Consider the following 42224-nt stretch of genomic DNA (forward strand, 5'->3'; position numbering starts at 1 on the left):
CGTGGCGCGCTCGGTGCTGCGCACCGAGGCGGACATCCGACGGCTGGTCATGGAGGTCGCCGAGGACGACGTACGCGACGGCGGCAGGTGGCTCGAGATCCAGGTCGACCCGTCGGGATATGCGGCGAAGTTCGGCGGGATCACGGCCTTCACCGACCTGGTGCTGTCGGCCGTCGGCGACGCGGAGCGGGCGACCGGGCTCGGGATCGCGGTGATCATCGCCTCCAACCGCACCCGGCACCCGATGGACGCGCGCACGCTGGCGCGCCTGGCCGCGCAGTACGTCGACCACGGCGTGGTCGGCTTCGGGCTCTCCAACGACGAACGGCGCGGGCGGACCGAGGAGTTCGACCACGCGTTCCAGATCGCCGAGCGGGCCGGCCTGCGGCTGATGCCGCACGGCGGTGAGCTGCGCGGGCCCGAGCACATCCGCACCGTGCTGCGGTCGCTGCACGCGACCCGGCTGGGTCATGGCGTACGCGCTGCCGAGGATCCGGCGCTGCTCGACGAGATCGTGCGCGCGGGCGTCGCGCTGGAGGTCTGCCCGACCTCCAACGTGTCGCTCGGCGTCTACTCCGACCTGACGTCGGTGCCGCTGCCGCAGCTGCTCGACGCGGGTGCGACGGTGGCGCTGGGGGCCGATGACCCGCTGCTGTTCGGGTCCCGGCTGGCGGCGCAGTACGCCACCATGCGGGCCGCTCACGAGCTCACCGACGAGACCCTCGCCGACCTGGCACGGATGTCGATCACCGCCTCGACCGCGCCCGAGTCGACCAAGAAAGGTCTGCTCGCCGAGATCGACGACTGGCTCAGCGTGCCCTCGCAACCCACGGATCCGGCAAGTTAAGACAGAATGTCGGCCATGACGAACCCGTCCGACGATCAGCCCGATCCCAACAAGCCGGCCGACGCCTCCACCCCGCCTCCGCCGACCCCGTCCGAGCCGACTCCCTCCGAGCCGACCCAGGCCGACGAGACCCAGGTGGCGACTCCGCCTGCGTCGACGCCGCCTGCGCCGACCCAGCCGATGTACGGCCAGACCTACGGTGAGCAGCCGCCCAACCCCTACGGCGGCGCCACGTTCGACCAGAAGCCGCCGGTCCCGCCGACGGCCGGCTACGGACAGACGCCTCCGCCACCGGCCTACGGAGGTCAGCCGAACTACGGTGGTCAGCCGGGCTACGGCCAGGCGCCCTACGGTGCTCCGGCTGCGTACGCCGGGCCGGTCGGCACCCCGGACTCGGGGGCGACCACGGCGATGGTCCTCGGCATCGTCGGGCTCGTGGGGTCATTCCTCTGTGGTCTCCCCATCGTCCTCTCGCCGTTCGCCCTGTTCATGGGTCTCTCGGCCAAGAAGCGGATCGACGCGTCGGCGGGTGCCCTGACCGGCCGCGGCAACGCGCAGGCGGGCTTCATCCTCGGCATCATCGGCACCGTCCTGTTGGTCCTGAGCATCCTTCTGATCGTCGTCGTCATCATCATCGGCGTCAGCGGCGGGTTCGACGACCCGGGCTACGACAGCGGCTACGAGACCTACGACAGCGAGTTCTGAGATGACGGACACGCCCCCGCCCGGCTATCAGCCCGCACCGGCGCCCTACGGCTTCCCGCAGCCCCCTCCGCATCCCGAGGCCAACTCGGCTATGGTCCTCGGGATCGTCGGGCTGTGCCTGTCGGTCATGTGCGGCGGGATCGGCGTCTTCGTCGCACCGTTCGGATGGGTCAAGGGCAAGCGGGTGATGGCCGAGATCGATGCCAACCCGGCTGCCTACAGCGGGCGCGGCAACGCTCAGGCCGGTTTCATCACCGGTCTCATCGGGACGATCTTCGGGGCGCTCTACATGCTCTTCTGGATCGCCTACATCATCTTCATCATCGTGATGATCGTCGTCGCCTCCAACGAGACCGACAGCACGACGTTCGACAGCATCAACGCGATGCTGAGCAGCCGAATCTGACGGATGGACTGCGGCTACTTCACCTCCGGCGCCTGCCGCTCCTGCCGCTGGCTGGAGATGGCGTACGCAGACCAGCTCGCGCAGAAACAGCGGCGGGTCGCCGGGGCTCTCGGTGACGTACGTTGGGAGGAACCGGTCTCCAGCCCGGAGGCCGGTTTCCGCAACAAGGCGAAGATGGTCGTCGCCGGCTCGGTGGAGGCGCCGACGCTGGGGATCCTGTCGCACGACGGTCTCGGGGTGGACCTGCTCGCGTGCGGGCTGCACACCCCGGGCCTCCAGGCCGCGCTGCCGGTCCTGTCCCGGTTCGTCACAACCGCGCGGCTGACTCCCTACTCGGTGCCGGAGCGGCGCGGCGAGCTCAAGCACGTGATCGTCACCGAGGCGCCCGGCGGAGAGCTGATGGTGCGCTGGGTGCTTCGGTCCACCGAGGCGCTGGCCCGGCTGCGCAAGCACCTTCCGGCTCTGCTGGACGAGCTCCCGATCGGCGTCGCCTCGGTGAACATCCAGCCGGAGCACAAGGCCGTCATCGAGGGGCCCGAGGAGATCTTCCTGACCGCCCGCGAGGCGCTCACGATGGAGGTCAACGGGATCGGCCTGCGACTGCGCCCCCACTCGTTCTTCCAGACCAACACCGATGTCGCGGCCGCGCTCTACCGCCATGCCCGCGACCTGGTCTCCTCGGCCGCGCCGACCTCTGTGTGGGACCTCTACTGCGGCGTCGGGGGCTTCGGGCTGCACGTGGCCGCTCCCGGGCGGGAGGTGCTCGGTGTCGAGTCCAGCGAGCAGGCCATCGAAGCCGCCGCCTCGACCGCCGCGGAGCTGGGACTGCCGGGCACCAGCTGGGTGGCCGGGGACGCGGCTGCGTACGCACTTTCGGCCGGCTCCGCGCCCGACCTGGTCATCGTCAACCCGCCACGGCGCGGGATCGGCTCATCGCTCGCCGGGTGGCTGGAGCAGTCGGGGGTCGAGCACGTCGTCTACTCCTCGTGCAACGTCGACACCCTCGCCCGCGACCTGCGCGACATGCCCTCGTTGCGACCGGTGTCGGCGCGACTGCTCGACATGTTCCCGAACACCGACCACCACGAGGTCCTTCTCCTCCTCGAGCGCGGCTAGACGGCCTCGCGCGCCCGCCTGAGCGCGAGAGCGCCGAGGACGAGGCCGGCGAGGCCGAGGACGATCGCCATCCCGCCGCCGACCACACCGTTGCCGGTGCCGGGTCCGCCGTCGGCCACGAGCAGGTTGACGACGCCGACGACCAGGGCGATCGCGCCGCAGCCGAGCGCCACGACGGCGCCGTTGCGGCCACGGTGGCCGACGCCGCGTACGGCACGGGCCAGAGCTACCGCGCCGGCGACCGCTCCGGCCAGGCCGACGAACACGGCGAGCGTCGCCCACAGCCGGGCGGTGGTCAGTGTGTAGGCGCCGACGTCAGGGTCGGCGGCGCTGATGAGTACTTCGTTCAGGGACATGGAGGACTCCTTCATCGAGTTCGATCGGATGACTCGATCGTCCCGTCGGCGCACGCCGGAGTCGTCCTGCCTGCGTGGACTCTTCGGAGCCGTCGCTACTGCGTACGTGGTAGCCGGATCTCCTGCGTCAGAGGGACTCGCGGGCGGGAGGCGCGGGCATATCCTGCTCGCATGGCCAGGCAGCGGATCACGGTCGGAGACTGGGTCATCGCCGCTGGTGTGGCCGTGGCCCAGCTGGCTGCTGCTCTGAGTGGCGGTCAGCCCGGCTCCGGCAACGAGCTTCTCGGCTACGCCGCGCTGGTCGCGAGCGGTCTCGTCCTGGTCTTCCGGCGTCGAGCGCCGGTCGCCGTGCTGGTCGCCAGCGGCGCCTGCGGGCTGGCCTTCCAAGCACTCGGGCTCGACGTCGCGGTGATCGCGTTCCTGGTCGCGGTCTACGCGGCCGTGCGGGAAGGGCACCGGCTGGTCACGGTGCTGGCCGCGGTGGTGATGCAGAGCGGGCTGTTCCTGGTGGCGTACGCCTCCGTGGGTGACCTCGGCGCCGCCTCCGAGCAGGCGCGCGGAGCCCTGGAGATCGCCTGGCTGATCGCGGCGGGCGCCGCCGGCGAGGCGCTCCGGCAGGCCGAGCGGCGTGCCGACGAGGCCGAGCGCACCCGGGAAGCCGCGGCCCAGCGCCGGGCCGACGACGAGCGCCTGCACATCGCCCGCGAGCTGCACGACTCCCTCACCCACCAGATCTCGGTGATCAAGGTCCAGTCAGAGGCCGCCGTCCACGTGGCCCAGCGGCGTGGCGAGGAGGTCCCCGAGTCGCTGCTGGCGATCCGGGAGGCCGGGCGCGAGGCGGCCCGCGAGCTGCGGGCCACGCTGACGGCGCTGCGCGACGACGATCCGAACCCGCCACGGGGGCTCGAGGACGTACGCGACCTGGTGGGATCAGCCGGGTCCACCGGGCTGGAGGTCATTCTGACCGTCGACGGGCAGCCCGGCACGGTGCCGGTAGCGGTGGGCCGGACGGCCTACCGGATCGTCCAGGAGGCGCTGACCAACGTGACCCGCCACGCCGCGGCCACCACAGCGACGGTCCACATCGACCACCGGCCCGACTCGCTCGGGATCCGGGTCGAGGACAACGGCACCGGAGCGCCGGCCACGACCGTGCCCGGCATCGGGCTGCTCGGGATGCGGGAGCGGGTCTCCGCCCTCGGAGGTCAGCTGCGGGCACAGCCGCGGGAGGAGGGCGGTTTCATGGTCGAGGCACGGCTGCCGGTGGAGCGTACGTCGTGATCCGGGTGCTCCTGGTCGACGACCAGCCGCTCATCCGCAGCGGTTTCCGGGCTCTCCTCGACATCGAGGACGACATCGAGGTGGTCGCCGAGGCCGCCGACGGCGTCGAGGCGGTGGCGCTCGCCCGCGAGCACCTGCCCGACGTGGCGATGGTCGACATCCAGATGCCCGTGGCCGACGGTCTCGAAGCGACCCGGCGGATCGCCGCCGACCCGGCGCTGAGTGACGTGCACGTGGTGATCCTGACCAACTACGGCATGGACGAGTACGTCCTCGAGGCCCTACGTGCCGGCGCTGCCGGTTTCCTCGTCAAGGACGTCCAGCCGGAGGACTTCGTGCACGCGGTGCGCGTCGCCGCACGTGGCGACGCCCTGCTCGCGCCGTCGGTCACCCGCGCGCTGATCGACCACTACGTCAGCCAGCCCTCCCCGGCCGACGCTCCCCTCGGGCTCGCCGAGCTCACCAACCGGGAGCGCGAGGCGGTTGCCCTGGTCGCCCGCGGCATGACCAACGACCAGGTCGCCGAGGCGATGGTGATCAGCGTGCTGACCGCCAAGACCCACATCAACCGGGCGATGACCAAGCTGCACGCGCGCGACCGCGCGCAGCTCGTCGTCGTCGCTTACGAGTCGGGGCTGGTCGCTCCTAGAGCTCCACGCCGAGCATGACGGGCTCGTTGACGAGCACGATCCCGTACGCCGCCTCGACCCCGTCGCGTACCTCTCTCGCCAGGGCGAGCAGGTCCTCGGTCGTGCCTTCGCCGCGGTTGGTGAGGGCGAGGGTGTGCTTCGTGGAGAGCGACACCTTGTGGTTGCCGTGGCCCTTCTTGAAGCCGGCGTGGTCGATGAGCCAGGCGGCGGAGGTCTTCACCGTGCCGTCGGGCTGGGGGTACGCCGGAGCACCCTCGGGCACGTCCTCGGGGGCGACCACGGGGTTGGTGAAGAACGATCCCGCCGACCAGGTGTCGTGGTCGGCCTCGTCGGTGACCATGCCCTTGCTGCGGCGCAGGGACAGCACGGCCTCGCGGATCTGCTTGGACGGCACCCGGGTGCCCTGCTCGACGCCGAGGGCGCCGGCGAGCTGGGCGTACGCGATCGGGGAGCCGGTCTCGCCGTCGGTGCCGAGCCGGAAGGTGACCTCGAGGACCACGTATCGGCCGGGTCGCGCCTTGAACCGCGACCACCGATAGCCGAACGCGCACTCCCCGGCGGTGAAGCTCCGCACCTCGCGAAGCTCCCGGTCGAACACCTTGACCGAGGTGATGGTCTGGGAGACGTCCTGGCCGTACGCCCCGACGTTCTGGATCGGGGTCGCGCCCACGCTGCCGGGGATGCCGGAGAGCGCCTCGACGCCGCTCCAGCCCTTGTCGACCGCGGTCGTCACGAAGTCGTCCCAGGTCTCGCCGGCAGCCACCGTGACGCGTACGCCACCCTCGACCGGCTCCGCCGCCACGCCCGTGGTCGCCAGCTTGATGACGGTGCCCGGGAAGCCGGCGTCGGCGACGACCAGGTTGCTGCCGCCGCCGAGGACGAGCACGTCCTCCCCGGCCTCATCGGCGGCGGTCACGGCCTCGATGATCTCCGCCTCGGTGGTCGCGGTGACGAACTCCGCCGCCGGGCCGCCGAGATGGAAGGTGGTGTGGCTCGCGAGAAGTTCAGACACGTACGGAGACCTTCGGCATGCCGAGGACCTTCTGGTCGCCGGAGACGACGGTCAGGGCGATCGTCGCCAGCCCGTCCTCGACCGATTTCACGGTGCCGCTGACCGTGACCGAGGTGCCTTCGTCGTCATCGGGCACGAGGACCGGGTTGGTGAACTTGGCGCCGAAGTCGACGACCTCGGCTCCGTCGGTCCACTCCGAGACCGCCCGGGCGACCAGGGCCATGGTGAACATGCCGTGGGCGATCACGCCGGGGAGACCGACGGCGGTGGCGATCCGGTCGGACCAGTGGATCGGGTTGAAGTCGCCGCTCGCGCCGGCGTAGCGCACCAGCGACGCACGGGTGATCGGGTAGGTCTTCGGGGCCAGCTCGGCGCCTGCTTCGAGTGCCATCACGCGACCTCCGCCGCTCGGTGGACCAGGGTGGCCGAGGTGGTGCACACGACCGCCCCGGAGTCGTCGGTGATCTCTGAGACCGTGCCAATGATGTCGTTGCCGCCGATCTGACGCAGCGAAGCGACGCTCAGGGTCGCGACCAGCACGTCCCCCGGCGCGATCGGCCGGGCGTAGGAGAACTTCTGCTCGCCGTGCACGATCCGCGACAGCTCGACCTGGACGTCGTCCAGGAAGGCGTTCATCGCGTCGAAGGCGAGCACGATCGGGAACGTCGCCGGAACCGGGTCCCCGCTCTCCCAGCCCACACCGGTGGCGGCAGCGAACTCCCGCACCTTCTCGTCGGTGACCCGATAGGGCCTGGTCGGGGGAAACACGCGCCCTACGAGCGACCCATCAACTGCCATGCGGGCAACTCTAGTGGCCAGCCGAGAAGTCACCCACGTCGGCCGAGGCGTCACCGGCCTGCCAACTCGGCCGACCGGAGTGACGTCTCGGCCGACCGGAGTGACGTCTCGGCCGACCGGAGTGACGGCTCGGCAAATGACGAACGCCCCGCCTCCCGGCCATCTGGAATTCAGTGGCGGGGGCGGGGCGTTCGGAGCGCCGATCAGTGTCGCGCTCTACCTAGAAGACAGGCTTCAGCGGGTCTCGCGGTGCACGGTGTGCTTCCGGTCACGCGGGCAGTACTTCTTGAGCTCGATGCGGTCGGGGTCGTTCCGACGGTTCTTCTTCGAGATGTAGTTCCGCTCCTTGCACTCGGTGCAAGCGAGGGTGATCTTCGGGCGAACGTCGCTGCTCTTGCTGGCCACAGGAGTTTCCTTACGGTGCTGATCGAGGTGATGCGGTCTTTGGCGGTAGCGGGGGCGGGGATCGAACCCGCGACCTCACGATTATGAGTCGTGCGCTCTAACCGCCTGAGCTACCCCGCCTCAACAGGAATCAGGCCCGCAGTATTCCTACTGCGGGACCTCAACCCAAGAATCCTAATGGACCCAGAGCCCCTTTACGGAATCGAACCGTAGACCTTCTCCTTACCATGGAGACGCTCTGCCGACTGAGCTAAAGGGGCGTTGCGTGAGAGAACATTACGGTAGGGGCGCCGTGCTCAACAAATCGACACGGCCCTCCCCTCCGCCGACCGCATCATCGCAGGTCAGCGGGGGTCCTCGGCGCCTCGATCGGGCTCCCAGATCCGCGCGAAACCCATCGCTTCCTCGAGCTCGTAGGACAGCTCGAGCAGCATTCGCTCGCGTCCCGGCGCCGCCCCGAACATCATCCCCTGGGGCAGCCCGGCGAGGGTCTGCTGAATCGGCAGCGACACCGCCGGCCCACCGGTGACGTTCTGCCACGGCGTGAACGCCACCCAGTCCATCAGCCCCTTCATGACCAGCTCGTAGACCTGGCTCGGCGCCAGCCGCCCGATCTCCGGGGTCTCGTGCGCGACGGTGGGCGTCAGGACGACGTCGTACGCCGCGTGGAACCCCTCCGCGATCGCCTGCGCCTTGCGCAGCCGGACGATGGCGGCCGGGACGTACTTGGCGTTCTTGAGCGTGTGCTGCGCGAGGCCGACCGTGAGGTTGTCGAGCCGGCTGCGGTCCCAGGTCTTGCCGCGGAGCGGGCCGGCGTTGACCAGGGCGACCGCGAGGGTCCCCCAGTAGAGGACGAAGTCGTCGGCGAAGGTCTCGGGCACCGGCGGCGACACCGCCTCGACCGTGTGCCCGAGCTCCTCCAGCACCGCCGCGGTCTTCAGCGTCAGCTCCGCGACCTCGGGACTGGCGTCGCGCCCGAGCGCACCGGTGAAGATGGCACAGCGCAGCCGTTTCGCCCCGGGGCCGGTGACGTCCCCGATCGGCGGCAGCGAGGTGTGGTGCGCCTTCTCGGCCTCCCGGAAGAAGGCGGCGGTGTCGCGCACCGAGCGGGTCAGCACACCGTCGGTGACGATCTTGAGCGGCAGCAGGCCGTAGATCGGGTCCTGGGGCAGCCGGTCGCGGGTCGGCTTGAGCCCGACGAGCCCGCACGCACCGGCCGGGATCCGGATCGAGCCACCGCCGTCGTTGCCGTGGGCGAGTGGTACGGCCCCGGCGGCCACCAGCGCACCGGAACCGGCCGACGAAGCACCGGCCACGCGGCCGGTGTCCCACGGGTTGCGCACCGGGCCGAGCCGCGCGTGCTCGGCCGTGCCCGAGAACCCGAACTCGGAGAGCTGGGTCTTCCCCAGCGACAGCAGCCCGAGCTTGAAGAGCAGCTTGGTCATCTCGCCGTTGCGTGAGGCCGGCGGCATGACGTACGCATCCGTGCCGTTCCTGGTGGGCACTCCCGCGACGTCGGTGTTGTCCTTGATCAGGGTGGGGACGCCGGCGAAGAAGCCGGCCCGGGGAGCACGCGCCTGGATCCGGGCCCGGTCGAAGGTGCGGTAGGCCATCGCTCCGAGCGCGGGGTCGACCGCCTCGATCCGCGCGATGGATGCCTCGACCGCCTCGAGAGTGCTGAAGTCACCGCGCCGCAGAGCCTCGGCGACCCCGACCGCGTCGAGAGTGCCGAGTACGTCGTCGGTGAAGGCGTGCACTCGAGCCATGCCGCCAACGTTAAGCCCGCGAGAGCCTCAGAGGAGGAAGTACGCCATCAGCGGAACCAGGAGACATGTCACAACCGCGGTGAGTCCCATCGCCAGTCCGGAGAAGGCGCCCTCGACCCGGCTCTCCTCCAGCATCCGGGCGGTGCCGATGCCGTGGGAGACCGCACCGACGGCGATGCCGCGGGCCCGCGGGTCGCGGATGCGGAGCAGGGTCAGGACCCGCGGTGCGACCATCGCGGCGAAGGTGCCGATCACGATCGCGAAGCACGCCGACAGCTCCGGGTAGCCGCCCAGCCGCTCGGCCAGCGCGATCGTCACCGGAGCGGTGACGGCCTTCGTGGCCATCGTCCGCTCCAGCACGTCCCCGCCACCGAGCCAGCGCACCAGCAGGATGCCGCTGACCATCGACACGACCGCGCCCGCGGTCAGCGCGACCAGGACGGGCACGACCATCCCCTTCAGCCGCGCGACCTGGTGGTAGAGCGGGATCGCCAGCGCGACCGTCGCCGGGCCGAGCAGAAAGCTGATCAGCGTGGTGGCCTCGGCGTAGTCGTCGTAGGTCGTGCCGGTGACCACCAGCAGGGTGCCGACGATCACGATCGCCACCGCCACCGGCTGGGCGAGCGGCGAGTGGGTCTTCTTGCGGAGCCACCTCCCGAACTCGTACGCCGCCACCGTCACGAACAGCCACAGGATGACGCTCACTCGATCTCCTCCCCCGGCGCGCCTTCGGTGCCGGCGACCTCGGGCACCCGGCGCAGGAACAGGGTGAGCACCCAGCCGACGGTGGCCAACCCGAGGAACCAGGAGCCGAGCAGTGCGACGACGATCGGCAGCGCCGCGTCGCGGATGACCGCGAGGTAGGCGATCACGCCGACTCCGGCCGGGATGAAGAAGAGCTGCAGGTGGGAGAGGAAGTAGTCGCCGACCTGGATGACCGGGTCGTCCTCGCCGTCACGGCGCCGCAGGACGAGGACGACGAAGAGCAGCAGCATCCCCACGACGGGTCCGGGCAGCGGGATCCCGGTCAGCTCGACGATCGCGGTTCCGGCCAGCTGGCATCCGAGCAGCCAGAGCAGGCCGACGATCACTGCGGGTCGGAGAGGGACTCGATCGCCATCGCGGCGCAGCCCACCAGGCCCGAGGAGTCGCCGTGGAGCTGAGCCATGAAGGTGAGCTCGCGGGTGGCGATCGGGTTGGAGCGGGCGTAGACGCTCTCGCGCACCCCGGCGGTGTAGAGGTCGAAGGCGCCGGCCATGTCGCCGCCGATGACGACGACCTCCGGGTTGAGCAGGTTGACGGCCGTGGCCACGACCTCGCCGAGCTGTCGTCCGCCCTCGCGCAGGAGCCCGCGCGCGACGGCGTCGCCGGCGAGCGCGGCGGCCACCAGGTCGCGTACGTGGCCTGCGGGGACCCCGGAGTCGGTCAGCCGCTGGGCGAGCGCCCAGCCGGACGCGACGGTCTCCAGGCAGCCGGTCGAGCCGCAGCGGCAGGGCCGGTCTCCGGCCGCGTCGATGCGGGTGTGGCCGATCTCGCCGGCCGCCCCGAGCGCGCCGGTCACGACCTTGCCGTCGACGATGATGCCCATGCCGAGACCGGTCGAGGCCTTGACGACCAGGGCGTTGCGTACGGGATGGTCGGAGTTGAAGAGCTCCGACCGCGCCAGCGCGTGGGCATCATGGGCCAGGATCAGCGGCGCGTCGGTCAGCGCGGTGAAGTAGGGGGCCAGCTGGACGCCGTCCCAGCCGCCCATCGCCGGGGTGTCGATGCTCATCCCGAGATCGGGGTTGACCACCCCGGGCAGGCTCATCCCTATCGCCAGCACGGGCAGGTCGATCGAGGTCACCATCTTGGTCATCCGCTCGACGACCTCGGGCATCAGCACCTCGGCGGAGATGCCGACCTCGTGGTCACGGGTGTCGCCGGCCAGCTCTCGCCCGGCGAGGTCGAAGACCGCCGCCTGGCTACGGCTGCGGCCCACCGCCACGGCCAGCACGACCCCTGGGTCTGAGGATTCGTCACTCACGACTGCAGTCTAAGCACGAACTGAGCACGGGCACTGACGCGACCTAAGACCGCGAGCGGAGCCGGGCGTTGGGAAGCGGGGGTGCCGGGATCGGCCGCTGGTGGTTGCCCTCGACCACGCCGAAACGGCCCTCGGTCAGGTCCTGGGAGTCCTCGACCAGCTCGCCGCCACCGCGGGTGATCTGGTCCTGCCACTCCTCGCGGTAGGCGACGACCTCCTCGTGGGTGCGCCCGACGAAGTTCCACCACATGATGATCGACTCGCCGAACGGCGTACCGCCGAGGAGGAGCAGCCGGGTCCACGCCTCACCGGCCTGCAGGATCAGTGTGGTGGCGCCGGGAGGGGCGTAGGCGAGGGAGTCCTTCTCCACCTCGGCCGAGGCCGGTCCGGACGCGCCCAGGCCGGTCATCGACACCTCGCCGGTGTCCACGAGTACGCCGTGCTCGAACCGCTCGTCGACCGGGATCTCGAGCCGGGTGCCGGGCTCGAGCAGGATCTCGGCGCCGAGGATCTCGGAGTGGGTCCGCACCGGCGAGGTGGCGCCGAGGAGCGACCCCATGAAGACCCGCACGGTCGCCCCGTCACGCTCGATCGGCGTGGGCGCGTGGTTCTGGAACGCCGGCTCGACGTCGCGGAACTCGTCCGGCAGCGCGACCCACAGCTGCGCCCCGTGCAGCACGGTGGTCTCGGGCGTGGAGTTCTCCGAGTGGGAGATCCCGCGCCCGGCGGTCATCAGGTTGACCTCGCCCGGGCGCACCATCGCCACCGTGCCGACCGAGTCGCGGTGCTCGATCTCCCCGGTGAACAGCCAGGAGACCGTCGCCAGCCCGGTGTGCGGGTGGGGCGGCACCTCCATCCCGCCGGAGACGACGACGTCATCGGGACCGTAGTGGTCCAGGAAGCACCATGCGCCGATCAGCGAGCGCGAGCGGGCGGGCAGGGTGCGGCGTACGTTCATCGCTCGCGGACCGCCCAGCGGGACGTCGCGCGGAGTGATGATCTGGATCTCGACGCCTTCGTCCCCGTTTCCACCGACGCACTCGACGGGGGTGGGGTGCGCGTCCAGGTTTGTCATGCCCCAACGCTACTCCGGCCGAAGTGCCCCTGAACCAATACGCCGCCTCGCCATGCCGACGTCACATCGAGGTCGCCGGTGGGCTACCTCGATGCCACACGATGTGGCCGTGCTCATCGCTCAGCTCGCGAACTTCGTCGGTCCCACCTCCGGCGGCATGAAGACGGCCCTGGAGGCCCTCGCCCGTGGCTATCTCGAGGCCGGCCACGACCGGCTTCTCGTCGTCCCCGGCCCGTACGACTCGGTCACCTCGACCGACCTCGGCGAGGTGGTCCAGCTGAGAGCGCCGCGAGTGGGCGGCGGCTACCGGCTGATCATCGAGCCGTGGCGGGTGACCGACGTGCTGACCCGCTTCAACCCGACGAGCCTCGAGGTCAGCGACAAGTTCACGATGCTGCCGGTCGCGCGCTGGGCCCGGCGCCAGGGCATCGGGACGGTGCTCTTCTCCCACGAGCGGCTCGACGAGTACATGCCCACCTACACCGGCATGGACACCACCTCGAAGGTCTCCACCGCGCTGCTCAACCGGATGCTGGTGCGCTCCTTCGACCAGGTGCTGGTGACCTCCGACTACGCCCGGCACGAGTTCGAGCCGCTGGCCGCGACCGTCGGCTGCCCGATCGCGCAGGTGCCGCTGGGCGTCGACCTCGACTTCTTCTCGCCCTCCCTCGGGCACCGCGACGACACCCTGAGGCTCATCCACGTCGGCCGCCTCTCCCGCGAGAAGTCCCCCGACCTCGCCGTCGCCACCGCCGTCGAGCTGCATCGGCGCGGGTTCGACGTACGCATGGACGTCTATGGCGACGGGCCGCACCGTGCCGAGATCGAGGCCCTCGCCGCCGGTGCGCCGGTCGTCTTCCACGGGCACGTCTCCGACCGCCACCGGATCGCCCGGGCGCTGGCCGAGGCCGACGTGGCCCTCTCCGTCTGCCCCCGCGAGACCTTCGGACTGGCCGTCCTGGAAGCCCTCGCCAGCGGTACGCCGGTGGTGACCGCCGACCGCGGCGGCGCCCGCGAGCTCATCGACCCCCGGTGCGGAGCCTGGGCGTCCGCCCATCCGGCGGCGCTGGCCGACGCGGTCATCGATGTCGCAGAGCGGCCGGTCGTGGCGACCCGGCACGCGGCTCGTGAGCGTGCCGAGCAGTTCCCGTGGTCGCGCACGATCGAGGAGATGCTGGAGCTTCACGAGAGCCTCGCGCGAGAGACCGCGCCGACCTATCTCCTCGCGCGCTCGCGGCAGCGGCAGGCAGCCCGTCGGACTCGGCGCTACGCGTAGCCCTCGCCGAGCGAGGTCGCCAGGCTGTCGAGGCCGCGTTTTCTTTGTGGGGATAACGTTACTCTTCCGTGTTCGTTGTTCGTCCGGGGCCGCGTCTTGGGCCACGTTCAGAACACGAAGACGTAGGTCTCGTCGCCATCCTGGTATTCCATGCAAATGACCATATGAGGGGCATATGAGCGAGTTGACGACCCAGGCTGCGGTGAAGCCGGTGACGCCGCAGCAGACACACTTCGCCGACTCCTTCGGTCCGGTGTGTCGCGCGTACGGAGAAGATCCGCCGACCTCGTACGACTATCGAGACGTCACCTGTGGTGAGTGCCGGCACGCCGCGCCCTACATCAGCGCGCTGCCCGAGCACCTCAAGCCCAGGTCGACCAGGCGGCGCTCGTGGCCGCGATCGATGCAGGACCGCTAGGAAACCCGGATCTCGGTCCGCTCCTGCTGCACCGGCGTCCACCTGCCCGCCGAGCGTGATCGGGCGAGCCCGACGATCCCGGTGACCAGCAACGCTGCGGCGCTCACCGCGACCCACAGCGTGGGGGCGGAGGCGCCGAAGGCGACCACAGCGGCGACGTACGAGACGGTCGGGTTGGTGATCGTCATCGCCGCCATCGCCCACGGCAGCGGACCGGCGGCGAGGGCCGCCTGCGTGAGCACGATCCCGAGGCCGCAGGTGCACAGCAGCCCGTAGAACGCCGGCAGCGTGAGCAGCCCGAGGAATCCGTCGACGGCAGCCCGGTCGGCGGTGATCTTCAGCAGCACCGAGGTGGTGGCGAACGAGCAGCCTGCCGCGACCGCCGTGGTCGCAGCCGCGACCGGCGGCGGGAACCGGTGCGCCACCAGCAGGAGTACGCAGATCACGACCGCCACACACCCGGCGAAGAGCGCGACGCGGCCGACGTCGGCATAGGTGCCGCCGCGATGGTCGTCGGTGACCAGCAGGATCACGCCGCCACAGATCGCGGCTCCGCTGACCCAGTCGGTGACCGTGGGCCAGTGGCGGGCGGCGATCGAGGCGAAGACGAGCGCGAAGAGCAGCTGTGTGGGCATCACCGACTGCACGACGGAGACCGACCCCAGGTGGAGCGCGACCGCCTGCACCCCGAAGCCGATCGCGTTGATCACCGCGCCGGTGACCCACAGCGGGTTGCGCACCAGCGCCAGCATCAGCTGCTCGACGCCGGCGATCCCGCCGCTGCGACCGGGCGCGAGCGCGCTGGCGCGCTGCTGGACCGCGGCGGAGAGCGAGAACAGGACGCATGCGCCGATGGCCAGGCTCACGGCCGCAGCATGATCCATGCTTCGACGCTAGACCTCGAGAGGAAAGCCCACCCGCCGCTCACGCGAGCATCGTGCGATCAGCGGATGAACCCTGAGGGTCAGATCTTCACCTTCGCGCCCAGGATCTCGCCGTACTCGACCCCGAGGACCGAAGGGTCGCCGTCCTTCGGCACCAGCACCGCGACCGTCACCGCGGTCCGGATCGACAGGTTCTTGCCGGCCCGGCTGCGGAACTGGTCGAAGGGCGGGTTCCACTCCCACTCGGTGCCCTGGCCACCGACGGTGCTGTCGACGGTGAACTCCAGCATCGCGAACACGCCCTCGCGCGTCTGCACCATCCGCGGTCCGGTCTCATCGAATGGCTCCACGGTCGTCTTGACCGTGTCGACACCCATCTCCGCGACGTACGCGTCCATCTCGCGCCGCGGTGCCCGGAGCTTCTTGAGCCCGGCGAGACCCTCGACTCTCTTGGGCTTGCCGAGGTACGCGTCGATCTCGTCGGCGACGTCCTGGACCCGCTTCGCATCGGCGGCGGAGACCGGAGCGGCGCCCTCGACCTCGGTGGGGATGGCACTCGCCTTGACCTTGACCTCGCCACGGTGCTTCCAGGGCGAGAGGGCGTCCTGCTGCTCGTAGACCGCCAGCGGAGACCTCCGGTCGCCGCCGTTGATCTCCACGATGGCCCACATCGGATACTCGCCGAGCTGCACCGACCAGACCCGGCCCGCATCCACGTTGAAGGTGCGCGAGCGCTGCTTGTAGCCGGTGGCCTCGGCCGCAACCGTCGCGGCCTGGAACACGGCGAGCATGGGACCAGTGGCGGCCTGGTCCCACGCCTCGACCTTCCACTTCCCGCGCCCGTTGGCCCTGATGGCCTCGTTGCTGCGCGCGTTCCAGTCCCGCATCACAACACCGACGTCGTCGCTGCGCAACGAGACCTTGCTCGGCTGCTCGAGCTCGACGGACGCGGGCATCGAGCATCCGGTGAGCGAGAACGCCACGACGCCGATCCCGGCCGCCATGCCCAGGCGGCGGTAGAGCCCGCCGGCCGGCGGGCGCGGCATGGCCGGGCGAGTCGGCGCCGGCCCCGTCGGCCCCGTCGGCCCCGTCAGGACCGGACGGGCCGGCTGGGTCGGGTAGCTCGGCTGGGCGGGGTGGGGCGGCTGGGCGTACGAAGCCGGTGGCCGGGGCGGCTGCCACTGGTCCTGGCGTTCGCGCTTCCTGGTCAACAGCAGGACGACCGCGCCGAGCAGCAGCAGGGCACCGGAGCCCGCAACGCCCAACGCGACCAGGAAGATCCCATCGATTCGATATCCGAAGGCGAGCTTGATCGGCGCACCGTCCCGGCTCGCGGCCAGGAACGAGACCGGCTCCCCGGTGAGCGTCACGTTCAGCTCCTGGGTCCCCGAGCCCGAGACCGTCTCGTCCCACCACGGCGCCTCGGAGGCATCCGGCACGTTCTCCCCCGAGCCGGCGGCACCGCTGACCCGGGTCAGCGGGGTCTCGGCGATCTCTACGGCCCTGGTGCCCTTGACGACGTCGAGCACGTCGACCGGGTTGCCGACACCGACGTACGCCTCCCCCATCGCCTCCACACGAACCGTGACCGGAAGCCGGTCGAAGGCGAACGCCTCCGGCGTGGAGTACGCCGCGCCCTGCGCGATCGGGGTCTCCTTGCCCATCACGACGTCGTCGGGTCCGGCTGCGATGGCCAGGCCCGCCCCGACGAGAAGGAGTGGTGCGCCGAGCAGGCCGAGGAGCACCGACAGGAGGACCCTGCCGCCCTTCCGCGGCCGACTGGAATCAGCGATCACGGGTGCGTACGTTGCCGAGCTCATCGATGCCTTCTAGGTGGGGGTCCCGAGAAGAGGACGCGGCAATCTAGCGTGACCGGCCCGCCCCGAGAAGCGATTAACCCAGCCCCGCACGGTATTACCAGGCAGTATGGAACGTTTACGTTGACTTGGTAATCACCATGCCGTGTCGCTCGGACGTCTAGTCACTGAGTATTCATAGCGTCGTGGAGCGCACGCGGACGTGTCGAAGCGAGAGTTGTCGACACATAGACCGCGTTGCGTTCAATTCGAATTGACGACGAAAGGTATGAAATGAGCAAGAAGACAGGGCTGCTCCGCCGCGCCGCGGCCGTCGCCGCCTTCTCGGGTGTCGCCTTCGCGCTGACCAACGGAGCGGCCGTAGCCGCTCCGGCCGACATCAACGTGCCGGCCGCCTCCGACGTGTCGCCCTCGGACCTCTCCCCCTCGTCGCAGAAGGCCTGGGAGGACTTCATCCTCGGCGGCTCCTACGTGACCGAGGGCGCTGCCCAGATGGTCAGCGGTGCCTGGGTCGGCGCCCCCGGCCTGCTCCTCGCCGGCGCCACCGGCTCACCCCTGACCCCCGAGCAGATGCAGGCCTGGGAGAACTGGGACGAGGGTGGGCGCAAGATCGGTGAGGGCGCAGCCATGATGGTCGCCGGCGCCTATGTCGGTGCCCCCGGCATCATCCTCGACCAGATCGCGGGCGGGGCGACCCCGAGCGACCTGTCGCCGAGCGAGCTCGAGCAGGTCACGTTCCTCATCCCGGAGGACAGCCCGGCACTCGATGGTGTTCCCACCGAGCAGATCCCGAACCCGATGGCTCCCCTCGGATCCTTCTGAGCGGCGACACGACAGCTGCCGACCGCTCGTAGCTCCCACCACGATGTGATCGGCACCGTCCACACAGGTGGCCCCAGTGCGTGCACCCGTGCACGACCGGGGCCATCTGCGCGTTTACGCACGACCAGACAAGAATGTTGCAGGTTGGCGCGTATTACGTCATTACATTTCATTCGTCATTTAGTTGACACGAAAACAGCCGTGTCGCGCGCTCTCATCGTCATCGATGCTCCTAGCATCTTTTCCCGGATGCGAACGTGTCGATGCGTCTGTTATCGACCCGGGGGTCGCGTCCGTGCGTGATGTTTCAATTCGAATTGATCGATGAAAGGTACGAAATGAACATGAAGACAGGGCTGCTCCGCCGCGTCGCGGCCGTCGCCGCCTTCTCGGGTGTCGCAGTCGCACTGACCACGGGTACCGCCACCGCAGCCGACGGCACCCACCACAACCGCACCGAGGCCGAGTGCATCAAGGAGAACTCCGCCGGCGCCTCGGACCTCTCGCCCTCGAGCCAGAAGGCCTGGGCCGGCTTCATCTGTGGCGCCGGCCAGGCCACCGGCGGTGCCGCTCGCATGGTCAGCGGCGCCTGGGTCGGCGCTCCGGGCCTCATCCTGATGGGTGCCACCGGCTCTGAGCTGAGCCCGGCGCAGAAGAAGGCCTGGGTGAACTGGGACGGTGGCGCGCACCAGGTCGGCAACGGTGCCGCCATGGTCGTCTCCGGCGCCTACGTCGGCGCGCCCGGCATCGTGATGGACAAGATCATGGGCGGCGCCATGCCGTCCGAGCTGTCCGACAGCGAGATGGACCAGGTCTCCTTCCTGCTCCCCATGGAGAACCCGGCCCTCGACGGCCTTCCGGTCGACCAGGTCCCGAACCCGCTGGGTCCGCTCGGCACCTTCTGAGAATCATGACCATGGCCGGGTGATCACCCCCTACCGACTGCTCGGCTACGTCACACAGGTGGCCCTGGGCGTGCACACGTGCACAGCCGGGGCCACCTGCACGTTTTGCGCCAGGGTCAGTCCGGTTCAGTCGTACGCCAGTGGCTCCTCGATCACGTCCATCACCGCTCTGGCGATCCAGTAGTGCCGGCCGCCGCGGCCTGAGCGCCCGGCGGCCTCGATCCACCCGCGCCGTTCGGCGTCCTGGATCAGGTTGCGCGCACCCTGGTTGGTCAGGCCGGTCGCGTCCTGGACGCGCTTGACGGTCAGGTAGGGGTTGGCGAACAGCAGCGTGACCAGCCCGGACAGGTTGGCGCGTGAGGTGGCGGCCTCGTCGAGATAGCTCTCCCGGAGCGCGACCAGGCGCTCGGACCTGGTCGTGGCGTCCTCGGCCGAGCGTCGCACGGCGGTGAGGAAGAACTGCAGCCACTCCTGCATCTCACCGCGCTCCCGGACGCTCTGCAGCCGCTGGTAGTAGGTCTGGCGGTTGGCCTCGATGTAGCCCGAGAGATAGAGCAGCGGCGTGGTCATCCGCCCCTCCTCCATCAGCATCAGGTTGATCAGCAGCCGCCCGATGCGCCCGTTGCCGTCCAGGAACGGGTGGATCGTCTCGAACTGGTAGTGCATCAGCGCGCACCGCACCAGCGTCGGGCTGAGGTCGGGGACGTTGACGTACGCCTCCCAGTCGGCGATCAGCTCCGGCAGGTCGGGCGGGAGGGGTGGGACGTACGCGGCGGTCGTGGGGTTGTCGGTCGGCGACCCGACCCAGACCGGGCTCCGCCGGAACTCGCCGGGGTGGCGCTCGTGACCCCGCACGCCGGTGAGCAGGGTCTTGTGGAGCTCGAGGACGAGCCGCTGGCTGAGCGGCCAGCTCCTGATGAGCTCGAAGCCCTGACGGGTCGCGGCGAGGTAGGCCTTGACCTCGGCGACGTCCTCGCTCTTGGTCGCCTGACCGCTGACCTCGTCCTGGAGGACCTCCTCCAGGGAGGTCTGGGTGCCCTCGATCCGGGAGGAGGCGACCGCCTCCTGGGTCAGGTAGGGCCCGATCAGCAGCTCGGGATCCTGGATCAGCGCGCTCACTCCCTGGAGGCGCCCCAGCGCGGCGTCGGCATCCGAGAGCGCCTTCACCGTGAGCGGCTGTAACGGCAGGTCACGCGGGATGTGAGCGGGTCTGTAGTACCAGTAGGCCCACTTGTTCCCCGGCTCGCGGGTCGCCCTGCCGAACTGCGGAGCGTCGTACCTCTCCGGATCCATGACCGGTCAACTTACCACTCAGAGGTGGTTTGAGTTGGAAGTTGACCGGGAACTTCCAAGTGGTCCTTGGGAGTTCCCGGCCAACCTCCAACTCAGAGCCGATCGAGCAGGAGCTCGGTGGCTCGCCAGAGTTCGTCCTGGGCGGAGACGTCGGTGGCCGGATCCGCCGGAACGAGCTCGCGCCTGTGCTTCTCGGTCACGTACAGACCACTTCGCCCGGCATAGCGCGCCTCGGTGGCGAGGTCGACGATCAGGCCCGCGCCGCGAGCAGGGTCACCGATGCGCAACGCTCGAAGCACCCGCTCGAGTCCTGCGGCGAAGCGGAGGTCGCGACCCAGGCCCGTCACGTTGAACCCCGGGTCCACGCAGTTGGCACTGACCGTGGAACCGTCGAGCCTCCGAGCGAGCGCGAGCGTGAACATGATGTCGAGGAGCTTGCTCTGTCCGTATCGCTCCGACGACCCGCGGGCGGTGAACGGGGTTGTGTCGCTCAGGACCTGCGGGATGCGGAGGTCGCCGTGTCGTCGTGACGCCTCGGACGCGACGTTGACCACCCGGGCCCCGGGAGACCGCTGCAGCGACGGCAGCAGCTCACGGGTCAACACGAAGGGCGCGAGGTAGTTGACCGCGATCATCTCGGGGAGCCCGTCCGCCGTGACCCGCGGCTCGAAGGCATGTATCCCCGCGTTGTTGATGAGTACGTCGATCCGCCCGTGCCGAGCCCGGATCTCCTCGCCCACCTTGCGCACCTCGCCCGGCCGGGAGAGGTCGACCACGAACACCTCCGGATCCGCGGTCGGCGCCACCTCGCGTACGGACGAGATCGTGGCCTCCGCGCGCTGCGCGCTCCGCGCCGTGATGACCAGGTGCGCTCCTGCCGCGGCCAGCGATGTCGCGGCGAGGGCACCCAGGCCACCCGTCGCCCCGGTGAGGACGATCGTCGGAGCCTCGTCGTTCATGCGGCACTGCCTCTCTTCGACCGAGTGGCCGATATAGTGTGGATATGCCCACTATATCGAGTGGTGTGCAAATGCCCATTACCTGGAGAGCTGCATGACCCCAGCGACCACACGGCTCGGCGTCGAGCTCAACGCTCTGCTCAGCGCCTCGCGCGCACTCACCGAACGGTCCGCCGCGGCGTTCCACGAGGAGCTGCGCCCGGCCGCCTTCCACCTCGCACGCTGGCTCTACGCGTACGGCCCAGCCAGACCGAGCGCCGTGGCCGAGGCCGTGGCGATGGACCGCAGCTCCGCCAGCGCCCTCTTCAAACGCATGACGTCCCTCGGTCTGGTCCAGAGTGATCGTGCGCCGGAGGACGGACGCTCGGTGCTCGTGTCCTTGACCGACGCGGGCCGCACGCAGGTCGAGCGAGCGCTCGCACTGCGTCAGGACGAGCTGGAACAGCGTGTCGACGGCTGGTCCGAGGACGACCTGGATCGGCTCGTGTCGCTGCTCCATCGGTTCAACGAGCTGCCGGGCGGCGGGGTGCAGCGAAACGGCAGTTGAACCTAGTGTGGGGACCGTGCAGTTCGGCCAGTACCCCTCTCCACGTCATACGATCGCCCACCTCTCCGACCCTCACCTCTACGCCGGGGACCGGCGGATCTTCGGCAAGGTCGACCCGACCCCCGGGTTCGAGCGTGCGCTGGACCGGCTGCGGGGCATGACGATCCCACCGCAGGCGATCGTCTTCACCGGCGACCTCGCCGACCTGGGTGAGCGCGACGCGTACGTACGCCTCCGGAAGCAGGTCGAGCCGGTCGCCGCGGACCTCGGCGCCGAGATCATCTGGGTGATGGGCAACCACGACGAGCGCGAGGCCTACTCCGAGGTGCTCTTCGGAGAGGCCTCCGACGCGCCACAGGATCGCGTCTACGACGTCGACGGGCTGCGGATCATCGCCCTGGACACCACCGTGCCCGGCTGGCACCACGGCGACATCACCGAGCCGCAGCTGGAATGGCTGGCCGACGTGCTCGCCGAGCCGGCGCCGCACGGCACCCTGCTCACGATGCATCACCCGCCGGTCCCGCTCCCCCTCAACGAGGCCAGCGTGATCATCGAGCTCGACGGCCAGGACCGGCTCGCTCAGGTGCTGGCGGGCACCGACGTACGCGCTGTTCTCGCAGGTCACCTGCACTACTCGACCTTCACCACCTTCGCCGGCATCCCGGTCTCGGTCGCCTCCGCGAGCTGTTACACCGCCGCGCCGGCGACCCTCGACCGCTACTCCGCGTCCGTCGACGGCCACCAGGCGATCTCCCTGGTCCACCTCTACGACGAGGGCGTCGGCGGAGTCCCCGGCGCCCCGGTCGTCCACACCACCGTGCCGATCGGCGAGGCCCCCGAGGTCGCCGGCTTCCCCTCCTCGGTCCTCGAGAAGCTCGGCCCGATGACCCCGGCCGAGCGCCGCGACCTCTTCTCCCGCAAGGGCAAGGCCGCTCGCGCGCTGCGGCGTCAGCTTCGAGACTGACCGAGGACAGCCTCGATCTCCGACTCGAGGCTGATGCGGGCGTACATCCGGGCCCGGAACGATTGCTGCGAAACGTCAACGACGACAGGAGCAGCCATGTCTCGGACCCTCGTCCGCACGGGCACCGCAGCGCTCGCCGCGGTGCTCCTTCCCCTGACGGCCGTGCCGGCCGCGTACGCCCAGCCTGATCCCGAGCCTGATCCCGGCCCCGCGGCCGTGGCGCCCGACCCGACCGCACTGACCCGGGAGGCGACCGCGATCGCCGAGCGGGCCGCCGCCGAGCGGAAGGGTCTTCGGGCCCGGTCGGCGCCTCCCACCGCCGCCGACCTCGACCGTGCCGTCGACGCGTTCATCGCCGATGGTGCCGTGGGCGTGACCGCCCGGGTCGAGACGCCCGGCCTGGAGTGGTCGGGGGCGGGTGGCGTACGCGAGGTCGGGAAGAAGAAGCAGGTCAGGCCCGGCGACCGGTTCCACGTCGCCAGCAACACCAAGACCCTGATCGCGACCCTGGTGATGCAGGAGGTCGAGCGCGGCGGCTGGACCCTGGACACGCCCGCCAACGACCTGCTCCCGGGCACGTTCCCCGACGGCGTCACGATCAAGCACCTGCTCAGCCACACCTCCGGCGCCCCGCGCGGGCCCGAGGAGATCCTCTTCGACCGCGTCGAGGACCCGACCTCGTGGGACCAGCTGATCGACGCGCTCGGGCAGTACTACTCCGAGGCCGAGCACCTCGCCTTCATGCGCGGCGCCGGCTGGCTCTTCGAACCCGGCGCCGACTTCTCCTACTCCAACTACGGCTACGTCGCGCTCGGGGTCATGCTCGAGAAGGAGACCGGGGAGCGGATCGAGGATCTCGTACGCCACCGGGTGCTCGACCCCGCAGGCATGCGTCAGAGCGCCTACCCGACCGATGCCCGCAACCGCGGACCGTTCCTCGAGGACGCCGGCCACTACGAGGGCCGCTGGCGGCCGATGACCGGCCTGCACCCAAGCATCTTCCACGCCGCCGGGGCCGCGACGAGCACCACCGAGGACCTCGCCGACCTCAACGAGTCGCTCCTCACCGGGAAGCTGGTCAGCCCGGCATCGGTCGAGAAGATGCTGCCGCCGATCGCGGGCAGCGCCGACCCGGAGTACGGGTTCGGGATCTACCGGGTCGCCGACCCGTGCAACCCCGGCGAATATCTCTACGGCCACGACGGCGCCCACATGGGTGCGCAGTCGATCAGCTGGGGCTCACCGGACGGCACCCGCCAGATCACGCTCGGCTGGACCGGCCGCAACTGGGACAGCACCGACCCGATCTACGACCTCGGCCTGCTCCTCGAGCCGATGCTGCTGGCGACCTGCTGAGCCGCTGGGTGCCGTCGCCCGGCGTCAGGGTCGAAGGATGCGGCGCTCGATCGCCGTCGCGACGGCGCCGGCTCGGGTGTCGACGCCGAGCTTGGTGTAGATGTGGGAGAGGTGTGACTTGACCGTCGCCTCGCTGACCAGGAGCTCGCGGGCCATCTCCTTGTTGCCCAGGCCTCGGGCGAGCAACCGCAGGATCTCGACCTCGCGCGGGCTCACCTTCGGCGTCGGCGAGGCAGCCCGCTGCAGCAGCCGGGTCGCGACCGAGGGGGCCAGCACGGTCTCTCCTCGTGCGGTGCCGCGGATGGCCCGGAACAGCTCGTCGGGCGGCGCGTCCTTCAGCAGGTAGCCCGCGGCACCGGCGTCGACGGCCTCGAGGACGTCGGCCTCGGTGTCGTAGGTCGTCAGCACCAGCACGTGCGGCGGCGACGGCAGCTCGCGGACCAGCCGGGTGGTCTCCGCGCCGCCCGGCCCGTCGCCGAGGCTGAGGTCCATCAGCACCACGTCCGGCTGGGTCTCGCCGACGACCCCGACGGCCTGGGCCGAGTCGGCCGCCTCGCCGACCACGTCCAGGTCGTCCTGGGCGTCCACCAGGGCGCGTACGCCTGCCCGGACCACCGGATGGTCGTCCACCAGCACCACCCGGATGCGTTGCTCAGCCACGACGTTCCTCCCCCTGAGATGCTGCCTGTCCGGCCGCGAACGAGGCCGCGACCACCGTCCCCTCGCCCGGGGCGCTCTCGACGACCAAGTCTCCACCCAGCAGGCGGGCGCGAGCCCGCATCCCGGCCAGGCCGTGTCCGCGCAGCCCGTCGGAATCCTTCAGCAGGGAAGGCTCGAACCCGGCTCCGTCGTCGCGTACGTCCAGGGCGACCCCGCCCTCGTGGAAGGTGAGGGAGACGACCGCCGTGGTCGCACCGGCGTGCTCGGCGACGTTGGCGAGCGCACCCCGCAGGGTGCGTACGACGGCCGTCGCCACCCTCCCGCCGACCTCGTGCGGATCGCCGTGGACGTGGACCGGGACGCTGAGCCCGGTGGTGGCGGCGACGTCGTCGGCGACCTGGCGTACGGCGGTGGCCAGGGCCGATCCGCCGGTCAGCTCGGTGGGGGCGAGGTCGCGTACGACCCGTCGCGCCTCGTCGAGCGAGGAGCGGGCCATGGCCGCCGCCTGGTCGACGTGGTCGCGGGCGTCGGCCGGGCGCGACTCCCACTCCTGGTCGGCCGCCTGGAGCAGCAGGTTGATGCTGGTCAGGCCCTGGGCGACGCTGTCGTGGATCTCCCGGCTCAGCCGCGCGCGCTCGGCCACGACACCGGCACGACGCTCGGCGTCGGCGACGTCGTCCTGGGCCGCCTCCAGGTCTGCCAGGAGCGCGCGCCGGGTGACCGCGTCGCGCTCGAGAGCGCGGTAGGTGGTCACCGCGAGCACGGCGACGCAGACCGGGCCGAGCAGCACGGTCGGGTCGGCCAGGCCGGTCATCCGGCTCCAGGCGACCGCGACGACCGCGACGAGGAACACCGTGACGGCCACGGCCCAGCGGAACGGCAGTACGCGGAGCGCCAGGAAGACCAGCGGCACCGCCGCCCACGAGAACGACGGCGCGATCAGCGCCAGCACCGTCCAGCAGGCGACCACCGCGGCCAGCCAGACGACCGCGGCGGTGCCGGCGAGGCGGCGGCCCGCGGCGTACGCGATCAGGAGGACGGCGGCGCCGGGCAGGACCACCTCGGCCTGGTCGCCGAGGCCGTGTCCCTGCAGATAGCGCGCGACCGAGGCGATGACGAGTACCACCAGCGAGATGTGGAGCCAGCGGTCGAGCAGCGTCTGGCCGGCCAGGATCCCACCGGTGCGCGGGCTGAGCCCCGAGGTTGGCACGGTATCGGTCGACATGGTCGTTCCAGGCTAGGCCGGTCGCGCGGCTCCGGCATCATCCGATCGGCTATCCGGGGTGTGGCCGAACGGCCATCCAGACGTCGCCGGTCACCCGATGTCTCGACCCCTCCCCGACGGCGATGGTTGATGCATCAGCTCGACCAACCGCACCGAACACCGGAGGAGCACCACCATGCGTACGTCCCGAATCGCCGCCCTCGCCGGCCTGGCTGGCATCGCCGCCTCGGCCACCCTGTCCGTCACCGCCCTCGGCATGGGCACCGCGGCCAACGCCGCCGAGGGCAACGGCCGCCCCGCGAGCTACCTGCTCGAGGGGGACCCGTCCGCCCAGGGCGGCTCGAAGTTCGAGGGCATCGGCGTGGACCGGGAGTCCGGGAAGTTCTACGTCAGCGAGGTCACCGGCGGCGAGATCCAGCGCGGCTCGGCCGACCGTACCCAGGCCCAGGAGTGGCTGGCCGGTGACGGCACCGACGGCCGCTACACCGCTCGCGGCATCACCGTCGACGACGAGGGCCGCATCTACATCGCCGGTGGCCCGAACGGCACCGGCAACGACCGCCCCGACCTGTGGGTCTACAGCCCCGAGGGTGAGCTGCTCACCGCTCTCCGCGTCCCCGACAACGACGCGTTCCTGAACGACGTCGCGATCGGGCCGGACGGTGCCGCGTACTTCACCAACTCCAACGACCCGACGATCATCCGCGTCGCCGAGGGTGCCGACGGCTGGCAGGCCACCGAGTGGGCCGACGGCAGCGACCTGATCACCCGGCAGGAGGGCTTCAACCTCGGCGGCATCGTGCTGAGCCAGGACCGCTCCGCCTTCGTGGTCGCCCAGGGCAACACCGGGCAGCTGTGGCGCTTCTCGATCGCCACCGGCGAGGTCAGCGAGATCGACACCGACGGCGCGAACCTGCGCAACGCCGACGGGCTGGTCCGGCAGGGCCGCGACCTCGCCGTGATCCGCAACTTCGACAAGCAGATCGTGCACCTGGAGCTGAACCGGTCCGCGACCTCCGCCGAGCACGTCTCGTCGCGTGCGACCGACCCGAACCGCGTCTTCACGACCGGCAAGCTGCTCGACGGCAGGCTGCTGCTGGTCGACAGCCACTTCGACGAGCAGACCGCGCAGGGGCCGTACGAGATCGTCACCGCCCGGATGCCGCGATGACCGTCTCTCCCCCGCGGTGGTCGCTGGCAGCCGCGGCGCTGACCGTGCTTCTGGCAGGCTGCGGCGCGGCGCCGCCGGAGACCGCACAGCCGTCTCCGCCGACCTCTCCCTCGGGTTCGGCGTCCGCGCCCGAGGCGCCGAAGCACGCCCCTGACCCCGAAGAGCAGAAGCGTATGAACGAGCAGCTGATCACGGCCGCGTGGGACAACGATGTCGCTCGCGCCCGCGAGTTGGTCCGAGCCGGCGCGGACGTGAACTACGCCGACGACACCCAGCAGAGCGCCTATCTGATCGCCGCCAGCGAGGGCTACGTCGACCTGCTCGACCTGACCCTCCGCAACGGCGCGGAGGTCAACGCCAAGGACTCCTACGACGGGACCGCGCTGATCCGCGCCGCCGAGCGCGGTCACGCCGACATCGTGGGGCGTCTGGTGCAGGCCGGGATCGACCTCGACCACGTCAACAACCTGGGCTGGACCGCCCTGCACGAGGCGGTCGTCCTGGGTGACGACGGCCCGGACGCGGCCGACACCGTACGGGTGCTCGTCGCGGCCGGCGTGGACATCTCGATCGAGGCGGGCCGGGACGGGAAGACCGCCTTGGAGCACGCCGAGGAGCGCGGTTTCGACGCGATGGTGTCGACGCTGTGTACGGCTTCGGCCGAGGTCGCCGACGGTGACTCTCAGCTCCTGCGTGCCGCTTCAGCGGGTGACACGGACTCGGCCGCGGCGGCGCTCCGGGGCGGCGCCGATCTGGAGACCAGGGACGGCAACCGGCGTACGCCGCTGCTGCTCGCGGTCACCGACGACCACCTCGAGACGGCCCGTCTGCTCGTGTACCTGGGTGCCGATCCGGATGCCCTCGACGGCCGGCACGACACCCCCTGGCTGGTCACCGGGGTCACCGGGAGCGTCCCGATGGCCGAGCTGCTGCTCAGCGTCGACCCGGACCTGACCGTACGCAACCGCTACGGCGGTCTCTCGATCATCCCCGCCAGCGAGCGCGGCCACGCGGACTACGTGGAGCGGGTCGCCCGCACCGACATCGACATCGACCACGTCAACGACCTCGGCTGGACCGCCCTCCTCGAGGCCGTGATCCTCGGCGAGGGGTCCGACCGCTGGCAGCGGGTCGTCCTCAGCCTGCTCGACAACGGCGCCGACCCGGGCATCGCCGACCGCGACGGCGTGACCCCGCTCGAGCACGCCCGCAACCGCGGCTTCACCGAGATCGCCCACATCTTTGAACGGCACAGCATCGAACAGCACAGCACCGAGCAGCACGGCGGCTGATCAGCCGCCGGCTCAGGTGACACGAAAGACCGGCCAGCCGATCTCGGTGCGCCACGCAGCGGGATCGCTTGTGTCACGAGGGCCGACGACGTAGACCTCCCGCACCGGCCCGGCCACCGACATCGCGTTCTCAACCACCCAGGTCCCGAGCTCGCCGTACGTCACCTCGATGTCGTCGTGCTCGCCGACGTGGGTGGTGACGGCCAGCTCCGCGGCCGGAAGGGTCGCGGGGTGCACGCGCCCGGTGCGAGGCGGCGCATCGGTCGGCAGGTAGACGAGCGCGTGACCGCGCTCCTGCTCGAAGAGGGCGTTGTCGTAGCTTCCGCCCGGCGGTCCGGTCACGGCGGTGCCGACGGCCGCCTCCAGCTCGGCCATCGCGCCTGCGTACCAGGCTTCGACGTCGCGATGCCCCACGACGGCCTCCACCGCCGCGACCGTCCGGGCGGGCTCCGCGCGCAGCTCGACGTCGATCGGCGCGGGATCGGGCCGGAGCAGGCGGCGCAGCGACACGACCGCGGCCCGGGTGCGGTCGAGCTCGTCCTCGAGGCGTTGCAGATGGTCCGCGATCAGGGCCGCCCGGACACCCGGGTCGGGGGTCCGCAGGATCCGCTGCACATCGCCCAGGGGGACGTCGAGCTCGCGAAGCCGGTGGATGACCTGCGCGGTCGGGATCTGGTCGACGCCGTAGTAGCGGTAACCGGTGGTCTCGTCCACCACAGCGGGATCCAGCAGGGCCGCCTCGTGGTACCGACGCAGGGTACGCACGCTCAAGTGGGTCAACCGCGAAAACTCCCCGATGGTCAGCACCCCCTCATTGTGAACGCTCCCCCTGGGGGAGAGTCCACCGCTTGACCCTCCCACGCCGAGAGGCCAGATGGTGGGCTCATGACACAGCACACCGATCTTCCGTCCGACCTGCTCCCGACCACCGTGCGCGAGTTCCTCACCGCCCATGTCGCCCGCGACGCCGACACCGCCTCGTCGTTCCTCGCCGAGGATGCGGTGGTCGTCGACCAGGGCGAGACCTTCCGCGGCCGAGAGGAAGCCCACGCGTTCCTGCGGGACGCCGGGTCCGAGTTCGAGTACACGACCGAGCAGATCGGCGCTCACCGCGTCGATGACGCCCACTGGGTGGTCACGGTGCGGCTCGAGGGCACCTTCCCGGGTGGCGTCGCCGATCTGGACTACCGGTTCGCGCTGCGGAACGGCCTCGTCGCCGAACTCGTCATCGCCAACCACCCAGCCTGACCAAGCCCGCACCACCTCGATCTTTCAAAGGAGAGAAATGTCCATCTCAGATCGCGATCGTCTCGATGGTCGCCGGGCGTTGGTCACGGGCGGCTCGAAGGGCTCGGGCAAGGCCGTCGTGGAGAGACTGCGAGAGATGGGTGCCGACGTGTACGTGACGGTGCGCACCATGCCCGACGGGTACGAGCACCCTGACCGCTTCATCGAAGCAGACATCTTGACGGCAGAAGGCACCGACGCCGTGGCCTCTCGCATCGCAGAAGCCGGCGCACTCGACATCCTGGTGCACGTCGTCGGAGGGGCGTCGACGCCGTCCGGTGGATTCGCGGTCATCACCGATGACCAGTGGCTCACCGAGCTGAACCTCAACCTCCTTGGAGCAGTACGGCTGGATCGAGCTCTTCTCCCGGCGATGATCAGGGCCGGCTCGGGCGTGGTGCTGCACTTCACCTCGATCCAGCGTGAACTGCCCCTGTACGACGCGTCCTTGGCTTATGCAGCAGCGAAGGCCGCGCTGCGTACGTACAGCAAGGGGCTTGCCAACGAGCTCGCGCCGCGCGGCGTACGGGTCAACGCGATCAGCCCCGGCGGGATCGAGACCGAATCCTACGAACGGTTCGTGGACCGGATAGCCGAGGGCAACGAACTCACACGTGACGCAGCCAAGCAGACGATCTACGACTCCCTCGGAGGAGTGCCCCTGGGACGGTTCGCGAACACCGAGGAGATCGCGGACCTGGTCGGATTCCTCGTCTCGGATCGCGCCTCGGCGATCGTAGGCGCCGAATACGTGATCGACGGCGGCACCGTCCCGACCGTCTGAGCCGGGCAGCACGGCGGCTGATCACCCCCACTGATCACCCCCACTGATCAGCCGCCGCTCGGAGTCTCGTCCCGGGTGAACGTGAGCTGCTGGACATCGATGTAGTCGGCCGCGAACCCGGCCCGGGAGTACTCCAGGTAGAAGTGCCACATCCGCAGGAACGTCTCGTCGAACCCGAGCGCCCGGACCTCGTGGGCGCGATCGAGCAGTGCGAGGTCCCACCGCCGCAAGGTCTCCGCGTAGTGGGCACCGAAGGAGAGCCGGCTCCGCACCCGGAGCCGGGTGTGCGTCTCGGTGACACCGGTGATCGCCTCGGTCGAGGGGAGCAGCCCGCCGGGGAAGATGTACTTGGTGATCCAGGTCTCGGTGTTCCGGGTCGCGAGCATCCGGTCGTGCGGCATGGTGATCGCCTGGATCACCGCGGTGCCGCCCGGGGCCAGGACCTCGTCGATCTTCGCGAAGTACACCGGCCAGAACCGTTCGCCGACGGCCTCGATCATCTCGACCGAGACCACCGCGTCGTACGTCCCGGCCACGGCCCGGTAGTCACGCAGCTCGATGTCCACGCGGCCGTCGAGCCCCGCGGCGCCGATCCGGCGCCGGGCCAGCGCGGCCTGCTCGACGGAGAGGGTCACCGAGGTGACCTGGGCGCCCCGGGCGGCGGCCCGCAGGGCAAGCTCTCCCCAGCCGGTCCCGATCTCGAGCAGACGCGTGCCCGGCCCGACTCCCGCCTCGTCGAGGATCCGGTCGATCTTGCGGTGCTGGGCGAGCGCCAGGTCCTCGGCCGAGGGCAGGGTGGAGAAGAGGCCCGCCGAGTAGCTCATCGTCGGGTCCAGGAAGAGCGCGAAGAAGTCGTTGGACAGGTCGTAGTGGTGGCCGATGTGCTCGCGCGCGTTCTCCGGCGTGTTCAGGTCCTTCGCACCGCGGCGCCGCTCGTAGACCCCGCGCAGCCGTTGCGCCCACCCGGGCAGGAGACCGTCGAGGTCCCGGCACAGCACGGTCAGGGTCTCCCCCAGCTCCGGGGCGTCCCAAGCCCCGGTCAGGTACGCCTCGCCGAACCCGATCAGCCCGTGCCGGCTGAGCCTCGCGTAGAACTCCTCGGGCCGGTGCAGCACGATGTCGGCGGGGCTGCCGTCCTCGCTCACGCTGATGCCGAGCCGCTTCGTGGCGGCCCGGAACACGGCCACCGCGGCAGCCGCAGTGCCCCGGGTCACCGGGCCGCTGGGTGCTTCCTGCAGCATCGGCCAGCGCTCACCCACCATCGTCTGGGTGGTGTGGGCTTCGATGGTCTTCATCGGACTCCTTCTTGGTGGTGCAGCGGCCGTCTGTGGACCGGCAGGCGTCGTAGCCACAGCGCTACGCCGTGGAGGCGGATCCAGACCGCGCCGAGAAGCGCGGCGGGAGCAGAACGGAGCGGGTCCCCGAACCGCCCTTCGACCCGGGAGCCGCGGACGGAGGCGTCGAAGACGGTTCCGTCCTCGGTGGTGAGCCGGACGGCGACCCGGAGTCGCCCGTCGGGTGGCGGCACAGTGAGGTCGTAGTGGCCGTCGACGCCGTGGAACGGCGAGACGTACATCGCCTTCGCGACCTGCGCCCGATGCCGCTCGTCGGGGTGGACGAGGTAGGCGTGGCGGTCGCCGTAGGTGTTGTGCACCTCGACGACAGTGGCCAGTGCCTCTCCGGAGGCGGCCGTGCACCAGTACACGCTGATCGGGTTGAAGCTGAACCCGAAGGCCCTCGGCTGGGCCGCCATCAGCACACGCGCGTCGGCCAGGTCGATGTCGTGGAGCTTCAGGAACGCGGCGAGGTTCTCCCGGATCGAGAGCTCGGGGTCGCCCAGATGGTCACGTGCCTCGAAGCGGCCGAGGGGCCCGCGATCGGGCAGCCGGTCCAGGTCGACCACCTGCCAGTGGGAGCGGTGCACGAACCGGTTCCGCAGCGGTCCCCGCCGGGTGTGGCTGATCGTGGTGCGATACGTGCCGGTCGCGTCGCCGGGCCTCTCCGCGGGGGTCGTCCAGGAGAGCCCTAGCCGCTCGGCCGCCCGGGCCCCGGAGCGGGCGCCGTCCTCGTGGAACCCCCAGCCACGCCAGGCGCCGGCGAAGACCAGCGCGTCGGAGTCCAGCTCGTCGGCCCGCTGCTGGGCCGCCACCGAATCCGGCGTGTAGAGCGGGTGCTCGTACTCCATGGTGGCGATGACCTTCTCGGGGTCGATCAGGTCGGCCCCACCGAGCGTGACCAGGTGACGTACGCCGCCGGGAGCCGGCAGCCGCATCAACCTCGTCAGGTCGTAGGTGACCGTGACCTGGCCGCGGCCGGGGCGCTCCAGGTAGTTCCACGAGGACCGGACGTGCTCGCTGGCCGGCAGCAGGCTGGTGTCGGTGTGCAGCTGAGCCTGGTTGGCGGAGTACGGGAACCCACCCAGGATCTCCCGCTGGGCCGCCGTGGGCTCGCCGAGCATCGCCAGCGACTGTCCCGGATGGGTCGCCAGCACGGCCGCGTCGAAGAGCTCGGTGCGCCCGTTGCCGTCGGTGATCTCGACACCTCCGCCGGTCTCGACGACGTTCACCACCTTCGTCGAGGTCAGCACCCGGCCGCCGCGGTCACGGATCGCGGCGGCGACTCTCTCGACGTACGTCGCCGACCCGCCGGTGACCGTGCGCCAGCGCGGCGAGCCGAAGACCTGCAGCATCCCGTGGTGGCTGAGGAACTCGAAGAGGTAGCGAGCCGGGTAGGCCAGCGCCGTGGCCGGGTCGCAGGACCACACCGCGGCGACCAGCGGGGCCATGAAATGGCGACGGAAGTGCGGCGTGAACCCGTGCTCGTCCAGGAACGCCTCGAGGGTGCGATCGTCGGGCTCATCGCTTGCGAGCAGTGCCCGGGCGGCCCGGTGGAACCGTGGGATCTCGGTGAGCATCCGCAGGTGCGCCGGGCGGAACGCGCGGCGGTCGGGCAGCACCCCGCGCAGCCCGCGCGCGCCCGCGTACTCCACTCCGGCGCTCTGTGAACGCACCGACATCGACATCTCGGAGACCTGCGTCGGCACGTCGAGCTCGGCGAAGAGCCGGAGCAGGGTCGGATACGTGCGCCGGTTGTGCACGATGAACCCCGTGTCGATCGCCAGCTCGCTCCCGTCCGGCGCGGTGACGAGATGGGTGTCGGCATGGCCGCCCAGCCGGTCATCGGCCTCGAAAAGCGCCACCGAGCATTGGCCGGAGGCGACGTAGGCCGCGGTCAGGCCGGCCACCCCGCTGCCCACCACAGCGATCCGACGGCGTTCGTGGTCGGCGCTGCTCATCGGGCTCCTCGGGTCGAAGTGGGCGATCAGCGCAGAGGCGCTGTCACCCGGTCTTCGGTCACCGGAGCGATTCGGATTTCTTCTAAGGCGATCATTTCGTCATCTGTGCGCGGCGGATCGTGTCGGCCCGAAGCACGTCAGCTGCGACTGGCGTACGGCATCCCGGACGTCCCATACGCGTCCGCGACTCCGGACCTCGTTGGCCTCTGCTGCAGGTGGCGCAACATAGAATCGCCCCGCATGAGCGACGAGGCGATGAAGATCCCCGCCTTCGTCCGTTACTGGACTGCCTCGACCACAGGTTCCTTCGGCACGGCCGTCTCGACCGTCGCGGTCCAGGTGCTCGTCGTCCAAGTTCTGGTCGCCACTCCTGCGGAGATCGGAGTCGTGAACGCCGCCAGGGTCCTGCCGTACGCCTTTCTGGGGCTGTTCGCCGGCGTCCTTGTCGACAGGGTCCGTCGCAAACCGCTGTTGGTCTGGTCGAACGCCGCGCAGGCGGGCGCCCTGCTGGCCATCCCGATGCTTTGGTTGGCCGACGCCCTCTCGTTGGCCGTAGTAGCTGCCGTGCTCTTCGTGGTCGGCGCTCTCTCCGTTCTCGAGATCGCTGCGCGGCAGTCTTTCCTTCCCCGCCTGGTGCCGAAGAGCGCGCTGCTCTCGGCGAACGCGCGAATCGATCAAGGCGACACGGTCGCAATGACCTCGGGACCGGCCCTGGGTGGCGGGATGGTCGCCTTGATCGGGGCGCCTTTCACGGTCCTCGCTGACGTGCTCACCTGTGCGCTCGGTGCGATCATGAACGCTCGCTTACGCGTCGAGGAGCCGCCGCTTCCCCGTCGGCCGAGCACCCCGAGCCAGGTGCTGGAGGACATCAGCGTCGGCGTACGCTACATCTACCGCCACCGCACCATCGCCCCGCATGCGATCTCCACCCACATCTGGTTCATCGGCAACGCAATGGCACTGACGGTGTTCGCGCCGTTCGCACTGCGCGAAATGGGGCTCGGGGCGGTCGCCTATGGCGTCGTCCTGGCGTTCACCGGCGTCGGCGGTCTGATCGGAGCCCTCCTCGCCGTCAAAGCCGGGCTCCGTCTGGGAGCGGGCGGCGCCACGTTGCTCGGCTTCACGGTCGCACCGGTGGCATGGGGAGCCTCTGCGCTGGCACCGCCGACCGCAGTCGGCATCGTCATCCTGGCCGCCGCCCAGGTGATGGCCGGGTTCGGCATGGGAGTCGCGAACGCCAACTCCTTGGGCTATCGGCAAGCCGTGACACCGGATGCGCTCCAGGGGCGGATGAATGCGACCATTCGCTCCGCGAACCGCACCTGCGCTGTGGTCGGCGCCCTGGTTGGTGGTCTCGTGGCCCAACTGCTGGGGCTTCGCCCAGCCCTTTGGGTGGCTGTCGCGATCTTCGTGATCGCGGCCGCGGTCGTGTTCGGCTCGCCATTGCGCAGAGCTCGCCACGAATAAGAAACTACGAAACGTTGGGCCCGCCCTCGTGTCAGGGGTGGCCCAACGTCCGATCCGATGGCCTCAAGTTCTGCCCCGGCGGAGTGCTGCCCTTGGAGCGTGTCGTTCGACCAGGCGGTGGGTCTCGGCTATCGCAGTGCTCAAGGTCGTCATCGCAGGCAACCGTGACCGGGTGGCATACAGGTTGAGTGGCTATTGCACGGTCAGTCGCTCCGCCCCAGGGGATTCGCAACTGCCACTGGCCGTCTTCGGTGCCCGGGATTGGAGAAGACCACTCGGTGCCCGTGGCTTGACCGGCTGGGCTTGGGGGAACGGTGCCTGCTTGGGGCTGCGCAGACGCCCGTCAGGTTGAGGTCTCGTGCGGTCGCGGATCATCGCTTCATGATCGCGGCCGACGGGCGATTTGGCGTTACGCCAAGCGGCGAGGGCCTCACCTAACACCGACGGCGCCGTCCGTCTGGATGCCGTCGACCTGGTCCAGAAGGGTGTCGGCATTCCTCGCGGCCTGCTCGATGCGGGCGTCACCGAGGCCGCACAGCCGCAGGCACGAAGACGCGATCCAGACAGCTTCCTCGACGCCGACCAGGCGACCGGATATCCGGATGCCGATGACCTCGTCCACCGTGTGGACCAGCTTCTGCCCGAGCCGAGCCGCCCCGATCAGGTCCAGCAGCCCAGGCGGAGTGATCGATGCGGCGAGACGGGCGTACGTGACAGCCAGCTCGTCGCGGGCGGCGATGAACTCGTCGAACCCTTCAACCTGGGCAACGTCAGGCGCGAGATAGAGCGACCCGACATTGTGTGGTGCCCGCGCCAGCATCCGTACGTCGGTGAGGGCCACCAGGTACAGAGCCGTCTCGGGATCGTCGGTCAGCGACTCGATCCGAGCCACGGCATCCACAGTCGGGCGGATCGTCTGACTCAGCAGCTCAGTCACGATCTCGCCCTTCCCTGCGAAATAGTAGTAGAGCGACGCCTGCCTGATCCCGACTGCCTCAGCAATCTCCCGGGTCGACGTAGCTGCATACCCCTTGCGCGTGAACAGCCGAGCCGCTGCTTCGAGGACCTGCTCGCGCGGCGATCCTGCGAGCTGATCCGGCACTAGGCGTGGCCGGCCCGGCCGGCGGCGCCGAGGACCGATAGGTGGTGGACTCACGATGCTCCCGAGACTGTCTGGGTGGGATGGCGGGTCTTCTTCTTGCTGACCCCGGCACCAGCGACTCGTTCGTTCGGGCCAGTGCCGGGTGTCGCTCTCAAGCCTCCTCAGGGTTCGGCCTCGCAATAACGCCCAGGTGTCGCCCTTCCGTCGCCCTTACCCTGCCTTTCGGCTTTCGAACCTGGTGTAATGCCAGAGGTGGATACCTGGACCGGGGCGGAAGCGCGACTGCTGCGAAAAGTGGCGCTGCGGCTCAGCGTGCGCGACTTCGCCGACCTTCTCGGCATCCCGGCCCGCACTATCTCCAAGTGGGAACAAGCGGGATCGGCCCGCGAGCCACGGCCCCACATGCAGGCCATGCTCGACACCGTTCTGGAGCGCGCGGACGCTAGCGCCCGGGCACGGTTCTTGAACGCGGTCGCCGAGAGCAACGGCATCCGCGCCTCAACCCCCACGTGGCTTCAGGTGCCTGACGCGCTCGATAGCGAGGCGTGGTCGGACGACATCGACCGAGCACGGCTGCACGCCGACCGGCAGGATTTCTCCTTCGCTGCTCGCTTGATGACGCGTTGGCTGGGACGCTCGGATCAGGTCGCTTTGGACGAACGCGGGCTCTATCTCAAGGGCCAGAGCCTCGTGGTCCTTGGCAACGTGCACCGTGACCAAGGCTTGCTTCAAGGCTCGTTCTCTGCGCAGGCCGTATACCGCCAGGCCCTCAGCATCTACGGCTCACTCAGCCTGCCCCGACGAGCCGCGCAAGTGGAACTACTGCTCACGGTGCTCGCTGAGATGGGCGGCCAGCACGACGCCTCAGCGACCCGCTACCGCGCACTGGCCGATGACGAACGCCTCAGCGGCTTGGACCGCGCGCGGGCGCGCCTTTGGGTCGGAACCGCATTGAGTAAGGAGTCCCTGCTGACCGAGGACCGGGCGGAGTTGACGATCACTTCCATCCGGCGGGCCATCCGTGAGTTTGAAGACCTTGATGAGCCTGACGACTGGAGCGTGTCCCACCAGAAGCTCGCTTTGGCGCACTTGGCCAGCGGCGACCCGTCTCTGGCAGCCGATGCGATAGGAATCGCGATCGAGAACCGCCGTACGAACTCGGCCCTGCAGCAGGTTCGCTTGGACACGGCACACGCTCACATCTTGTGTGCTGATCCCTCAACGCGGGAGGGTGGTTTGACGTTGTTCGACGCCACCTACGCGACCGCAGAGAAGTACGAACTAGCCCACCAGATGGCCAGCATCGACCGCATCCGCAAGGGCCTCGAACCCCGAACGACCCGCACCTACCACTAGGAACCTGGAAGGACTGCCGCGTGAGCGACACCCCAACCGAGACCCAGCTCAACGACGCCCTGAAGATCTGGGACTACCACCAGATGGGGCACCAGCCACGTGCCTGTGACGTGGCGATCGGACTCGGAAGCCACGACCTCGGCGTGGCCGACTACGCCGCCGAGCTGTACCACAAGGGTCTCTTCCAGCAACTGGTGTTCAGCGGAGCAACCAGCCCTACAACCCGCGCTCGCTTCCCGCGTGGTGAGGCCGTTCACTACCGCGAACACGCCGTCAGCCTCGGGGTGCCCGACGAGGCCATTCTCGTAGAGCCGGAGGCCACCAACACCGGCCAGAACATCTCTCTATCCCGTGCACTGCTCGCTGATGCCGGCATCGTGCCCGAGACGGTCTTGCTGATCTCCAAGCCGTACATGGAGCGCCGTGCCTACGCCACCACTCGCCTTGTCTGGCCCGAAGTCGAGCCAGTCTGCACCTCCGAGCCGCTCAAGTTCGAGGCGTACATCGACTCCATCGGAGACGCTCGCCTGGTCCTCGACATGCTCGTTGGAGACCTCCAACGAGTCATCGAATACCCCAAGCATGGGTTCGCGATCGAGCAAGACGTACCGGAGCCGGTCCGCGACGCCTACCAGCGACTCATCGACGCCGGTTACACCTCACGCCTCATGAGTTGACCATGACCACGTGCGCGATCCACCAGCCGAACTTCCTCCCGCGCCTGAGCACGGTCGCCAAGTTGCTCAGCGCCGATGTTTGGGTCGTCCTTGACGATGTTCAGTTCTGCCGCCGCGACTACCAGCACCGGGCACGACTGGCTCGCCTTGACGATCCCAGCGAGCACCAGTGGCTCTCGCTCAACGTGCACCTACCGAACGGTCGCGGCACGCACATACGCGACGCCGTTGTGATTGACGCTGCCCGCTGCCAGCGGCGGGTCAGCGGCATGCTGGAGCAGTTCTACGCTCGCAGCGATCACTGGTCGAGGCTCAGCACAATGTTCGCTCACGTCGTAGATCTGATCGAGAAGACGGATCGACTGGACCAGATCGCTGAACTCTCCACACGGGTCCTTCTCGATGCCTTCGGCCGGGCGGGAACCGTCGTGCGTAGCAGCGACCTGGATGCGCGCTCCGACCGCTCCGCCCGCCTCGCCGATCTGACACGCGCGGTCGGTGCAGACGTCTACATCTGCGGGCGCGGAGGCGCGCGCTACCTCGAACCAACCGTGTTTGACAGGCTCGGCCTCACGGTCGACTACTTCAGTCAGCCGACGTGGATCGAACCGAGAATCTGGGATGCCGGCCAGCGCGTCAGCGCCGCGTGGGCGCTGGCGAAGTACGGCGACCTCAATTCTGCCGCGCCGTATCGCTTGGGCTACTTCACAGTCTGATCCGCCCCTAGCCCGACGTGCGTCAGCCGCGGCCGGCGTACGGCATTCCGGTCGCGAGGATGGTCATCGTGGGGACGCTGACGCCGAGCGGCAGCTGGGCCATGGCGACGACCGCGTCGGCGACGTGCTGCGGGTCGAAGGTCGGCTCGGGACGTACGGTGCCGTCGGCCTGGCGGGCGCCGACGGCGATGCCGGCGGTCATCTCGGTGGCCGCGTTGCCGATGTCGATCTGGCCGACGGCGATGTCGTGGGCGCGGCCGTCGAGGGCCAGGGCACGGGTGAGCCCGGTGATCGCGTGCTTGGAGGTGGTGTAGGCGGCGCTGCCCGGTCGCGGGACGTGCGCGGAGATCGAGCCGTTGTTGATGATCCGCCCGCCGCGGGGGTCCTGCCGCTTCATCTGGGCGAACGCCTCGCGGGCGCAGAGGAAGGAGCCGGTGACATTGACGGCCAGGGTCGCGGCGAACTCCTCTGGCGGGACCTCGTCGACCTCGCCGCTCGGCCCGAACGTGCCGGCGTTGTTGACCAGCAGGTCCACGCGTCCCCACATCCCGACGACGGCGGCGAACGCCGTCTCCACCTCGGCGGCGTCGGCGACATCGGTGGGCAGTACGAGGGACCGCGCCATCACCGACGCGGTCTCCTCCAGCGATGTCCGGGTGCGGCCGAGGAGCGCGACCTGGAAGCCGGCGCCGTCCAGCGCCTGCGCGATCACCCGCCCCAGCCCGGACCCGGCACCGGTGACGACCGCGACCGGCATCAGGTGAACTGCCGGCTCAGCTGGGCGTGCCGGTTGACGTCCTTGTAGAGCAGGTAGCGGAACCGGTCGGGACCACCGGCGTAGCAGGCCTGCGGGCAGAAGGCGCGCAGCCACATGAAGTCGCCCTCCTGCACCTCCACCCAGTCCTTGTTGAGCAGGTAGACGGCCTTGCCCTCGAGGACGTAGAGCCCGTGCTCCATCACGTGCGTCTCCGGGAACGGGATCGCACCGCCCGGCTCGAAGCTGACGATGTTGACGTGCATGTCGTGGCGTACGTCATCGGGGTCGACGAAGCGCTGGGTCTTCCAGGCGCCGTTGGTGCCGGGCATCTCGCCACCGGGCACGTCGACCTCGTTGGTGACGAATGCGTCCGGCACCGAGATTCCCTCGACCCGCTGGTAGGCCTTGCGGATCCAGTGGAAACGGGCGACCTGGTCTGAGGTGTTGTGCAGCGTCCAGGTGGAGCCGGGCGGGAGGAAGGCGTAGCCGCCGGGGGTGAGATCGTGCTTCTCGCCCTCGACCGAGAGCGTCAGCGCGCCCTCGACCACGAACAGGACGCCCTCCGCGCCTGGGTCGAGCTCGGGCTTGTCGCTGCCGCCACCGGGCGAGACCTCGACGATGTACTGCGAGAAGGTCTCGGCAAAGCCCGAGAGCGGGCGGGCGATCACCCACAGCCGGGTGCCCTCCCAGAACGGGAGCTTGCTGGTGACGATGTCGCGCATGGTGCCACGGGGGAGCACGGCGTACGCCTCGGTGAAGACGGCCCGGTCGGTGGTCAGCTCACGCTGCGACGGGTGGCCGCCGGTCGGGGCGTAGTAGCGGCCAGAAGGGTTGTGTGCTGCGCTCATGGTCGGGCTCCTTCTCGGGTGACTCTGCTGAGCAGCCGGCCCTGGGGCGCGGCCTCGATGTCGATCTTCTCGCCACGCAGCCAGGTCTCGCGGACGACACCTGCGAGCGATCGACCGTGGTAGGGCGTGACGGCATTCTTGTGATGGAGCTTCGCGGCATCGACCACGTAGGAGTCGTCGGGGGCGAGGACGCAGAAGTCGGCGTCGTGGCCGACCTCGATCTGCCCCTTGCGGCTCAGTCCGGCATGACGGGCGGGAGCCTCGGACATCCAGCGGGCGACGTCGGCGAGGGTGAACCCGCGGCTCCTTGCCTCGGTCCAGATCGCCGACAACCCCAGCTGGAGCGAGGAGATGCCACCCCAGGCGACCCCGAAGTCACCGGTGTCGAGGGCCTTCAGGTCGGGGGTCGAGGGCGAGTGGTCGGTGACGACCATGTCGATGACGCCGGCACGCAGGCCCTCCCAGAGCAGCTCGCGGTTGGTCGCCTCGCGGATCGGCGGGCAGCACTTGTACTGCGTCGCGCCGTCGGGGATCTCCTCCGCGGCGAAGGTCAGGTAGTGCGGGCAGGTCTCCGCGGTGATCGGGACCCCGTCGCGACGGGCCGAGGCCAGCATCGCGAGCACGTCGGAGCTGGAGACGTGCAGGATGTGGACGCGGCAGCCTGTCCACCGCGCCAGCTCGATCACCTGGGCGATGGCGAGATTCTCCGCGCCCCGCGGCCGGCTGTGCAGGAAGCGTTCGTACGCTCCACCACCCGCCGCGGGGGCGTGCTCGATCGCGTGAGCGTCCTCGGCGTGCACGATCAGCAGCCCGTCGAAGGAGCGGATCTCGCGCATCGCCTGCTCCAGCTGGTCGGCGTCGAGCGGCGGGAACTCGTCGACGCCCGAGTGCAGCAGGAAGCACTTGAAGCCGGAGACCCCGGCGTCGTGCAGCGTACGCAGCTCCGCGACGTTGCCCGGGATGGCTCCTCCCCAGAAGCCGACGTCGACGAAGGCCTGGCTCGCGGCGGTCTTGCGCTTGAGGTCGAGCGCCGGGAGGTCGCAGGTGGGCGGGATGCTGTTGAGCGGCATGTCCACGATCGTGGTGACCCCGCCGGCGGCCGCGGCACGGGTCGCGGAGGCGAAGCCCTCCCACTCGGTCCGGCCCGGGTCGTTGACGTGTACGTGCGCGTCGACGACACCGGGCATCAGCACCTCGTCGTCGGCGAGCTCGACCACCCGGGTCGCGGTCAGGTCCTCTGCGATCGGCGCAACCGCGACGATCTCGCCGTCACGAACTCCGACGGCTCCGGCTCGCTCGCCCTCGGGGGTCACCATCCGTGCCGCCCGGATGACGACATCGAGATCTCGACTCACACCCTCACCTCCGCCTCATCGACTGCCACCACCCGCGTCCGCTGGCGTCCGAGGCCGGTCACCTCGGCCTCCACCACATGCCCCTCCCGCAGGAAGGGCCGGGGCTCGGGCCGCAACGCTGCGACCCCGCCAGGTGTCCCGGTCAGCACCAGGTCGCCGGGCTCGAGTGTCATCAGCGTACTGAGGAAGGCGAGGAGCTCACCGACGCCGTAGGCCATCCGGGCGGTCGTCCCTCGCTGCCGGCGCTCGCCATCGACCCAGAGCTCCAGGCCGAGGGCCTGCGGGTCGCCGACGGCATCGGGCGTGACCAGCCACGGGCCGATGGGGGTGAAGGTGTCGGCACACTTCCCCTTCGCCCACGTCGGCCCGGCCGCGATCCGCGCCCGCTCGCTGACGTCGTCGGCCGTGAGGTAGCCGCCGACCGCGGCCAGGGCCTGCTTCGGGTCGGCACACCGAGTCAGCCGGCGTCCGATCACCACCCCCAGCTCGACCTCGTAGTCAGTCATCGTCGACCCCGGCGGCAGCTCGATCGCGTCGTGGGGGGG

45 protein-coding genes and 2 tRNA genes (1 of these 47 only partly in view) are annotated in these 42224 nt (G+C 69.9%); 21 read left to right on the forward strand and 26 right to left on the reverse strand.

Annotation, left to right across the window (positions count from 1 at the left end; genetic code table 11):
- The 4 genes in view from ACFX43_RS00595 to rlmC are tightly spaced (at most 15 nt apart) and all read left to right on the forward strand, a layout consistent with a single transcriptional unit that may run on beyond the window.
- Nucleotides 1-847 carry the 3' portion of an adenosine deaminase gene (locus tag ACFX43_RS00595; RefSeq protein ID WP_378815781.1) on the forward strand. The gene continues 203 nt to the left of window position 1, outside the view, so the window shows 847 of its 1050 coding nt (coding positions 204-1050); its start codon lies beyond the left edge, outside the window; the stop codon is at nucleotides 845-847.
- 15 nt (nucleotides 848-862) lie between these two features.
- Nucleotides 863-1552 (forward strand): DUF4190 domain-containing protein, encoded by a 690-nt coding sequence (locus tag ACFX43_RS00600; RefSeq protein WP_378815783.1) that lies wholly within the window; start codon nucleotides 863-865, stop codon nucleotides 1550-1552.
- Between the two features lies 1 nt (nucleotide 1553).
- Nucleotides 1554-1958 carry a DUF4190 domain-containing protein gene (locus ACFX43_RS00605; RefSeq protein ID WP_355019350.1) on the forward strand — a complete coding sequence of 135 codons (405 nt, stop codon included), beginning with the start codon at nucleotides 1554-1556 and terminating at the stop codon, nucleotides 1956-1958.
- Between the two features lie 3 nt (nucleotides 1959-1961).
- On the forward strand, nucleotides 1962-3074 hold the full coding sequence (rlmC, locus tag ACFX43_RS00610) for a 23S rRNA (uracil(747)-C(5))-methyltransferase RlmC (protein ID WP_378815785.1): 1113 nt from the start codon (nucleotides 1962-1964) through the stop codon (nucleotides 3072-3074).
- Here rlmC and ACFX43_RS00615 read toward each other — a convergent pair.
- Entirely contained in the window at nucleotides 3071-3430 is a 360-nt protein-coding gene (locus tag ACFX43_RS00615; protein ID WP_378815787.1) for a DUF6223 family protein, read from the reverse strand. The genes rlmC and ACFX43_RS00615 overlap by 4 nt on opposite strands.
- A gap of 171 nt (nucleotides 3431-3601) precedes the next feature.
- Between ACFX43_RS00615 and ACFX43_RS00620 the strand changes: the two genes are divergently transcribed.
- Both ACFX43_RS00620 and ACFX43_RS00625 read left to right on the forward strand, forming a co-directional pair.
- Complete coding sequence (locus ACFX43_RS00620; protein ID WP_378815789.1) at nucleotides 3602-4711, forward strand: sensor histidine kinase; 1110 nt, start codon at nucleotides 3602-3604, stop codon at nucleotides 4709-4711.
- A complete protein-coding gene (locus ACFX43_RS00625) occupies nucleotides 4708-5379 on the forward strand; it encodes a response regulator (protein ID WP_378815791.1) in 672 nt (223 codons plus the stop codon). Before ACFX43_RS00620 ends, ACFX43_RS00625 begins: the two co-directional genes overlap by 4 nt.
- Here the strand turns inward: ACFX43_RS00625 and ACFX43_RS00630 are convergent.
- The 11 genes from ACFX43_RS00630 to ACFX43_RS00680 all read right to left on the reverse strand — a co-directional run bounded on the left by ACFX43_RS00630 (nucleotide 5357) and on the right by ACFX43_RS00680 (nucleotide 12443).
- Entirely contained in the window at nucleotides 5357-6373 is a 1017-nt protein-coding gene (locus ACFX43_RS00630; RefSeq protein WP_378815793.1) for a UDP-N-acetylmuramate dehydrogenase, read from the reverse strand. The genes ACFX43_RS00625 and ACFX43_RS00630 overlap by 23 nt on opposite strands.
- A complete protein-coding gene (locus tag ACFX43_RS00635; RefSeq protein ID WP_378815794.1) occupies nucleotides 6366-6764 on the reverse strand; it encodes a MaoC/PaaZ C-terminal domain-containing protein in 399 nt (132 codons plus the stop codon). The genes ACFX43_RS00630 and ACFX43_RS00635 overlap by 8 nt, the downstream gene beginning before the upstream one ends.
- Nucleotides 6764-7171: a MaoC family dehydratase N-terminal domain-containing protein gene (locus ACFX43_RS00640; RefSeq protein ID WP_378815796.1), complete on the reverse strand. Its 408-nt coding sequence runs from the start codon at nucleotides 7169-7171 to the stop codon at nucleotides 6764-6766. Before ACFX43_RS00640 ends, ACFX43_RS00635 begins: the two co-directional genes overlap by 1 nt.
- Before the next feature lie 234 nt (nucleotides 7172-7405).
- Nucleotides 7406-7576, reverse strand: coding sequence for a 50S ribosomal protein L33 (gene rpmG, locus ACFX43_RS00645; RefSeq protein WP_045551858.1), 171 nt, complete (start codon nucleotides 7574-7576; stop codon nucleotides 7406-7408).
- 46 nt (nucleotides 7577-7622) lie between these two features.
- Nucleotides 7623-7696: transfer RNA gene (locus ACFX43_RS00650), tRNA-Met, on the reverse strand.
- 67 nt (nucleotides 7697-7763) lie between these two features.
- A tRNA-Thr gene (locus ACFX43_RS00655) sits at nucleotides 7764-7836 on the reverse strand.
- Between the two features lie 84 nt (nucleotides 7837-7920).
- A complete protein-coding gene (locus ACFX43_RS00660; RefSeq protein WP_378815798.1) occupies nucleotides 7921-9342 on the reverse strand; it encodes an amidase in 1422 nt (473 codons plus the stop codon).
- Between the two features lie 27 nt (nucleotides 9343-9369).
- Nucleotides 9370-10047 carry an LrgB family protein gene (locus tag ACFX43_RS00665; RefSeq protein WP_378815800.1) on the reverse strand — a complete coding sequence of 226 codons (678 nt, stop codon included), beginning with the start codon at nucleotides 10045-10047 and terminating at the stop codon, nucleotides 9370-9372.
- Nucleotides 10044-10433, reverse strand: a complete 390-nt coding sequence (locus ACFX43_RS00670) for a CidA/LrgA family protein (protein WP_378815802.1) — start codon at nucleotides 10431-10433, stop codon at nucleotides 10044-10046. Before ACFX43_RS00670 ends, ACFX43_RS00665 begins: the two co-directional genes overlap by 4 nt.
- Nucleotides 10430-11368, reverse strand: a complete 939-nt coding sequence (locus ACFX43_RS00675) for an ROK family protein (RefSeq protein WP_160025612.1) — start codon at nucleotides 11366-11368, stop codon at nucleotides 10430-10432. The genes ACFX43_RS00670 and ACFX43_RS00675 overlap by 4 nt, the downstream gene beginning before the upstream one ends.
- A gap of 43 nt (nucleotides 11369-11411) precedes the next feature.
- Nucleotides 11412-12443: a pirin family protein gene (locus tag ACFX43_RS00680; RefSeq protein ID WP_378815804.1), complete on the reverse strand. Its 1032-nt coding sequence runs from the start codon at nucleotides 12441-12443 to the stop codon at nucleotides 11412-11414.
- A gap of 91 nt (nucleotides 12444-12534) precedes the next feature.
- Between ACFX43_RS00680 and ACFX43_RS00685 the strand changes: the two genes are divergently transcribed.
- Both ACFX43_RS00685 and ACFX43_RS00690 read left to right on the forward strand, forming a co-directional pair.
- Entirely contained in the window at nucleotides 12535-13719 is a 1185-nt protein-coding gene (locus tag ACFX43_RS00685) for a glycosyltransferase (protein ID WP_378815806.1), read from the forward strand.
- Nucleotides 13720-13894: 175 nt separating this feature from the next.
- Entirely contained in the window at nucleotides 13895-14137 is a 243-nt protein-coding gene (locus tag ACFX43_RS00690) for a hypothetical protein (protein ID WP_378815808.1), read from the forward strand.
- On the opposite strand, the gene ACFX43_RS00695 is transcribed toward ACFX43_RS00690, so the two are convergent.
- Both ACFX43_RS00695 and ACFX43_RS00700 read right to left on the reverse strand, forming a co-directional pair.
- Nucleotides 14134-15021 carry a DMT family transporter gene (locus ACFX43_RS00695; protein ID WP_378815811.1) on the reverse strand — a complete coding sequence of 296 codons (888 nt, stop codon included), beginning with the start codon at nucleotides 15019-15021 and terminating at the stop codon, nucleotides 14134-14136. The genes ACFX43_RS00690 and ACFX43_RS00695 overlap by 4 nt on opposite strands.
- A gap of 80 nt (nucleotides 15022-15101) precedes the next feature.
- Nucleotides 15102-16841 carry a hypothetical protein gene (locus ACFX43_RS00700; RefSeq protein ID WP_378815813.1) on the reverse strand — a complete coding sequence of 580 codons (1740 nt, stop codon included), beginning with the start codon at nucleotides 16839-16841 and terminating at the stop codon, nucleotides 15102-15104.
- Between the two features lie 270 nt (nucleotides 16842-17111).
- Here ACFX43_RS00700 and ACFX43_RS00705 point away from each other — a divergent pair, with 270 nt between their 5' ends.
- On the forward strand, nucleotides 17112-17660 hold the full coding sequence (locus tag ACFX43_RS00705; protein WP_378815815.1) for a type III effector: 549 nt from the start codon (nucleotides 17112-17114) through the stop codon (nucleotides 17658-17660).
- A gap of 338 nt (nucleotides 17661-17998) precedes the next feature.
- Entirely contained in the window at nucleotides 17999-18565 is a 567-nt protein-coding gene (locus ACFX43_RS00710) for a type III effector (protein WP_378815817.1), read from the forward strand.
- 126 nt (nucleotides 18566-18691) lie between these two features.
- Here the strand turns inward: ACFX43_RS00710 and ACFX43_RS00715 are convergent, their stop codons facing one another.
- Both ACFX43_RS00715 and ACFX43_RS00720 read right to left on the reverse strand, forming a co-directional pair.
- Nucleotides 18692-19858 carry a Fic family protein gene (locus tag ACFX43_RS00715; protein WP_378815819.1) on the reverse strand — a complete coding sequence of 389 codons (1167 nt, stop codon included), beginning with the start codon at nucleotides 19856-19858 and terminating at the stop codon, nucleotides 18692-18694.
- Nucleotides 19859-19950: 92 nt separating this feature from the next.
- On the reverse strand, nucleotides 19951-20817 hold the full coding sequence (locus tag ACFX43_RS00720) for an SDR family NAD(P)-dependent oxidoreductase (protein ID WP_378815821.1): 867 nt from the start codon (nucleotides 20815-20817) through the stop codon (nucleotides 19951-19953).
- A gap of 94 nt (nucleotides 20818-20911) precedes the next feature.
- Between ACFX43_RS00720 and ACFX43_RS00725 the strand changes: the two genes are divergently transcribed.
- From ACFX43_RS00725 to ACFX43_RS00735, 3 genes are all read left to right on the forward strand, one after another.
- Nucleotides 20912-21364, forward strand: a complete 453-nt coding sequence (locus ACFX43_RS00725; protein ID WP_378815823.1) for a MarR family winged helix-turn-helix transcriptional regulator — start codon at nucleotides 20912-20914, stop codon at nucleotides 21362-21364.
- A gap of 16 nt (nucleotides 21365-21380) precedes the next feature.
- Nucleotides 21381-22331 carry a metallophosphoesterase gene (locus ACFX43_RS00730; RefSeq protein WP_378815825.1) on the forward strand — a complete coding sequence of 317 codons (951 nt, stop codon included), beginning with the start codon at nucleotides 21381-21383 and terminating at the stop codon, nucleotides 22329-22331.
- A 96-nt stretch (nucleotides 22332-22427) separates the two neighbouring features.
- Entirely contained in the window at nucleotides 22428-23687 is a 1260-nt protein-coding gene (locus ACFX43_RS00735; RefSeq protein WP_378815827.1) for a serine hydrolase domain-containing protein, read from the forward strand.
- A gap of 24 nt (nucleotides 23688-23711) precedes the next feature.
- Here ACFX43_RS00735 and ACFX43_RS00740 read toward each other — a convergent pair whose 3' ends face one another.
- Complete coding sequence (locus tag ACFX43_RS00740; protein WP_378815828.1) at nucleotides 23712-24347, reverse strand: response regulator; 636 nt, start codon at nucleotides 24345-24347, stop codon at nucleotides 23712-23714.
- Complete coding sequence (locus tag ACFX43_RS00745; protein WP_378815830.1) at nucleotides 24340-25572, reverse strand: sensor histidine kinase; 1233 nt, start codon at nucleotides 25570-25572, stop codon at nucleotides 24340-24342. Before ACFX43_RS00745 ends, ACFX43_RS00740 begins: the two co-directional genes overlap by 8 nt.
- Before the next feature lie 175 nt (nucleotides 25573-25747).
- Here ACFX43_RS00745 and ACFX43_RS00750 point away from each other — a divergent pair, with 175 nt between their 5' ends.
- Nucleotides 25748-26743, forward strand: coding sequence for an SMP-30/gluconolactonase/LRE family protein (locus ACFX43_RS00750; RefSeq protein ID WP_378815832.1), 996 nt, complete (start codon nucleotides 25748-25750; stop codon nucleotides 26741-26743).
- Nucleotides 26740-28035 (forward strand): ankyrin repeat domain-containing protein, encoded by a 1296-nt coding sequence (locus tag ACFX43_RS00755; RefSeq protein WP_378815842.1) that lies wholly within the window; start codon nucleotides 26740-26742, stop codon nucleotides 28033-28035. The genes ACFX43_RS00750 and ACFX43_RS00755 overlap by 4 nt, the downstream gene beginning before the upstream one ends.
- Nucleotides 28036-28047: 12 nt before the next feature.
- Here ACFX43_RS00755 and ACFX43_RS00760 read toward each other — a convergent pair whose 3' ends face one another.
- Entirely contained in the window at nucleotides 28048-28896 is an 849-nt protein-coding gene (locus ACFX43_RS00760) for a MerR family transcriptional regulator (protein ID WP_378815844.1), read from the reverse strand.
- Nucleotides 28897-28920: 24 nt separating this feature from the next.
- Between ACFX43_RS00760 and ACFX43_RS00765 the strand changes: the two genes are divergently transcribed.
- Together ACFX43_RS00765 and ACFX43_RS00770 are read left to right on the forward strand one after the other, a co-directional pair.
- Nucleotides 28921-29283 carry a nuclear transport factor 2 family protein gene (locus ACFX43_RS00765; protein ID WP_378815846.1) on the forward strand — a complete coding sequence of 121 codons (363 nt, stop codon included), beginning with the start codon at nucleotides 28921-28923 and terminating at the stop codon, nucleotides 29281-29283.
- Nucleotides 29284-29320: 37 nt separating this feature from the next.
- Nucleotides 29321-30106, forward strand: a complete 786-nt coding sequence (locus ACFX43_RS00770; protein WP_378815848.1) for an SDR family oxidoreductase — start codon at nucleotides 29321-29323, stop codon at nucleotides 30104-30106.
- Between the two features lie 47 nt (nucleotides 30107-30153).
- Here the strand turns inward: ACFX43_RS00770 and ACFX43_RS00775 are convergent, their stop codons facing one another.
- Both ACFX43_RS00775 and ACFX43_RS00780 read right to left on the reverse strand, forming a co-directional pair.
- Nucleotides 30154-31401 (reverse strand): class I SAM-dependent methyltransferase, encoded by a 1248-nt coding sequence (locus tag ACFX43_RS00775; protein ID WP_378815850.1) that lies wholly within the window; start codon nucleotides 31399-31401, stop codon nucleotides 30154-30156.
- Nucleotides 31398-33401: an FAD-dependent oxidoreductase gene (locus tag ACFX43_RS00780; protein ID WP_378815852.1), complete on the reverse strand. Its 2004-nt coding sequence runs from the start codon at nucleotides 33399-33401 to the stop codon at nucleotides 31398-31400. The genes ACFX43_RS00775 and ACFX43_RS00780 overlap by 4 nt, the downstream gene beginning before the upstream one ends.
- Before the next feature lie 240 nt (nucleotides 33402-33641).
- On the opposite strand from ACFX43_RS00780, the gene ACFX43_RS00785 reads away from it, so the two are divergent.
- Nucleotides 33642-34868: an MFS transporter gene (locus tag ACFX43_RS00785; protein WP_378815854.1), complete on the forward strand. Its 1227-nt coding sequence runs from the start codon at nucleotides 33642-33644 to the stop codon at nucleotides 34866-34868.
- A gap of 430 nt (nucleotides 34869-35298) precedes the next feature.
- Here ACFX43_RS00785 and ACFX43_RS00790 read toward each other — a convergent pair whose 3' ends face one another.
- Complete coding sequence (locus tag ACFX43_RS00790) at nucleotides 35299-35970, reverse strand: TetR/AcrR family transcriptional regulator (RefSeq protein WP_378815869.1); 672 nt, start codon at nucleotides 35968-35970, stop codon at nucleotides 35299-35301.
- 252 nt (nucleotides 35971-36222) lie between these two features.
- Between ACFX43_RS00790 and ACFX43_RS00795 the strand changes: the two genes are divergently transcribed.
- Genes ACFX43_RS00795 through ACFX43_RS00805 form a run of 3 tightly spaced genes read left to right on the forward strand, consistent with a single transcriptional unit; the run spans nucleotide 36223 to nucleotide 38719 of the window.
- Nucleotides 36223-37326 carry a helix-turn-helix domain-containing protein gene (locus ACFX43_RS00795; RefSeq protein WP_378815856.1) on the forward strand — a complete coding sequence of 368 codons (1104 nt, stop codon included), beginning with the start codon at nucleotides 36223-36225 and terminating at the stop codon, nucleotides 37324-37326.
- Nucleotides 37327-37346: 20 nt separating this feature from the next.
- A complete protein-coding gene (locus ACFX43_RS00800) occupies nucleotides 37347-38003 on the forward strand; it encodes a YdcF family protein (protein WP_378815858.1) in 657 nt (218 codons plus the stop codon).
- Nucleotides 38004-38005: 2 nt separating this feature from the next.
- Nucleotides 38006-38719 (forward strand): WbqC family protein, encoded by a 714-nt coding sequence (locus ACFX43_RS00805; protein ID WP_378815860.1) that lies wholly within the window; start codon nucleotides 38006-38008, stop codon nucleotides 38717-38719.
- A 22-nt stretch (nucleotides 38720-38741) separates the two neighbouring features.
- On the opposite strand, the gene ACFX43_RS00810 is transcribed toward ACFX43_RS00805, so the two are convergent.
- The 4 genes from ACFX43_RS00810 to ACFX43_RS00825 all read right to left on the reverse strand — a co-directional run.
- Entirely contained in the window at nucleotides 38742-39476 is a 735-nt protein-coding gene (locus ACFX43_RS00810; protein ID WP_378815861.1) for an SDR family oxidoreductase, read from the reverse strand.
- Nucleotides 39476-40324: a bifunctional allantoicase/(S)-ureidoglycine aminohydrolase gene (locus tag ACFX43_RS00815; RefSeq protein WP_378815863.1), complete on the reverse strand. Its 849-nt coding sequence runs from the start codon at nucleotides 40322-40324 to the stop codon at nucleotides 39476-39478. Before ACFX43_RS00815 ends, ACFX43_RS00810 begins: the two co-directional genes overlap by 1 nt.
- Nucleotides 40321-41679 carry an allantoinase AllB gene (gene allB / locus ACFX43_RS00820; protein ID WP_378815865.1) on the reverse strand — a complete coding sequence of 453 codons (1359 nt, stop codon included), beginning with the start codon at nucleotides 41677-41679 and terminating at the stop codon, nucleotides 40321-40323. Before allB ends, ACFX43_RS00815 begins: the two co-directional genes overlap by 4 nt.
- Nucleotides 41676-42224, reverse strand: a 549-nt coding sequence (locus tag ACFX43_RS00825; RefSeq protein ID WP_378815867.1) for a fumarylacetoacetate hydrolase family protein, incomplete at its 5' end; no start/stop codon positions are given. The genes ACFX43_RS00825 and allB, both read right to left, overlap by 4 nt.

Origin of the sequence: Nocardioides sp. YIM B13467 (assembly GCF_042788075.1) — a bacterium.
Lineage (GTDB): Bacteria > Actinomycetota > Actinomycetes > Propionibacteriales > Nocardioidaceae > Nocardioides.

Coding starts and splice junctions, on each gene's coding strand:
- ACFX43_RS00815 (WP_378815863.1), bottom strand. CDS start 40,324: ATGAGCGCAGCACACAACCCTTCTGGCCGCTACTACGCCCCGACCGGC.
- ACFX43_RS00770 (WP_378815848.1), top strand. CDS start 29,321: ATGTCCATCTCAGATCGCGATCGTCTCGATGGTCGCCGGGCGTTGGTC.
- ACFX43_RS00750 (WP_378815832.1), top strand. CDS start 25,748: ATGCGTACGTCCCGAATCGCCGCCCTCGCCGGCCTGGCTGGCATCGCC.
- ACFX43_RS00785 (WP_378815854.1), top strand. CDS start 33,642: ATGAGCGACGAGGCGATGAAGATCCCCGCCTTCGTCCGTTACTGGACT.
- ACFX43_RS00720 (WP_378815821.1), bottom strand. CDS start 20,817: ATGAACGACGAGGCTCCGACGATCGTCCTCACCGGGGCGACGGGTGGC.
- ACFX43_RS00710 (WP_378815817.1), top strand. CDS start 17,999: ATGAACATGAAGACAGGGCTGCTCCGCCGCGTCGCGGCCGTCGCCGCC.
- ACFX43_RS00690 (WP_378815808.1), top strand. CDS start 13,895: ATGAGCGAGTTGACGACCCAGGCTGCGGTGAAGCCGGTGACGCCGCAG.
- ACFX43_RS00700 (WP_378815813.1), bottom strand. CDS start 16,841: ATGAGCTCGGCAACGTACGCACCCGTGATCGCTGATTCCAGTCGGCCG.
- ACFX43_RS00685 (WP_378815806.1), top strand. CDS start 12,535: ATGCCACACGATGTGGCCGTGCTCATCGCTCAGCTCGCGAACTTCGTC.
- ACFX43_RS00635 (WP_378815794.1), bottom strand. CDS start 6,764: ATGGCACTCGAAGCAGGCGCCGAGCTGGCCCCGAAGACCTACCCGATC.
- ACFX43_RS00680 (WP_378815804.1), bottom strand. CDS start 12,443: ATGACAAACCTGGACGCGCACCCCACCCCCGTCGAGTGCGTCGGTGGA.
- ACFX43_RS00810 (WP_378815861.1), bottom strand. CDS start 39,476: ATGCCGGTCGCGGTCGTCACCGGTGCCGGGTCCGGGCTGGGGCGGGTG.
- ACFX43_RS00615 (WP_378815787.1), bottom strand. CDS start 3,430: ATGTCCCTGAACGAAGTACTCATCAGCGCCGCCGACCCTGACGTCGGC.
- ACFX43_RS00725 (WP_378815823.1), top strand. CDS start 20,912: ATGACCCCAGCGACCACACGGCTCGGCGTCGAGCTCAACGCTCTGCTC.
- ACFX43_RS00805 (WP_378815860.1), top strand. CDS start 38,006: ATGACCACGTGCGCGATCCACCAGCCGAACTTCCTCCCGCGCCTGAGC.
- ACFX43_RS00640 (WP_378815796.1), bottom strand. CDS start 7,171: ATGGCAGTTGATGGGTCGCTCGTAGGGCGCGTGTTTCCCCCGACCAGG.
- ACFX43_RS00605 (WP_355019350.1), top strand. CDS start 1,554: ATGACGGACACGCCCCCGCCCGGCTATCAGCCCGCACCGGCGCCCTAC.
- ACFX43_RS00755 (WP_378815842.1), top strand. CDS start 26,740: ATGACCGTCTCTCCCCCGCGGTGGTCGCTGGCAGCCGCGGCGCTGACC.
- ACFX43_RS00705 (WP_378815815.1), top strand. CDS start 17,112: ATGAGCAAGAAGACAGGGCTGCTCCGCCGCGCCGCGGCCGTCGCCGCC.
- ACFX43_RS00715 (WP_378815819.1), bottom strand. CDS start 19,858: ATGGATCCGGAGAGGTACGACGCTCCGCAGTTCGGCAGGGCGACCCGC.
- ACFX43_RS00695 (WP_378815811.1), bottom strand. CDS start 15,021: ATGGATCATGCTGCGGCCGTGAGCCTGGCCATCGGCGCATGCGTCCTG.
- ACFX43_RS00780 (WP_378815852.1), bottom strand. CDS start 33,401: ATGAGCAGCGCCGACCACGAACGCCGTCGGATCGCTGTGGTGGGCAGC.
- ACFX43_RS00765 (WP_378815846.1), top strand. CDS start 28,921: ATGACACAGCACACCGATCTTCCGTCCGACCTGCTCCCGACCACCGTG.
- ACFX43_RS00775 (WP_378815850.1), bottom strand. CDS start 31,401: ATGAAGACCATCGAAGCCCACACCACCCAGACGATGGTGGGTGAGCGC.
- ACFX43_RS00620 (WP_378815789.1), top strand. CDS start 3,602: ATGGCCAGGCAGCGGATCACGGTCGGAGACTGGGTCATCGCCGCTGGT.
- ACFX43_RS00745 (WP_378815830.1), bottom strand. CDS start 25,572: ATGTCGACCGATACCGTGCCAACCTCGGGGCTCAGCCCGCGCACCGGT.
- rlmC (WP_378815785.1), top strand. CDS start 1,962: ATGGACTGCGGCTACTTCACCTCCGGCGCCTGCCGCTCCTGCCGCTGG.
- ACFX43_RS00735 (WP_378815827.1), top strand. CDS start 22,428: ATGTCTCGGACCCTCGTCCGCACGGGCACCGCAGCGCTCGCCGCGGTG.
- ACFX43_RS00660 (WP_378815798.1), bottom strand. CDS start 9,342: ATGGCTCGAGTGCACGCCTTCACCGACGACGTACTCGGCACTCTCGAC.
- ACFX43_RS00600 (WP_378815783.1), top strand. CDS start 863: ATGACGAACCCGTCCGACGATCAGCCCGATCCCAACAAGCCGGCCGAC.